General features: G+C 65.8%; 58 protein-coding genes (2 of these 58 cut by a window edge). 33 read left to right on the top strand and 25 right to left on the bottom strand.

The window, feature by feature from the left end:
- Positions 1-527 carry the 5' portion of a hypothetical protein gene (locus tag ACTIFF_RS14155; RefSeq protein ID WP_439537408.1) on the bottom strand. The gene continues 169 nt to the left of window position 1, outside the view, so only the first 527 of its 696 coding nucleotides appear in the window; the start codon lies at positions 525-527; the stop codon falls past the left edge of the window.
- A gap of 146 nt (positions 528-673) precedes the next feature.
- On the opposite strand from ACTIFF_RS14155, the gene ACTIFF_RS14150 reads away from it, so the two are divergent.
- The 4 genes from ACTIFF_RS14150 (at position 674) to ACTIFF_RS14135 (ending at position 5,343) form a co-directional block, all read left to right on the top strand.
- Positions 674-868, top strand: coding sequence for a hypothetical protein (locus ACTIFF_RS14150; protein ID WP_306476148.1), 195 nt, complete (start codon positions 674-676; stop codon positions 866-868).
- A gap of 147 nt (positions 869-1,015) precedes the next feature.
- A complete protein-coding gene (locus ACTIFF_RS14145) occupies positions 1,016-2,881 on the top strand; it encodes a protein kinase domain-containing protein (protein WP_439537407.1) in 1,866 nt (621 codons plus the stop codon).
- A gap of 117 nt (positions 2,882-2,998) precedes the next feature.
- Entirely contained in the window at positions 2,999-3,979 is a 981-nt protein-coding gene (locus tag ACTIFF_RS14140; protein ID WP_439537406.1) for an AAA family ATPase, read from the top strand.
- A 29-nt stretch (positions 3,980-4,008) separates the two neighbouring features.
- Entirely contained in the window at positions 4,009-5,343 is a 1,335-nt protein-coding gene (locus ACTIFF_RS14135; RefSeq protein ID WP_439537405.1) for a Coenzyme F420 hydrogenase/dehydrogenase, beta subunit C-terminal domain, read from the top strand.
- On the opposite strand, the gene ACTIFF_RS14130 is transcribed toward ACTIFF_RS14135, so the two are convergent.
- The 3 genes from ACTIFF_RS14130 to metG all read right to left on the bottom strand — a co-directional run bounded on the left by ACTIFF_RS14130 (position 5,344) and on the right by metG (position 8,382).
- On the bottom strand, positions 5,344-5,790 hold the full coding sequence (locus ACTIFF_RS14130) for a hypothetical protein (RefSeq protein ID WP_439537404.1): 447 nt from the start codon (positions 5,788-5,790) through the stop codon (positions 5,344-5,346). It abuts the gene before it with no gap.
- A 121-nt stretch (positions 5,791-5,911) separates the two neighbouring features.
- Positions 5,912-6,229, bottom strand: a complete 318-nt coding sequence (locus ACTIFF_RS14125) for an acylphosphatase (protein WP_439537403.1) — start codon at positions 6,227-6,229, stop codon at positions 5,912-5,914.
- 2 nt (positions 6,230-6,231) lie between these two features.
- Complete coding sequence (metG, locus tag ACTIFF_RS14120; protein WP_439537402.1) at positions 6,232-8,382, bottom strand: methionine--tRNA ligase; 2,151 nt, start codon at positions 8,380-8,382, stop codon at positions 6,232-6,234.
- Between the two features lie 174 nt (positions 8,383-8,556).
- Between metG and apbC the strand changes: the two genes are divergently transcribed.
- Both apbC and ACTIFF_RS14110 read left to right on the top strand, forming a co-directional pair.
- On the top strand, positions 8,557-9,645 hold the full coding sequence (apbC, locus tag ACTIFF_RS14115) for an iron-sulfur cluster carrier protein ApbC (protein ID WP_439537401.1): 1,089 nt from the start codon (positions 8,557-8,559) through the stop codon (positions 9,643-9,645).
- Positions 9,646-9,674: 29 nt separating this feature from the next.
- The gene (locus ACTIFF_RS14110; RefSeq protein WP_439537400.1) at positions 9,675-9,977 is read left to right on the top strand and encodes a hypothetical protein; all 303 of its coding nucleotides are present in this window, start codon (positions 9,675-9,677) and stop codon (positions 9,975-9,977) included.
- 46 nt (positions 9,978-10,023) lie between these two features.
- Here ACTIFF_RS14110 and ACTIFF_RS14105 read toward each other — a convergent pair whose 3' ends face one another.
- The 11 genes from ACTIFF_RS14105 to ACTIFF_RS14055 form a co-directional block, all read right to left on the bottom strand.
- Complete coding sequence (locus ACTIFF_RS14105) at positions 10,024-10,650, bottom strand: class I SAM-dependent methyltransferase (protein ID WP_439537399.1); 627 nt, start codon at positions 10,648-10,650, stop codon at positions 10,024-10,026.
- Positions 10,647-11,132 carry a thioredoxin fold domain-containing protein gene (locus ACTIFF_RS14100; protein WP_439537398.1) on the bottom strand — a complete coding sequence of 162 codons (486 nt, stop codon included), beginning with the start codon at positions 11,130-11,132 and terminating at the stop codon, positions 10,647-10,649. Before ACTIFF_RS14100 ends, ACTIFF_RS14105 begins: the two co-directional genes overlap by 4 nt.
- The gene (locus ACTIFF_RS14095) at positions 11,129-12,079 is read right to left on the bottom strand and encodes an MBL fold metallo-hydrolase (RefSeq protein ID WP_439537397.1); all 951 of its coding nucleotides are present in this window, start codon (positions 12,077-12,079) and stop codon (positions 11,129-11,131) included. The genes ACTIFF_RS14100 and ACTIFF_RS14095 overlap by 4 nt, the downstream gene beginning before the upstream one ends.
- A 25-nt stretch (positions 12,080-12,104) precedes the next feature.
- Positions 12,105-13,829, bottom strand: a complete 1,725-nt coding sequence (gene soxB / locus ACTIFF_RS14090; RefSeq protein WP_439537396.1) for a thiosulfohydrolase SoxB — start codon at positions 13,827-13,829, stop codon at positions 12,105-12,107.
- Positions 13,830-13,836: 7 nt separating this feature from the next.
- Complete coding sequence (gene soxX / locus ACTIFF_RS14085; RefSeq protein ID WP_439537395.1) at positions 13,837-14,475, bottom strand: sulfur oxidation c-type cytochrome SoxX; 639 nt, start codon at positions 14,473-14,475, stop codon at positions 13,837-13,839.
- 10 nt (positions 14,476-14,485) lie between these two features.
- Positions 14,486-15,292 carry a sulfur oxidation c-type cytochrome SoxA gene (gene soxA, locus ACTIFF_RS14080; RefSeq protein WP_439537394.1) on the bottom strand — a complete coding sequence of 269 codons (807 nt, stop codon included), beginning with the start codon at positions 15,290-15,292 and terminating at the stop codon, positions 14,486-14,488.
- A 91-nt stretch (positions 15,293-15,383) separates the two neighbouring features.
- A complete protein-coding gene (gene soxZ, locus ACTIFF_RS14075; RefSeq protein WP_439537393.1) occupies positions 15,384-15,695 on the bottom strand; it encodes a thiosulfate oxidation carrier complex protein SoxZ in 312 nt (103 codons plus the stop codon).
- Positions 15,696-15,745: 50 nt separating this feature from the next.
- Positions 15,746-16,216: a thiosulfate oxidation carrier protein SoxY gene (soxY, locus tag ACTIFF_RS14070; RefSeq protein WP_257081855.1), complete on the bottom strand. Its 471-nt coding sequence runs from the start codon at positions 16,214-16,216 to the stop codon at positions 15,746-15,748.
- An 11-nt stretch (positions 16,217-16,227) separates the two neighbouring features.
- The gene (locus ACTIFF_RS14065; protein WP_439537392.1) at positions 16,228-17,256 is read right to left on the bottom strand and encodes a c-type cytochrome; all 1,029 of its coding nucleotides are present in this window, start codon (positions 17,254-17,256) and stop codon (positions 16,228-16,230) included.
- A complete protein-coding gene (gene soxC, locus ACTIFF_RS14060) occupies positions 17,240-18,571 on the bottom strand; it encodes a sulfite dehydrogenase (protein WP_439537391.1) in 1,332 nt (443 codons plus the stop codon). The genes ACTIFF_RS14065 and soxC overlap by 17 nt, the downstream gene beginning before the upstream one ends.
- Before the next feature lie 2 nt (positions 18,572-18,573).
- Positions 18,574-18,957 (bottom strand): ArsR/SmtB family transcription factor, encoded by a 384-nt coding sequence (locus tag ACTIFF_RS14055; protein WP_069038577.1) that lies wholly within the window; start codon positions 18,955-18,957, stop codon positions 18,574-18,576.
- Between the two features lie 197 nt (positions 18,958-19,154).
- Here ACTIFF_RS14055 and ACTIFF_RS14050 point away from each other — a divergent pair, with 197 nt between their 5' ends.
- The 6 genes from ACTIFF_RS14050 (at position 19,155) to ACTIFF_RS14025 (ending at position 23,825) form a co-directional block, all read left to right on the top strand.
- Positions 19,155-19,475, top strand: a complete 321-nt coding sequence (locus ACTIFF_RS14050; protein WP_069040535.1) for a c-type cytochrome — start codon at positions 19,155-19,157, stop codon at positions 19,473-19,475.
- A complete protein-coding gene (locus tag ACTIFF_RS14045; protein ID WP_439537390.1) occupies positions 19,472-20,746 on the top strand; it encodes an FCSD flavin-binding domain-containing protein in 1,275 nt (424 codons plus the stop codon). The genes ACTIFF_RS14050 and ACTIFF_RS14045 overlap by 4 nt, the downstream gene beginning before the upstream one ends.
- Before the next feature lie 245 nt (positions 20,747-20,991).
- Positions 20,992-21,588, top strand: a complete 597-nt coding sequence (locus ACTIFF_RS14040) for an OmpW/AlkL family protein (protein ID WP_439537389.1) — start codon at positions 20,992-20,994, stop codon at positions 21,586-21,588.
- A gap of 15 nt (positions 21,589-21,603) precedes the next feature.
- Complete coding sequence (locus tag ACTIFF_RS14035) at positions 21,604-21,861, top strand: sulfurtransferase TusA family protein (RefSeq protein ID WP_257094337.1); 258 nt, start codon at positions 21,604-21,606, stop codon at positions 21,859-21,861.
- 291 nt (positions 21,862-22,152) lie between these two features.
- Positions 22,153-23,286 carry an NAD(P)/FAD-dependent oxidoreductase gene (locus tag ACTIFF_RS14030; RefSeq protein ID WP_439537388.1) on the top strand — a complete coding sequence of 378 codons (1,134 nt, stop codon included), beginning with the start codon at positions 22,153-22,155 and terminating at the stop codon, positions 23,284-23,286.
- Positions 23,283-23,825 (top strand): hypothetical protein, encoded by a 543-nt coding sequence (locus tag ACTIFF_RS14025; protein ID WP_439537387.1) that lies wholly within the window; start codon positions 23,283-23,285, stop codon positions 23,823-23,825. The genes ACTIFF_RS14030 and ACTIFF_RS14025 overlap by 4 nt, the downstream gene beginning before the upstream one ends.
- Positions 23,826-23,827: 2 nt before the next feature.
- Here the strand turns inward: ACTIFF_RS14025 and ACTIFF_RS14020 are convergent, their stop codons facing one another.
- From ACTIFF_RS14020 to ACTIFF_RS14010, 3 genes are all read right to left on the bottom strand, one after another.
- Positions 23,828-24,433 carry a TetR/AcrR family transcriptional regulator gene (locus ACTIFF_RS14020; RefSeq protein WP_439537386.1) on the bottom strand — a complete coding sequence of 202 codons (606 nt, stop codon included), beginning with the start codon at positions 24,431-24,433 and terminating at the stop codon, positions 23,828-23,830.
- 253 nt (positions 24,434-24,686) lie between these two features.
- Positions 24,687-25,409: a response regulator transcription factor gene (locus tag ACTIFF_RS14015; protein WP_439537385.1), complete on the bottom strand. Its 723-nt coding sequence runs from the start codon at positions 25,407-25,409 to the stop codon at positions 24,687-24,689.
- Positions 25,375-26,682, bottom strand: coding sequence for a two-component system sensor histidine kinase NtrB (locus ACTIFF_RS14010; protein WP_439537384.1), 1,308 nt, complete (start codon positions 26,680-26,682; stop codon positions 25,375-25,377). Before ACTIFF_RS14010 ends, ACTIFF_RS14015 begins: the two co-directional genes overlap by 35 nt.
- Before the next feature lie 355 nt (positions 26,683-27,037).
- Between ACTIFF_RS14010 and ACTIFF_RS14005 the strand changes: the two genes are divergently transcribed.
- The 6 genes from ACTIFF_RS14005 to ACTIFF_RS13980 all read left to right on the top strand — a co-directional run bounded on the left by ACTIFF_RS14005 (position 27,038) and on the right by ACTIFF_RS13980 (position 34,200).
- Positions 27,038-28,369, top strand: a complete 1,332-nt coding sequence (locus ACTIFF_RS14005) for a selenium-binding protein SBP56-related protein (RefSeq protein WP_439537383.1) — start codon at positions 27,038-27,040, stop codon at positions 28,367-28,369.
- 14 nt (positions 28,370-28,383) lie between these two features.
- Complete coding sequence (locus ACTIFF_RS14000; protein ID WP_439537382.1) at positions 28,384-29,085, top strand: SCO family protein; 702 nt, start codon at positions 28,384-28,386, stop codon at positions 29,083-29,085.
- Positions 29,042-30,274, top strand: a complete 1,233-nt coding sequence (locus ACTIFF_RS13995; protein WP_439537381.1) for a cytochrome-c peroxidase — start codon at positions 29,042-29,044, stop codon at positions 30,272-30,274. Before ACTIFF_RS14000 ends, ACTIFF_RS13995 begins: the two co-directional genes overlap by 44 nt.
- Positions 30,275-30,397: 123 nt before the next feature.
- On the top strand, positions 30,398-30,964 hold the full coding sequence (gene dcd / locus ACTIFF_RS13990; protein ID WP_069038575.1) for a dCTP deaminase: 567 nt from the start codon (positions 30,398-30,400) through the stop codon (positions 30,962-30,964).
- A gap of 155 nt (positions 30,965-31,119) precedes the next feature.
- The gene (locus ACTIFF_RS13985) at positions 31,120-31,788 is read left to right on the top strand and encodes a PEP-CTERM sorting domain-containing protein (RefSeq protein ID WP_439537380.1); all 669 of its coding nucleotides are present in this window, start codon (positions 31,120-31,122) and stop codon (positions 31,786-31,788) included.
- A gap of 159 nt (positions 31,789-31,947) precedes the next feature.
- Entirely contained in the window at positions 31,948-34,200 is a 2,253-nt protein-coding gene (locus ACTIFF_RS13980; protein ID WP_257081865.1) for an arginine/lysine/ornithine decarboxylase, read from the top strand.
- Positions 34,201-34,249: 49 nt separating this feature from the next.
- Here the strand turns inward: ACTIFF_RS13980 and ACTIFF_RS13975 are convergent, their stop codons facing one another.
- Together ACTIFF_RS13975 and ACTIFF_RS13970 are read right to left on the bottom strand one after the other, a co-directional pair.
- Complete coding sequence (locus tag ACTIFF_RS13975; RefSeq protein ID WP_439537379.1) at positions 34,250-34,744, bottom strand: dihydrofolate reductase; 495 nt, start codon at positions 34,742-34,744, stop codon at positions 34,250-34,252.
- Positions 34,741-35,535 (bottom strand): thymidylate synthase, encoded by a 795-nt coding sequence (locus ACTIFF_RS13970; RefSeq protein ID WP_439537378.1) that lies wholly within the window; start codon positions 35,533-35,535, stop codon positions 34,741-34,743. The genes ACTIFF_RS13975 and ACTIFF_RS13970 overlap by 4 nt, the downstream gene beginning before the upstream one ends.
- Before the next feature lie 163 nt (positions 35,536-35,698).
- Here ACTIFF_RS13970 and ACTIFF_RS13965 point away from each other — a divergent pair, with 163 nt between their 5' ends.
- The gene (locus ACTIFF_RS13965) at positions 35,699-37,168 is read left to right on the top strand and encodes a hypothetical protein (protein ID WP_439537377.1); all 1,470 of its coding nucleotides are present in this window, start codon (positions 35,699-35,701) and stop codon (positions 37,166-37,168) included.
- Between the two features lie 28 nt (positions 37,169-37,196).
- Here ACTIFF_RS13965 and ACTIFF_RS13960 read toward each other — a convergent pair whose 3' ends face one another.
- Both ACTIFF_RS13960 and ACTIFF_RS13955 read right to left on the bottom strand, forming a co-directional pair.
- Positions 37,197-37,781 carry a YqiA/YcfP family alpha/beta fold hydrolase gene (locus tag ACTIFF_RS13960; RefSeq protein WP_439537376.1) on the bottom strand — a complete coding sequence of 195 codons (585 nt, stop codon included), beginning with the start codon at positions 37,779-37,781 and terminating at the stop codon, positions 37,197-37,199.
- On the bottom strand, positions 37,781-38,605 hold the full coding sequence (locus tag ACTIFF_RS13955) for an undecaprenyl-diphosphate phosphatase (protein WP_439537375.1): 825 nt from the start codon (positions 38,603-38,605) through the stop codon (positions 37,781-37,783). Before ACTIFF_RS13955 ends, ACTIFF_RS13960 begins: the two co-directional genes overlap by 1 nt.
- 125 nt (positions 38,606-38,730) lie before the next feature.
- Here ACTIFF_RS13955 and ACTIFF_RS13950 point away from each other — a divergent pair, with 125 nt between their 5' ends.
- From ACTIFF_RS13950 to mtgA, 3 genes are read left to right on the top strand one after another with little or no spacing between them, the layout of a single operon-like run.
- Complete coding sequence (locus ACTIFF_RS13950) at positions 38,731-39,693, top strand: energy transducer TonB (protein ID WP_439537374.1); 963 nt, start codon at positions 38,731-38,733, stop codon at positions 39,691-39,693.
- A gap of 4 nt (positions 39,694-39,697) precedes the next feature.
- Positions 39,698-40,531, top strand: a complete 834-nt coding sequence (aroE, locus tag ACTIFF_RS13945) for a shikimate dehydrogenase (RefSeq protein WP_439537373.1) — start codon at positions 39,698-39,700, stop codon at positions 40,529-40,531.
- A 14-nt stretch (positions 40,532-40,545) separates the two neighbouring features.
- Positions 40,546-41,238, top strand: a complete 693-nt coding sequence (gene mtgA / locus ACTIFF_RS13940; RefSeq protein WP_439537372.1) for a monofunctional biosynthetic peptidoglycan transglycosylase — start codon at positions 40,546-40,548, stop codon at positions 41,236-41,238.
- Between the two features lie 151 nt (positions 41,239-41,389).
- On the opposite strand, the gene mog is transcribed toward mtgA, so the two are convergent.
- Both mog and yjgA read right to left on the bottom strand, forming a co-directional pair.
- Complete coding sequence (gene mog, locus ACTIFF_RS13935) at positions 41,390-41,989, bottom strand: molybdopterin adenylyltransferase (RefSeq protein ID WP_439537371.1); 600 nt, start codon at positions 41,987-41,989, stop codon at positions 41,390-41,392.
- Positions 41,976-42,557, bottom strand: coding sequence for a ribosome biogenesis factor YjgA (yjgA, locus tag ACTIFF_RS13930; RefSeq protein ID WP_439537370.1), 582 nt, complete (start codon positions 42,555-42,557; stop codon positions 41,976-41,978). Before yjgA ends, mog begins: the two co-directional genes overlap by 14 nt.
- Positions 42,558-42,681: 124 nt before the next feature.
- Here yjgA and pmbA point away from each other — a divergent pair, with 124 nt between their 5' ends.
- Together pmbA and ACTIFF_RS13920 are read left to right on the top strand one after the other, a co-directional pair.
- On the top strand, positions 42,682-44,022 hold the full coding sequence (gene pmbA / locus ACTIFF_RS13925; RefSeq protein WP_439537369.1) for a metalloprotease PmbA: 1,341 nt from the start codon (positions 42,682-42,684) through the stop codon (positions 44,020-44,022).
- On the top strand, positions 44,019-45,101 hold the full coding sequence (locus ACTIFF_RS13920; RefSeq protein ID WP_439537368.1) for a TRAP transporter substrate-binding protein: 1,083 nt from the start codon (positions 44,019-44,021) through the stop codon (positions 45,099-45,101). The genes pmbA and ACTIFF_RS13920 overlap by 4 nt, the downstream gene beginning before the upstream one ends.
- Before the next feature lie 83 nt (positions 45,102-45,184).
- Here the strand turns inward: ACTIFF_RS13920 and metK are convergent, their stop codons facing one another.
- The gene (metK, locus tag ACTIFF_RS13915; protein WP_439537367.1) at positions 45,185-46,348 is read right to left on the bottom strand and encodes a methionine adenosyltransferase; all 1,164 of its coding nucleotides are present in this window, start codon (positions 46,346-46,348) and stop codon (positions 45,185-45,187) included.
- A gap of 171 nt (positions 46,349-46,519) precedes the next feature.
- On the opposite strand from metK, the gene ACTIFF_RS13910 reads away from it, so the two are divergent.
- The 9 genes from ACTIFF_RS13910 to ACTIFF_RS13870 form a co-directional block, all read left to right on the top strand.
- Entirely contained in the window at positions 46,520-47,401 is an 882-nt protein-coding gene (locus ACTIFF_RS13910) for a lysophospholipid acyltransferase family protein (RefSeq protein WP_439537366.1), read from the top strand.
- 9 nt (positions 47,402-47,410) lie between these two features.
- Positions 47,411-47,839 carry a CoA-binding protein gene (locus ACTIFF_RS13905; RefSeq protein ID WP_306476184.1) on the top strand — a complete coding sequence of 143 codons (429 nt, stop codon included), beginning with the start codon at positions 47,411-47,413 and terminating at the stop codon, positions 47,837-47,839.
- 22 nt (positions 47,840-47,861) lie between these two features.
- A complete protein-coding gene (gene dapF, locus ACTIFF_RS13900) occupies positions 47,862-48,695 on the top strand; it encodes a diaminopimelate epimerase (RefSeq protein ID WP_439537365.1) in 834 nt (277 codons plus the stop codon).
- A gap of 7 nt (positions 48,696-48,702) precedes the next feature.
- Complete coding sequence (locus ACTIFF_RS13895; RefSeq protein ID WP_306476186.1) at positions 48,703-49,353, top strand: DUF484 family protein; 651 nt, start codon at positions 48,703-48,705, stop codon at positions 49,351-49,353.
- 345 nt (positions 49,354-49,698) lie between these two features.
- On the top strand, positions 49,699-50,925 hold the full coding sequence (locus ACTIFF_RS13890) for a class I SAM-dependent rRNA methyltransferase (protein ID WP_439537364.1): 1,227 nt from the start codon (positions 49,699-49,701) through the stop codon (positions 50,923-50,925).
- A 69-nt stretch (positions 50,926-50,994) separates the two neighbouring features.
- Positions 50,995-51,432, top strand: a complete 438-nt coding sequence (dksA, locus tag ACTIFF_RS13885) for an RNA polymerase-binding protein DksA (RefSeq protein ID WP_069038554.1) — start codon at positions 50,995-50,997, stop codon at positions 51,430-51,432.
- 15 nt (positions 51,433-51,447) lie between these two features.
- Positions 51,448-51,813, top strand: a complete 366-nt coding sequence (locus ACTIFF_RS13880) for a hypothetical protein (RefSeq protein WP_439537363.1) — start codon at positions 51,448-51,450, stop codon at positions 51,811-51,813.
- A gap of 125 nt (positions 51,814-51,938) precedes the next feature.
- Positions 51,939-53,921: a TonB-dependent receptor gene (locus ACTIFF_RS13875; protein ID WP_439537362.1), complete on the top strand. Its 1,983-nt coding sequence runs from the start codon at positions 51,939-51,941 to the stop codon at positions 53,919-53,921.
- A 303-nt stretch (positions 53,922-54,224) separates the two neighbouring features.
- A protein-coding gene (locus ACTIFF_RS13870) for an STAS domain-containing protein (protein ID WP_439537361.1) crosses the window boundary here: on the top strand, positions 54,225-55,008 show its 5' portion. The gene runs 296 nt beyond the window's last position; 784 of the gene's 1,080 nt are visible here — the first part of the coding sequence; the start codon lies at positions 54,225-54,227; its stop codon lies beyond the right edge, outside the window.

Raw genomic sequence — 55,008 nt, 5'->3', positions numbered from 1 at the left:
AGTACATGGCATTGGTCGCAGGCGTCGCGGAAGCTGCGCCCGCGCGTGTCCAGGTCCGGATAGCGCGCCACATCAATCGGCTTCTGTGCATTACGTCTCAGGTAGCCGATGAGCATGTGTACTTCTTCCTCGTCCGGCGCGGCTGCGCCGCCCATCATGTCCTTCATCAGCGCGCCGCGGTTCCCGCTGCCCCGCATGCGCACCACCATCCGGTCGACGATTTTCGGCCACTTGTCGGGGTGGTGCATCGCCGGGCTCGGCAGGTGGTGGCACTGAACGCAGTAGCGCGCCATCAGGGTCGCGGCGGGTGAATCGGCTTCGGGCAAGGCAGCAGCGGTCATGGTCGGCGGCAGGATGCGCGACAGCCAGCCTGCCTGCGGACCGCCCGACCAGCGCGCGAGCGCTGCGTCGATGAGGCGCTGGTTTGCGCTGCTGGCCGCATCCGCGGAGGCGGCAGGTTGCGTACAGAAAAGTGTGCTCAGCGAAGCAAGCAGGATGCAGCAACGGAACATGGCAGCGAGATGCACCGGTGGGGAGGAGGTCAGACCTCTTCAGCGTAGTTCAACGAGACGGCGGACTGAAGCCGCAAACATGTGTGCCAACGGCGATCGGAACCCTCAAGTCGCCGGGGCACGGGCCGATGGCAGTGGAAGGTGTGTTCAGGAAGAGAGACATGGACCTGTTTGATTTCATGACCGGAAAGTCGCTTGGCCGCCATCAGGACTATGGCGACGAAGTGCTCGACGCAGGCTGGCTGCCGCAGCCCGAAGCCGCGCTTGCCAGCCGCCGCCCATCGGTCGCGCGCTCGCACACTGCCGTGTCCGATCCCGACGCGTTCCTGCGCGATATCTATCGTTCGCAGGAATAAATTGTCGTAAAGCCCGCCCGGGCTGCTGCGCAAGGGTGTGCAGCGGCAGCAGCTTGGGTAATATCGCAGACATGCTTTGCGATACCTTTTTTAACGTTCTCCGCCGACGGCTGCATCCTCCACCTCCGAACGCACGGGGCGTTGCGCATGACTGATGCGCCGCGCAAGGTGGGGCGCTATGCGCTGGGGCGGGAAATCGGCCGCGGCGAACGCGGCGCCGTATTCGAGGCGACCGAAGCGGGCAGCGGCCGTCTGGTCGCGCTGAAAATCTTCCGTACCGATCTCGCCGATGACGTGCCGGCTTACATCCGGGCGCTCGGCGACCGGCTGCTGCATGCGTCGCAGCTGCATCATCCCTGCATCGTGCGCATCATCGAACAAGGGGTCAGTGCCGATGACGGCATCCCCTGGGTTGCCATGGACCGCGTGGATGCGCGTTCGCTGCGGCAACTGCTCGATGCGCTGCCGCGCCTCTCCTTTGAATGGGTGTGCAGCATCGGCCTGCAGACTGCCGACGCGCTGGCGCACGCCCACGCCAACGGTGTCACGCATGGCGGCCTGAAGGCGTCCAACCTGCTGGTCGACGGTGCCGGCCATGTGTCGGTGACCGACTTTGCATTGCCCGCCCCGGCCCCGGATGCCCTGCCGGCGATGCCGCAGTATCTTTCGCCCGAACAGGTTCAGGGGCTGGCCCCGGATGCGCGTTCCGACGTGTTTTCGCTCGGTGCGCTGCTGTTCGAAATGCTGGCCGGCCGGCCGCCTTTCGGCTCGCCGCTCACCGGTACCCTGGCCAGCGTGCTGGAGAACATCGCCCACGTTCCCACGCCCACGCCCAGCGCGATCGACCCGGATGTACCGGCCGAACTTGACCTGCTGGTGATGAAGGCGCTGGCGAAATCGCCGGTCGACCGCTTCCAGACTGCAGCCGAGCTGGCCGACGCGCTGCGCTGGATCCGGTTCGAACCGGCTGCTGCCACGGTGCTGAAGGCGGCTGAACCGCCGCCGCGGGCGATCGAGGTGACGGAGGTGGCGGAGGTGGCGGACGGCCCGGAAAGCCTGCGTCGAGGTCAGTCGCAGAAACCTGCGCTGCCGGTTGACGACGTGCTGGCAGCACTGGCGGCCGACATCGATGCCTTTTCGGCCCGCGGTACCGCTCCGCCATCGATAGGCGTGGCCTCCAACGGCAGCACCCATACCCGCCTGAAGCCACTGCGCGAGCAGGCGGCGCCGGAGCCGGCCTTCCCGACGCTGCACGATGAGCCGGAGGCCGCTGCGACTGCCGCGCGACGCGCGGCGTCGAATGGCGCAGGGCCGGGCGCGCCGGCTTCCGCGGCGTCTTCGCTGCTGGCCGATCTTGCCGGCGAGGCACAGCGCATCCGTGCGCACAATGCGCAGATGCAGCGCGGCGAGCGGGCGGTACGCACCGAAGCGGAACAGGCGCTCGCCGCCCGCCTTGTGCTGGTGCGCGACTACCTGACGCAGCTTGCCGGCCAGCTCAATGTGATCAAACCGCAGATCGCGCGTGACTATCCCCTGCTCGGTCTGGGCGTGCTGCGCGGTCTGGCCTGGCAGGCGTCCGACGTCAATACCCGCAATCGCGGTCCGGAGGCGCCGGATCAGCTGGCTCGCGTGTCGCTGGCCTGGCTGCTGCGCGGCCAGGCCCTGATGCGCTGCGAGCGCGAGCCGCAGGCAGCCAGCGCGCTGCGCGTGGCGTTGCGCGAACACGGCCTGCGCTTTGAGGAACAGGCCTCGCGCGACGAACAGAACCGCCTGCGCGCCCAGGTGTTCGATATCGCGCCCGAAGTGCGCGGCCGGGTCGAACTGAACGCCGATTACACGCGGCTGACGTTGCGCCTGACCTTGCAGAATGTCGAACGTTTCGGCATCGTCGATTACCAGCCGCCCTCGGAAGACAACGGGACCGAGTGGCTGGACGAACTGGCGAAACTGATACTCGGTCAACCGAGTCGCTTCGCCGCGCTCGCCCGGCTGATCGTTCCGACACCGCAGTAGTGGCACGGTTGATGCATCGGATGTCGCAGCAACCGTGCGCCTGCGGACCTGACTCAACTTCCCGGAGCGCGCGACGTTAGACCTTCAGGTGGGTGCAGCAACATCGGGAGACGAATCATGCGAGGGGCTGAGATGCAAGGGGCTGAGTTTCAGATTCCATTGGCCGAATGCCGCGAAATCTACAGCGTTGGCGCGGTCGACCGGGCGATGGAATCGGGTGCCACATCACGCAACGAGTCGCTGGTGGCGTACTACGAAAAGATGAAACAACTGGGTGGCGTGCGCTATGTCGTCAAGCCTTCGTCGTTCGACGGGCTTGATCCGCTGTACGCCCGCTGTCCGAATTTCGCACCCGTGCTGGACGACCTCAAACGCTACCTTGCGCTGGCGGTCGCCGGCAACGAGCCGATGCATTTCACGCCCATCCTGCTGCTCGGCGAGCCGGGCATCGGCAAGACCCATTTCGCAAAGCAACTCGCCCATGTGCTCGGTACAGGCTTCGAGTTCGTGTCGATGTCGTCGCTGACCGCTGGCTGGATCCTGAGCGGCACCTCGTCGCAGTGGTCGCACGCGCGGCCGGGCAAGGTCGCACAGGCGCTGGTGTCCGGCGACTACGCCAATCCGCTGTTGGTGCTCGACGAGGTCGACAAGGCGGGTGGCGACCCGCGCTATGACCCGATGGGTGCGCTGTACGGCCTGCTGGAGCAGGACACTGCGCGTCAGTTCAAGGACGAATTCATCGAAGTCGACATGGATGCCAGCCACATCATGTGGGTGTCCACGGCGAATGACGAGCGCTCGATTCCCGAACCCATACTGAGCCGCATGAATGTTTATACCGTGCCGCGCCCGGATCACGATCAGGCCTGTGCGATTGCGCGCACGCTGTACGGCGAGATTCTCGCCGCCCATCACTGGGGCTTCGACGAGGATGCGCCGGAAGATGTGATCGACGGTCTGGCCCGTGTGCCGCCACGCGACATGCGCAAGGTGCTGATGGCCGCCTTCGGCAACGCCACGCTGGAACGGCGCGACCACCTGCTGCCGGCCGATCTGGACGCCGGCCGCGCGACACGGCAGAAGAAGATCGGGTTCTAGCCGCCGCGGCTCTGGTACGCTCCGGGCGCATGAACCGCCCGAGCCCTCCCGAGCTGAACGCTGCCCTTGCGGCTGCCACCCCTTCATCCGACGCGCCTGCGTCGCCCGCCGTATGGCGACCGATGGTTGGCCCGGCGGCCAATCGCGATCTGTGCACCGATTGCGGTATTTCCCGCAGCAGCGACGACAAGCGTTGCGGGCGTGCCTGCCAGTTCATCAAGCCGGACTACCCCGATCTCGAAACCCGCGTGCACGGCCGGGCGCGTGATCCGCTGCGACCGGACGAAATGCATTTCGGGCCGCATCGCCGCATGCTGCGTGCGTCACTCAAGCCGGCAAGGGCAGACGCCCAGTGGACCGGCATCACCACTCGCATCGCCGAACGGTTGCTGGAAACCGGCGCGGTCGATGCCGTGCTGACCATGGCGCCTGACCCGGATGATCGCTGGCGCCCGGTGCCGGTGCTGGTCACCCGCGCCGAAGGCATGGCGCAGTGCCGCGGCATGCGCATGGGCTATGCGCCGCTGCTCGCGCTGCTCGAACCGGCCCGCGCGCAGGGCTATCGGCGCCTCGCGGTGATCGGCATTCCGTGTCAGGTCTATGCGCTGCGCGCACTCGAAGCCGAACTGGGTTTCGACAGGCTGTATGTCATCGGCACACCCTGCTCGGACAACACCACCACCGAGCGCTTCCACGAGTTCCTCGAACTGCTGGCGCGTGAAACCGATGTTGCGGCCGACGACATCACCTATCTGGAGTTCCGCGCCGACTATCACGTCGAACTGCGCTATCGCGACGGCACGAAGCGCGCGATTCCGTTCCTGATGCTGCCGCTGTCGCAGCTGCCGAACGACTTCTTTCCGCTGACCTGTCGCACCTGTGTCGATTACACGAATGTGCTGGCCGACATCACGGTCGGCTACATGGGCGGCGAGGGCGAACAGTGGTTGCTGGTGCGCAACGAACGCGGCGAAGAACTGCTTGCGCTGCTGGGCGACGAGGTGGTGACGCGTGCGCCGGGCAGTGCGGGCAAGCGGCAGGGACCGGTCAAGGGCTTCCTCGCCAACGTGGAGCGCGCCGCCGGTGGTCTGCCGCTGCGCAGGATGCCGCAGTGGCTGCGCCCGGTCGTGGGCTGGCTGATGCCGCGTGTCGGTCCGAAGGGACTGGAATTCGCGCGTGCCCGGGTCGAAATGAAGGCAGTCGAAACCGTCATCCACCTGCGGCGGGAAATGCCTCAGCGGCTCAAGAGCATGGTGCCGGCGCACATCTGGAAGCTGGTGGAGCCGTATGCGCTCAAGCCGGTGCCGACCGAACTGCCATCGGGCCAGGACACCCGCGCGTCGCGCGAGGACGATGCCGGCTGATCAGTGCAGCCGCATCGGATCGACCAGGAAGGTGTGGCTGCCGCGTGTCAGGTCGAGTTCGCCGCGCATCAGGCAGCCGGTTTCCAGATCGATGTCATTGGCAACCCAGGTTTCGCGCTCCTTCGACACCAGATAGATCACCACGACGTCGCGCGTGACCGGCGGCTGATCGGGTTCATCGTCGTCGAATTCGGCCAGCCGCATCAGGCAGCTCAGGCCGATCACATCGATGTCGGGGTGAGCGACCGTTTCCTGCACGAAGCGGGTCACGGCGAACTCGTCGAGCAAGTCCATGTGGGCAAGCGCCGCGCTGCGGATGCAGCCGTGCTCGATGTGCGCCATCAGCGCGGTGGGGCGCGGCGGGTCGCCGCGCGCAAGCAATGCGTCGGCGTGATCCTGGCAGGCGCGCAACACGGCGCTAAAACACGCTTCCTCCATTGGCAGCATGATTGTCTCCTCCACAGAAGTGGGTTGCGTCCATGTGCGCGCCTGTTGAAGAGACTAGACCTGTGTGTGGGGAATGTCTTGACGCACTGCCATGGCGGCAGTGCACCAAATAACCGGGTCTTCAGTCGGTTTTCGACAGCGGATCGCCGACGGTCGGGCGTTGCGAGAAGTCGTGCAGTGCACTGTCGGCAGCAATCGGCGCAATCAGACATTCATCGACACGCGCCCCGGCCGGCCCGCGTTCGGCCCAGGCAACCAATGCATCAAGGGCCGCCGGCACACCGCAGGCGAAGGCCTCGACCGACCCGTCGCGCCGGTTGCGCACCCAGCCGGTCACGCCGAGCCGGCGCGCCTCGTTGATCATGGCGTAGCGGAAACCCACGCCCTGCACCCGCCCGCGGATGGCGAAGTGCAGCGCCTCGATCTCGCTGTCGTTCACGCCTATTTGACGCGCATGCCCGGCGCCGCACCGCTGTCCGGCGACAGGATGAACAGACCCGGCACTTCACCGGTGTCATCGGACGCCGCCAGCACCATGCCCTCGCTCATGCCGAACTTCATCTTGCGCGGCGCGAGATTGGCCACCATGACGGTCAGCCGCCCGACCAGCAGCGCCGGGTCGTAGGCCGACTTGATGCCGGCGAACACCTGACGCGGCGCGGCTTCGCCGATGTCCAGCTGCAGGCGCAGCAGCTTGTCCGCGCCCTCGACATGTTCGGCGGCGACGATTTTCGCGATGCGCAGTTCGACCTTCGAGAAGTCGTCGATCGAAATGTGCGACGCCGTGGCAACCGATGCGGCGGCCGCCGTTTCGGGCTTTTTCACCGGTTCGGCAGCGGGTGCGGGGGCTTGCGTGCTCACGAGGGTTTCCTTGTTGGCGTCGACCAGTGCGATGACCTGTTTGGGGTCGATGCGGGTCATCAGATGCCTGTATTCATTGATGGTATGGCCGGAGGCCAGCGTGCTGCCAAAATCGTCCCAGACGAGCGGCGCGATGTTGAGGAAGCGCTCGACCTCGGCAGCCAGGTGCGGCAGCACCGGCTTGAGCAGCACGGTGAGCTGGCGGAACAGTTCCAGCGCGGTGCTGCAGACGGACTGCAGCTTCTCGTCCTGACCGTCCTGCTTGGCCAGCACCCAGGGTGCATGGTCATTGACGAACACGTTGGCCTGGTCGGCACAGGCCATGACCTCGCGCAGCGCGCGCGCATAGTCGCGCGATTCGTAGGCGTCACGGATCGACACCTCGTGCCAGTGAAATGGCACGGTCGGCGCCGACAACTTGCCCGCAAACCGCTTCGTGATGAAGCCCGCGCAGCGGCTCGCGATGTTGATGTACTTCCCCACCAGATCCGAATTCACCCGCGCGACGAAGTCGTCGAGGTTCAGGTCGATGTCTTCCATCGAGCCATTCAGTTTGGCGGCGTAGTAATAGCGCAGCCATTCCGGGTTCAGGCCGAGGTCGAGATAGCTCTGCGCGGTGATGAAGGTGCCGCGGCTCTTGCTCATCTTTTCGCCATTCACCGTCAGGAAGCCGTGCGCGTTGATCTGCGTCGGCGTGCGGTAGCCCGAGTGTTCGAGCATGGCGGGCCAGAACAGGGCGTGGAAGTACAGGATGTCCTTGCCGATGAAGTGAATCATCTCGGTGCCGGCCGCCTTCGCGCCCGCTGCGTCGAGAAAGTCCGCTTCGCCGATGTCATGGCCCAGCGCCTTCTGCTTCGCCACGTAGTTGCGGAAGCTGCCGAAGTAGCCGACCGGCGCGTCGAGCCAGACGTAGAAGAACTTGTTGTCGGTGCCCGGGATGCGGAAGCCGAAGTAGGGCGCATCGCGCGAAATGTCCCAGTCGGACAGGCGGTTGTCGCCCGGCTCGCCCAGCCATTCCTTCATCTTGTTGGCGGCTTCCGGCTGCAGCCGGTTCGAGCCCTGCGTGAAATCGCGCAGGAACTGTTCGCACTGCGGTGCCGACAGGCGGAAGAAATGGTGTTCGCTGGCGCGCCGCTCGGGCGCGGCACCGGACACCACCGAATACGCGTTCTTCAGTTCGGTCGGCGCATAGGTGGCACCGCACACTTCGCACGAGTCGCCGTACTGGTCCTTCGCGCCGCACTTCGGGCACTCGCCCTTGATGAAGCGATCGGGCAGGAACATTTCCTTCACCGGGTCGTAGAACTGCTCGACCGAGCGCTGCGCGATCAGGTCGCCAACCTTCAGCTTGCCGTAGATGTCTTCGCAGAAGGCGCGGTTCTCGTCGGAATCGGTCTGGTGGTAGTTGTCGAAACTGACCAGGAAACCGCCCAGATCGCCCGCGCCCTTCTTCCACGCGGCCTGCACGTCGAGGCCGCCGAAGAAGTCGCGCGCATGTTCGTGCAGCACGCGCTCGACCAGCTGGCGCGGCGTGATGCCTTCCTTTTCGGCGCGCAGCATGATGGGCGTGCCGTGCTGGTCGTCGGCGCCGACGTAATGCACCTCGTGGCCGCGCATGCGCTGGAAGCGCACCCAGATGTCGGTCTGGATGTATTCGACCAGGTGGCCGAGGTGGATGGCGCCATTGGCGTAGGGCAGGGCGCTGGTGACGAGCAGGCGGCGGCGGGACATGGCGGTCGGCGAGGGGGTGGCCAGAGCAGGAAAGCCCGCAATTCTACTGCCCGCGCGCGGGCTTCCGGGATACGGACCGCGATGATCGGTTAAACTGGAGTAAATCAATCAGGTATTGCCTGCAGCGGCGCCGCATGACGCGGCCTGGCGGGCACGCCGCCGTCCGGAGTTCATATGTCCATCAGCGAAGCCCAGGTCCAGAGTGCGCTCAAGGAACTGATCGATCCCAATACCGGCAAGGATTTGATTGCCACGCGCAGCGCGCGGAACATCCGCATCGATGGCACAGACGTGTCGGTCGACATCGAACTGGGCTACCCGGCGAAGAGCCAGATGGATCACCTGCGCCGGATGGCCATCGCCGTGCTGCGCGCCATTCCGGGCGTCGGCAACGTCAGCGTCAGCATGACGCAGAAGATCGTGTCGCACACGGTGCAACGCGGCGTGAAGCTGCTGCCCGGCGTGAAGAACATCATCGCCGTGGCGTCCGGCAAGGGCGGCGTCGGCAAGAGCACCACCGCGGTGAATCTTGCGCTGGCGCTGGCCGCCGAGGGGGCGACCGTCGGTCTGCTCGACGCCGACATCTACGGTCCGTCGCAGCCGCAGATGCTGGGCATCACCGGCCGTCCGGAGTCCCCGGACGGCAAGTCGCTGTCTCCCATGATGGCCTACGGCATCCAGGCGATGTCGATCGGCTTCCTGATCGACGTCGAAACGCCGATGGTGTGGCGCGGCCCGATGGTGACCTCCGCGCTGGAACAGTTGCTGACCGAAACGCGCTGGGAAGACGTCGATTACCTGGTGATCGACATGCCGCCGGGTACCGGCGACATCCAGCTCACGCTGGCGCAGAAGGTGCCGGTGACCGGTGCGGTCATCATCACGACGCCGCAGGACATCGCGCTGCTGGACGCACGCAAGGGATTGAAGATGTTCGAGAAGGTGGGCATCCCCATCCTCGGCATCGTGGAAAACATGAGCATCCACACCTGTTCGAAGTGCGGCCACGAAGAGCACATCTTCGGCGAGGGCGGCGGTGCGCGCATGGCGGCCGACTACGGACTCGACGTGCTGGGCTCGCTGCCGCTGGCGATGCAGATCCGCGAACAGGCCGATTCAGGCAAGCCGACCGTGGTGTCCGACCCGGACGGCCGTGTCGCCGAGATCTATCGCGACATCGCGCGCAAGGTGGCGGTGAAGATCGCCGACAAGGGCAAGGACATGAGCGCCAAATTCCCCAGCATCGTGGTGCAGAACACCTGATCGCCAGACGAACCCGGAGGCACGCCGTCATGAAGCCGAACGCACTGCTGCTCGCTGCATCCTGTTGTGTCTCTGTTGCGGCCGTTCAGGCTGCCGATCCGGCAAAGGGCGGCGAACTGGTGGTCGAGGCGCAGTGCGAGAACTGCCACATGGACAAGCTGGGTGGCGACGGCTCGCAGATCTATCTGCGCAAGGACCGGCGGGTGAATTCGCTGGCCCAGCTTGCGACCCAGGTCAGCGTGTGCAATTCGCAGCTCAATACCGGCTGGTTCCCGGACGACGAGGCGCACGTTGCGGCCTATCTGAACCAGCGTTACTACAAGTTCAGATAAGGCGCATTCAGCAGGTTCGCCAGGCGGGCGCGTCCGCCTGTCACGTTCAACTCGCCGACCGGCGGCAGAAGCAATACACGAACTGCTGCACCACGCCGGTTGGCGTGTGATGGGCTTCGCGGCTGTGCTCCAGCAGTTCGAACCGTGCCCCGAATTGCGCGTGCAGTGCGTTTGCGCCGTAACGCATCACCGGCAGACCGCTGCAGCGCTCCGGGCCGTCCTCCGCGAAGGCCGCTACGATGACGTGGCCGCCCGGCTTTACCGCCCGCAGCACGGTCGCCACGTAGGCATCCCGCTGGGCCGGGTCGGTCAGGAAGTGGAATACCGCGCGGTCGTGCCACAGCTCGAAGCGCCGCGGTGGCAGTTCGACTGTGGTGATGTCGGCCTCGATCCACGTCACCCCGGCCGCCGCGTCGCCCAGCCGAGCCTGCGCCGCTTGCAACGCAGCGGCCGACAGGTCGAGCACGCTGAGGTCGGTATGGCCGCGCGCCAGCAGATCGTCGACCAGCGTCGAGGCGCCGCCGCCGACATCGATGATGCCGCCCTCGCGACCCAGCCCGGCACGCGTGATCAGGTCGAGCGAATGCTGCGCGTGCGGCTGGAACCAGCTCACGCTGTCCGGCGCCTTGTGGGCATAGACGTCTTCCCAGTGGTGCTTCGTGCCGTCGTTCATCGCGCGGCCGCCTTGACGCCGGCCGCGATGGCGTCATCGAGATAGCCGCCGTAGAAGTCGGCCTTGCCGGCGCCGACCAGTGGTGAGGCGACCTGTCGACCGTGGGCATCGAGAAACAGCACGGTCGGCGCGAACTGCACCTTCATGCGTTTCGCGAACGCGGCCTGCGTCGTCGGGCTGCCGTCGAAATCGGTCAGTTTGCGTGCGCTGTTCAGATCGACTTCGCGGATCACCAGCCGGCCGCGCTGTGCGGCATCGCGTGCCAGCGGCGCCAGATAGTGACTGCGGACCTCTTCGCAGTAGTGGCAGCCAGGCAGCGAAAACAGCACGACCACCACGACGCCCGGGTTGGCGGCGTCGCGCACGTCCTTCACCGCGTTGGTCATCGTCGGCAGGGCCGGCCCTGCGGTACGCGCCGGTGCGGCGAACAGCACCGGACTGAGCAACAGTGCCCACAGGGCGACAAGCGCGCGGGCGGTCATTTGTCGAGCGCCTCCTGCTCCATGCGCAGGTAGGTGCCGTAGGCGTTGACGCGATTGGCGGCGTCGAACGCCGGCATCTTTTCCCAGCGGCGCCAGTCGGTGCGTGCATAGGCTTCGTCGAAGGGCATGAAGTCGCTCACCGCGCGACCCATTTCGGTGCGCAGATAGGTCAGGTAGTCACGCGTCAGGCCGAGGTCGCGCGCCGGGTCGGTCGAGGCCGGACCGTGGCCGGTAACCAGCGTGCCGGGCCTGAGCGCAAGCAGCCGGTCCATCGTGCTCAGCCAGCGCTTGCTGTCGGCGTCACCGACAAAGGGGATGCGGCCGATGAACAGGATGTCGCCGGAGTAGATCACGCCGTCCTCGCGCACCACGACCACCATGTCGTCCGGTGCGTGCGCCGGGCCCATGTGGATCATTTCGAAATTGATTTCGCCCATGCGGAAGCTGGTGTCGCCCTCCAGCCAGAGGTCGGCGGCGATCAGTCGGGTCTTGCCGTCGACCCACGGATCGAGATCGCGCCGCCGCTGTTCCAGCCGGGCACGGCCTTCCTCGCCTTCGATGTATTCGCGACCGCTGCGGTGCGCCCACACTTCGGCACCCACGGCCTTGAATGCCTGCAGCCCATAGAAGTGGTCGGCGTGGTAATGGGTGATCAGTACGCGGCGGATCGGCTGGTCGGTCACGCGGCGGATGGCGGCGATCAGCGCCTCACCCAGTACGGGGGTGCCGAGCGCGTCGATCACGACCACGCCGTCGCCGGTGACGACGAAGCCGGCGTTGGAGTTGTAGCCCGCATTGGCCAGACTGGCCGGGCCGGCTTCACCCTGCACGTACCAGCTGTGGGCACTGACCTGGATCGGCTTGAGCGGCGGATGAACAAGCGGTGCGTCGCCCGCCATCGCCCATTGCGCAAGGAGGGCAGCGCATGTCGCGAGAAGTGTCCGCATCGACGGACGACGCAAAAGCGGCATGTCAGGCCATGCCCGGGTTGCCGGCCACACCCTGCAGTTCGGGCAGGTTCAGCTTGACCGGCTTGACGGTTTTCACGTCACGCAGATAGCGCGCCATCAGATCCCAGATCGGTTCGCCGCCGGCGTTCTTCGCTTCTTCGGACACCGGCGCCCAGCCCGCGACGCGATAGGTTTTCGACGCCTCGATCGGCTTGCCGCCGAGCGACATCGCAGTGATGCGGCTGCCCATCCGGGCTGTCGGGTCGCAGCGATACTGCAGCCCGCCGACGCGCACCATGTCGCCGCCCTGCTGATAGTAGGGGTCGGGATTGAACAGGTTGTCGCAGACGTCCTCGAGCACCGTCTTGATGAATTCGCCGGTCATCGGCGTCAGCGTCGTGTAGGGATAGGTGATGGCGGTCTGGTCGAGCAGGTTTTCCATCGTGATGGTGTCGCCCGGCAACAGGCTGGTACCCCAGCGGAAACCGGGCGAGAACGCGATCTCGGCGTCCTTCATCTTCATCAGGCCGTCGAGGATGAGCTGATCGAAGCTGCCGTTGAAATTGCCGCGGCGATACAGCAGGCCTTCGGTCACCGCGAGCTTTTCATTCAGCTTCGCTTCGTGCGGTGCACGCATCTTCGCGATCAGCGAGGCCATGTCGGCGTCCGGCTGGATCAGGTTGGAAAACACCGGCAGCAGGTGATAGCGGAAGTCCGACACCTTGCCGCCCTTGACGTCGAAATCGAGCACGCCGAGGAACTTGCCGTTCGAGCCTGCGTTGGTGACCAGGGTCTGGCCGCCGCCGTTCTTCACGATGACCGGGGCCGGCACGCCGTCGTGCGTGTGTCCGCCGAGGATGGCATCGACGCCGCGCACCCTGGAGGCCATCTTGATGTCGACATCCATGCCGTTGTGCGACAGCACGACCACCACCTGCGCGCCCTTGGCGCGCGCGGCATCGACGTGTTCCTGCAGGCTTTCATCGTTGATGCCGAAACTCCAGTCCGGCGTGAAGTAGCGCGGATTGGCGATCGGCGTATACGGGAAAGCCTGGCCGATGATGGCCACCGGCACGCCGTTGATCGGCTTGATGACGAAGGGCGGGAACACCGGGTCGCCGAAGTCGGTGGTTTTCACGTTCTGTGCGACAAAGTCGATCTTGCCGGCGAAGTCGCCATCGACGATCTGCTTCACCCGCTCCGCACCGTAGGTGAATTCCCAGTGACCGGTCATGACATCGACGCCGAGCAGCTTGCAGGCGTCGACCATGTCCTGCCCCCGGGTCCACAGCGACAGGCCGGAACCCTGCCAGGTGTCGCCGCCGTCGAGCAGCAGCGCGCCCGGCCGACTCGCCTTCATGCGCTTGACCAGCGTGGCGAGGTGGGCGAAGCCGCCGATCTTGCCGTAGGTTTTCGCCGCCTGCGAAAAGTCGAGGTAGGTGAAGGCGTGTGCCTGCGCACTGCCCGGCGCGATGCCGAACTGCTTCAGCAGCTTTTCGCCGACCAGATGCGGAGGCCGGCCCAGCATGTCGCCGATGCCCAGATTCACGTCCGGCTCGCGGAAGTGGATGGGCATCAGCTGCGCGTGGCAGTCGGTGAAATGCAGCAGGCTCACGTTGCCGAAGCGCGGCAGTTCGTACATCTGCCCGGCCGCGCTCGCAGCCTGGGCGAAGTTGCCATGCAGGGCCATGCCGCCGGCACTGGCGGCCGCCAGTATCTGCAGGAACTCGCGGCGGTTCATGCTCATCGCGCCATCACTCCGCGTTGACCGGCGATTTCGGATCGAGCAACAGGGCCACGATGTGGCGGATCTGCTTTTCGTCGAGGATGCCGTGCGTGCCGAAGCGGGGCATGTTGGTGCAGGCGCTGTAGGCGTTCGGATTCCAGATCTTGGCCCACACATACTTCTGCGTGGTTTCCGTGTTGCCGTGCACCTTGCCGTACTGGTACAGGCTGGGGCCGATGGTGCCGTAAGAAATTTCCTTCTTCGTGATGCGATGGCAGTTGTAGCAATTGCCGCCGTTGGCTTCGCCGGCCTTGTCGGTCCAGGTCAGGCCGCGACCGCTCTGTGCGATCTTTTCGCCTTCCTTCCAGTCGCCGATGTACTTGCCGTCGGATGGCCACTTCACCTCGGCGAGTGCCGCTGCCTGGAATCGTTCACGCAGGTCGTCGTCGAGGCTGTGCCCGAATTTCGAGCAGGCGACCATGACTTCGTCCTGCGTCAGGCGATCGGTCTTGACGATGCCCTGTTCGCGGAAGGATGCGGCCATGACCGCCGCGGCATCCTTGTCGTAATCGGCCGAGGTGACTTTAGATGCGCCGGTGCCGGCGCAGCCCGCGACGGTGGCCAGCACGGCAAGCGCGACAGCGCCCTGACGGATGCGGATGTTCATCGTGCTCTCCTTAACGCTTGATGGCCGGGGCGATGCTTTCGACCGTGCCGTTGGCGGTCACGCCCAGGTAGCTCGACAGGGCGACGGTCACGTCCGAGCCGTACATGGGGTACGGGAAACGCTGCTGGCGGAAGCAGTCGTTGAGTCGGCGCTGCATGCTCCACAGCTCGCCCGACGACACGCGGTAGGCCGGCCATGATCCGAAGCCGCGCGCGGCGTCCGGGCCCTTGGTCAGGTTGGGCAGGTCCTGCAGGCGGATGCGCTTGCCATCCTCGCCGTGGCAGGTGACGCAGCCGAAGTCATGCGTGCCGCCGCGGTAGTTGAAGGCGCGCTTGCCGATTTCGTACATGCGCTTCTCTTCCGGATGCGCCATCGGCAGGTTGAACTTCATGCCGCGCGATTCGGCCGATATCCACGCGACCAGCGCTTCGATGTTTTTCTGCTCACCCTTGCCGAACGGAGTCTTGGCCACCTCGTCGGCCGGAATGCCCTGCAGCGTTTCCATGCAGGTCAGCAGGCGGGACTCCAGATCCTGCACGCGGCCGGTATCGGCGAAATGGCGCGGCAGCGTGACGAATGCACCCTTGACGACCCCCGGCCCCTGGCCGAGGTCACACTTTTCGAGTGTGGCCTTCTTCGGGCCGCGTGCTTCCTTCCACAACTCCTCGCCGCGCATTTCCCACAATTCGGCCGGATTGCCCTCGGCCAGCGCCTCGCGATACTTGGCAATGCCCTCGGCGGTGGCGTCTGCCAGCACCGGCGTGGCAAACATGAGCGCGGACGCGGCAACGCAGGCAGCGTATGTGCTGTTCTTCATGATCTCTTCCTCCAGTCCTTGACGGGATGACCTGGCTGATGACGGGACCGGCCTGCTTCGGGTCGATCCTCGGTGCAACGAAGCGCGGGTTTCAGGCCACGACGACTTCGTCGGTGCGCTTGTCACCCTTGTTGTCCACCCAGCTCACGTTGACCTTGTCGCCCTTGGCGCCGCCGGCGAACTTGAATTGCAGATACGGGTTCTTCGATACCGCCGGGCCGAACTGGGCGGCCAGCACGACGCGGCCGTTGTGGGTGGCTGTCAGTTCGGTGATGTGATGGGCCGGCACCAGGGCGCCGGACGCGTCCTTGCGCTGACCGGTTTCCATGTCGTGGCTCATCAGGATCTTCACTTCGGTTTCATTGCCATTGCTGGCGGCGCGGATGCGCATCGGACCTGCCATGTCTTGCTCCTTGGGTTGTGCGTGGGATGTGAACGAATTGCCGACCGGTATCAGCCGCCGCAACCGCCCAGCGTCACCTTGATTTCCTTGGACACCATGTAGAAGCTGCCGCCTGCCTTGACCAGTGCGAACACGTTCGAGGTCTGGCCCATCTTCACGCGGGTGCTCACGTCGGCCATCGTGCCGGCGGGCAGCGTGAAGCTGGCAGCCAGCATGCTCGGATTCTTCTCGATCAGGATGGCGATGAATTCGGTGTCGGCGAGCGCGCTCTTGACGCCGACCGGCACCACCGCACCGTTTTCGGCGATGTCGGGGCCGCTGATCTGCACGTCCTTCGAATCGGCGGGCTTGCCGGCACCCAGCGCCTTGAGCGCTTCGTCCATCGCCTTGGCTTCGAACGCCGGCTTGTCCCATCCGGCAGCCTGCGCCTGTTGGGTCGTGATCAGGCCGGCGGCCACCAGCAGACCGAACAATCCGGCTGCGCTGCCGCTCTTCAGGACTTCCCTTCGCTGCGTGTTCATCCGTTTCCTCCTCAGTTTTCGGGCGAGCCCGACAATATCCATTTGATCAACGCAGCCGTGTCCGCGTCGCTGACATGCGCCTGGGGCGGCATTGCCACATCGCCCCACGTGCCGCTGCCACCTGCCTTGACACGGCCGATGAGCTGCGATTCTGCCCCCTTGTCGTCCTTGTAACGCTTCGCGATGTCGCGGAAGGACGGCCCGAGTATCTTGCTGGCGATGCCGTGACAACCACTGCAACCGCTCTTCTTCATCAATTCCATTGCAGGATGCGGTGCGGGCGCCGCCGCCCCGCCGCCGGCACCCTCGGTGGTCTGCTGCCCGCGTACTGCGCCGATCACCCGGTTCTGATCGGCAAGATTGCCGTGTGCATCGCGGGCGTAGTCCGGCAGGCTGGACCCCATCGTGATCTGCGTCTTGCAGTTCTTCATGCAGGCCACGTTCTTCACGTCAGGCTTGCCCTTGATGTCCCACATGCCATGTTTTGTCGTCATGCCGTTGCGGTTCGGCATGCGCTTCTGCACTTCGGCGATGTTCTTGTCCGACAGCGTGAAGTCTGCCGGCACGATTTCACCCAGATGAAGCAGGTAGGCGAGCACGGCGTATACCTCGTCCGGGCTCAGCGACTTCGGTGCATTCCACGGCATGGCGCGGTTGATGTAGTCCCACAGCGTCGACAGCGTCGGTACCTTCATCAGTGTGCTGCGCTGCGGGGCGTCATGCCGGATGTAGGCGCCGACGCGGCCGGTTTCAATGTCTTCCTTCGTCGTGCCGCCGACCAGCGGGGTGAATACCTCGTTGCTTTCACCGAAACTGCCATGACAGGCCGTACATTTTGCCTCCCACAGTTCGATGCCCTGATCCACCGAGCCCTTGCCAGGTGGCAGGCCCTTGAAGTCGGGACGCACATCGATGTCCCATGCCTTGACTTCGGACGGGGTGGCCGCACGGCCGACACCCGGAAAGCTGCTGTTCGCCGAGGCGCCAGCCGCGGCCGCAATCAGGCAGCCCGCGAGGAGAAGTTCAGAAAACCTGGACATTGCTCACGTCTCCGCTGTCTGCCAGTTTCCAGGACTGGATGGCGTTGTTGTGATAAATCGACCGCGTGCCGCGCACCGCGCGCAACTGCGCGTAGGTCGGTTGCACATAACCGGTCTCGTCGATCGCGCGCGACTGCAGGATCGCAGGGCTGCCATCCCACACCCAGTCGATGTTGAAGCGGGTCAGCGCCTTCGACAGCACCGGCGTTTCAAGCCGCGCGGTGCGCCAGTTACGGCCGCCATCGACCGATACATCGACCCGCTTCACCTTGCCGCGGCCCGACCAGGCGAGGCCGGTGATGTTGTGGAAGCCCTTGTCGAGCAGCGTCTGGCCGCCCGACGGCGTCGTGATGACCGATTTGCACTCCTGGAGCGAGGTGTATTGGCGGTGCGTGCCGTCGGGCATCAGGTCGATGTAGTGCACCGCCTCGTCCTTGGTCGCCCACGGCTGATCGCCGACTTCGATGCGGCGCAGCCACTTGACCCACGACACGCCCTGGACGCCGGGTACCACAAGACGCAGCGGATAGCCGTTCTCGGGGCGCAGCATTTCGCCGTTCTGGCCCCAGGCCACCAGTACGTCGTCCAGCGCGCGGTCGAGGGATACCGTGCGGGTCATGCTCGACCCGTCAGCCCCTTCGGCCAGCACGAACTTCGCGCGCTTGCGATCGATGCCACAATCGTCGAGCAGCACGGACAGCGGTACGCCGGTGAACTCCGAACAGGACAGCATTCCGTGGGAGTACTGCACCGTCGGCACTGCCACATTGCCCCATTCCATGCCGGTATTGGCGCCACATTCGATGAAGTGGATGCGCGACACCGACGGCAGGCGCATCAGGTCGTCCATCGTGTAGACGCGGGCTTCCTTCACCAGGCCGTTGATCATCAGCCGGTGACGCGCCGGGTCGATATCGTGCCAGCCCTGGTGGTGGCGTTCGAAATGCAGGCCGGACGGCGTGATGATGCCGAACAGGCCCTGCAGCGGCGAAAACGAGACCGACGAGCCGGCCACGCGGGTCAGTCCGGGGCTTTCGCGGCGGCGCAAGCCGGCCTCGAACTGTGACGGCGCGCCGTACGGGCGTTCGGCGACCGGACGACCGAGTGTCGTGCTGTGTTCGGGCAGCGTCAGAATGGCTGGGTCTCCATCGGCGGCCCGTGCGACGGACGTCCCGGCCAAGGCCATACTGGCGCTGGCGAAGGCCGTGCGCAGGAAGTCGCGACGCCCGGCAGACACTTCACGTATCTGCTCCGGCGACAGAAAGCCTTCCGGTGCGCGCTGTATGCGTCCGGGGCGTGGGGTGATCTGGGACATGCTTACTCCTGTTCGGACGCGAGTTCGAGCGACTTGCCCACCTTCTTCAGCGATGCCTTGCTGGGTCGGTGCGGCATGTTCAGCGAGTTGCCGGAGGCAATCTGGATGCAGACGGTGCGGCAGATCGACGGAAAATTCGGGTCGATGAGCTTGTAGAACACCATGGCGCCGTCCTTGCGCCGGCCGACGATGCCGGCGCGGTACAACATGTTGAGGTGACGGGAGGTGTTGGTCTGGCTCAGACCGGACTGATCCACGACGTCGGCAACCGAACGTTCGCCATCGCACAGGCAGTGCAGGATCTTCAGTCTTGCGGGTTCGGCCAGCAGTCCGAAGTAATCGGCCACCGACTCAAAAACCTTGTCCAGCTCGGGATCGTAATCCACAGCTGCTCCTCGTCTTGTCCTTGTTGAAATCAAACATATGCGCAATTGCGCATATGGTCAAGAATAAATTTATTATTTTTTCTACTTGAGACGCGACGCGTTTTTGTCTAGCGTGTCGTTAGCTCGCAAGGTTCTTCACGGCAGATGTGGAACAGGCGTGCCCGGATTAACACAAAGATTCCACGGAGGAGAACATTTTGAAAAAGAAACTGGCGGGCACGGCGCTGCTGTGGCTTGGCCTCTCAATGGCCTGTGCACAGGCCGCGGATCCGAACCTCGGACGCAATCTTGCAGCCACTTGCGCCAATTGCCACGGCACCGACGGCAACAGCGCCGGCGGCATTCCGGGACTTGCGGGCATGTCGAAAGCCAAGATGCTCGGCCTGATCAACGAATTCCGCAGCGGCGCCAAACCGGCGACGATCATGCATCAGTTGTCCAAGGGCTATACCGACAGCCAGCTTGACCTCATTGCGGACTACTTCGCGTCGCGCACACCGGTGGGAGGTGCCAAATGACCGCCGCACGTCGTGGATTCATCAAGGGCACGCTGGGCCTTTCGGCCATGGCGGCACTGTATGGCTGTGCCGGCGCCGGGAAGGGCGCCAAGGGCCATGTCGTCGTGGTCGGTGGAGGCTACGGCGGGGCGACCGCCGCGAAGTACATTTCGATGTGGAGTGAAGGTGGCATTCGCGTAACGCTGGTCGAGCGCAACGCGGCGTTCGTGTCCTGCCCGATCTCCAATCTGGTGCTGGCGGGCGAAAAGCAGTTGTCGGACATCACAGTCGGCTACGAAGGTCTGGCGAAGTACGGCATCACCGTGGTGCAGGACGAAGTAACTGCGGTTGACGCCGAAAAGCGCATGATCAGGCTGGCACGCGGCGGCGACCTCGCCTATGACCGGCTGGTGCTGTCGCCCGGTGTCGAATTCATGTACGAGTCGCTGCCCGGCATGGCATCGGCAGCGGCGAAGGAAAACATCCTGCACGCGTGGAAGGCGGGTCCGCAGACGGTTGCACTGCGCAAGCAGCTCGAAGCGATGCCCGACGGCGGTGTGTTTGCGATGACCATCCCGAAGGCGCCTTACCGCTGCCCGCCCGGACCGTACGAGCGCGCCTGCATGGTCGCCCATTACCTGAAGCAGGCGAAGCCGAAATCCAAGGTGCTGGTGCTGGACGCCAACGAGGACATCGTGTCGAAGAAGGGCTTGTTCACGAAGGCCTGGGCCGACAGCTACAAGGGCATGGTCGAGTATCGGCCGCAGAGCGAGTTGCGCGATGTCGATGCCGGCAACCGCACCGCCATCCTCGAGTTCGACCATGTCAAGGCGAGCGTGCTCAACGTCGTGCCGCCGCAGCGCGCGGGCGACATCGCCGCCAAGTCCGGTCTGAAGCTGATCAACAACCGATGGGTCGACATCAACTGGCTGACGATGGAGTCCACCAGCACGCCGAACATCCACGTGCTGGGCGACGCCATCTTTCCGGCGCCGACGATGCCCAAGTCCGGTCACATGGCCAATCAGCACGCCAAGGTCGCGGCGGCTGCCATCATCAACCTGATGTCCGGACAGCCGCCGTCCGACGCGCCGCTGGTGATGAACACCTGTTACAGCTTCGTCGATGCGACGAATGTGGTGCACGTGGCATCCGTGCATCCGTACGATGCGGCGACCAAACAGCCCCAGCCGGTCAAGGGCGCGGGCGGTTTGTCGGCAGCCCCGACCGAGATGGAAGGCAAGTACGCACTTGCCTGGGCGCGCAACATCTGGGCCGACATGCTGACCTGATCGCGCGTTTTTCCCGTCCGGGGCGGCTCTCCGACGAGGAGAGCCGCCCTTTTTCATGTCCGCGCGTCGGCCCCGACCCCGCTACTGACCGGGTAGAAACCCTCGACGCCGGGCGTGCTCATCCGGATTTCCCCCGCCCTCCTCGCCGCGTAGAACTGTCGTTGTCATGTGATGAGCCTGCAGCGGCGCACGCACGACGGACAACAAGGCAGTCATGCCCACAACAAGGACAAGGAGGAAGAAGGATGAGCCGTGTACTCAAGCGGACGGCCGCGGTCATTGCACTGGCACTGCCGGTGGCGGTGCAGGCGGCGGCGGGTGACTGGGAGCTCAGTCTTGGACTGATGTCGGTCAACGCGGACATGGATTCGCCGGCGCTTGGTGTCGACGCATCGGACCGGGTGACGCCGGTGATCAATGCAAGCTATTTCCTGACCCGTCAGATCGCGCTGAATACCGCTGCCGGCATTGCGCGTCACCGCTTCAGCATCGGTGGCGCCACACTCGGCCGGGCTTCGATGGCGCCACTGAACCTGGTGGCGCAGTGGCATTTCCTGCCTGAAGGGCGCTTCCGTCCCTATGTCGGTGTCGGCGTCCATCACACGTTGTTCTTCGACCAGGAAGGACCGGTCTTCGACCAGCTCGCCCGCTTCAAGTCCGATACCGGCCTCGTGCTGCAGGCGGGTGTCAGCTGGTCGGTGTCGGAGCGCTATTTCATCAACCTGGACTACAAGAAGTTCTATCTGGAAACCGACGTGCGCTTCTCCGGAGCGCCCGCCCGTGTGGAACGCATCGGTCTCGATCCCGACGTGTTCAGTGTTGCTCTCGGCATGCGCTTTTGAGCGGCGCCGGCGGCCATGCGGGATGACCCTCCAGTGCCTGATGGCGTGGCCGTCGTCGTCGATGCGCGGGGCAGCCATTGCCCGGGCGCACTGATGGAACTGATCGTGGCCCTCAAGCACGCGCGGCGCGGGGAGTTCCTGCTGGTGCTGGCGGACGACCCGGGTTCGGCGCGGGAGATTCCCGAGTGGCTGGCCAAGGTGGGGCAGCGTCACGTGTCCACCCGCAGCGAACAGGGGGTTCTGCACATCATGGTCGAGAAGACGCGTGGCTAGGGTCTGTTGCCATTGGATCGCGGGCCGCGCGCGAATCCCGATGCGTCCGGATCAAGGTGGGCCGACGCCGGCTGACTGGCCGTCAGGCCAGGAGGCCCAACGCGGAGCGGGGCGCATCGGGGCTTGCGCCCTTCGGGTTGGCAGCGCGCGAGGCACGGGCCGCGTCGCGCTCCTTGTCGAGACGGCCAGTCTCGACTTCGTCGCACGCCTTGCCCGTGCCTCGCGCGCTGCAAACGCGGTTCGCGATCCAATGGCAACAGACCCTAGGGCAATGCCGGAGGAGCGGACTGCATGCGCATCATGATCGTCGGCGCCGGTATCGGTGGCACGATACTGGCCAACAGGCTGGCAAGGCTGCTGGCACCGGAGCTGCAGCGCGGCGAGGTGGATGTGGTGGCGCTCTCCGCGTCCCCAAGACATCTCTACCAGCCCGGCCTGCTGCATCTCGCACTCGGACAGACCACGGTGGATGCGTTGCATCGCGACCAGCGCACGCTGCTCGACCCGCGCATCGCGCTGCTGATCGACGAGGTGGTCGCTTTTGCGCCGGACTCGAAGCAGGTGCGCGGTGCCAGCGGCAATGCCTACAGCTATGACTGGCTGGTCATCGCCACCGGCTCGCGGGTAACGCCGGAAGAGGTGCCGGGCCTGGCAGAGCATGCGCATGGCTTCTACACGGAAGCGGCGGCACTCCGGCTGGCACAGGCACTGCAGGAATTCGACGGCGGTCGCGTCGTGGTGACCACCGGAGTCCCTCACAAATGTCCGATGGCGCCGCTGGAACTGACCTTCCTGCTGCAGGACCTGTTCGTGCGACGGGGTATAGCGCCGCGCGTCGACCTGCTCTACACCTATCCGATCGGCCGCCTGCATTCGATCGAGGCAGTGGCCGAGTGGGCGCGCATCGAGTTCGCCCGCCGCGGCATACGCAGTGCGACCTATTTCAACATCGCGTCGGTCGATGGTGCCACGCGCACGGTGCATAGCGAGGAGGGGCTGAGCGTTGACTACGATCTGCTGATCGCCATTCCGCCGCATCGCGGCGCCGAGGCGATCGAACGCAGCGGGCTGGGGCCGCGCGGCTGGGTGCCGACGCATCGGCGGCTGCTCACCATGCAGGGGCGCGACGACGTGTTCGTGCTCGGTGACACCACCAATCTGCCGGTGAGCAAGGCGGGCTCGACGGCACGTTTCCAGGCCGAGGTGATCGCCGCGAACCTGGCCTCCCGCGTACGCGGTGGCGGCGATATCCATGGCTATGACGGCAAGGTGCTGTGCTTCATCGAAACCAGCCGTGACCGCGCCACCTACGCCGCCTTCAACTACGCGGAGCCGCCGCGCCCGCGCGCGCCCAGTCGCGCGATGCACATGGCGAAAACCTTCTATCACCGTCTCTACTGGTCATCGCTGAGAGGTTTTCCGTGACGGCCCGCGAAGAGGACTGGCGTGCGCTCCAGGACTGGTGCGAACGGGCCGGACTGACCGAGGCGCCGTGCGTGCTGGCGGATATGGCACGGAGCGGCACGCTGGACCGCCTGGTCGCCGACGCGATCCGCGTCTGGCAGCAGCATGATGAGCGGCGTACCGGCGCCTGCGCGCCGGCCGCGACGCAGGGTGACGGCCTGCAGCGGGTGTTCGAACTGCTGGAGGATGGCTTCACGCCCGACATGGTGTCCGACGCTGCCGATCTGGCGGGCGGTGCACTGCGCCTGCTGCATCTGCTGAACAGTCCGGGCGTGGTCCGTCTGCTCGACCGTCTTGAGCGCGCGGCATCGCGCGACGACGGACTGGAGTGCTCGGCTCTGCTGACGCTGCTTCAGGCCCTGAACGACGGGTCGGCTCGCGCCGCCGGCACTGCGTCGTCCGGTGGAACGGCTTCGCTGTTCCGCCTGCTGACGCGACCGGACACTCAGGATGCGCTGCACTGGCTGGCCGCGGTGGCGCGCAGTGCGCGCGGCGGCTGAACTCAGCGCCCGCCGAGCCCGAGCGCGGCTTCGGCGTACGACCGGAACTGCGCCAGCGCCCGCGCGATCGCCACGGCAGGGTCGCGGATGCGGCCCATCACCAGCGCGCCCTCGATCACCACGAGCAGGTGCTCGGCCAGATCCTCGGCACGCATCGGAGGTGGCGTGTCCAGCAGCGCGATGATCTGCGCGAACTGCGCGCAGGCGCCCTCCATCCAGCGCTCCAGCGCCGCGGCGCAGGCCCGCCGCAGCGGGGAGGACGAATCGGACGACTCGTAGGCGAGGATGGCGAACAGGCAGCCGTCGCGAAAGCGCGCGTCTTCGCCGTACATGTCGCCGAGCAGCTCGAGGTAGGCGTGCAGCTGGCTGCGTGCGCTGCGCTTGCGCAGAGGCAGATGGGCCTGCATGCGCAGCCGGCCCTCCTGTTCGAAATGGTCGAGCAGGGCCAGACCGAACCCTTCCTTGTCGCTGAAGTGATGGAAGAAGGCGCCCTTCGTCATCTGCGACAGCGTGCAGATCTCATCCACTGACGTCGCCGAGAAGCCCTTGCGCATGACCAGGTCACGGGCGGTGTCGAGCAGTTCGTTCTTGCGTGAAGGGCGGCTCATGCTGGCGGCGCAGAGGGAGGGGACTGCCGCTTTCTAGCACGAGGCGCGACCGCGTGGCGGTCTCGGTGACATGGCGCACGCGCCGCAGAAGGTTCCCCTTCTTCCCGGTCGAGATGCAACGCCACGCGGGGGCGGCGCGGCGCGGCGCGCGATGCGGTCGACTGGCAGGTACGGGCTTGCGCGCACTGGAGCCACGACTCTTGTGCCCGCGACCGGTGCGGAGCGCCGGTCGCTCGGTCGCAGGGTGTCGCCACTATGGCCGAGCGGCACGGGGGGCGGAAATCCGGTCGATTCCCTGTTCCGCGAAGGGGTTTGCCGCGCGGCTGTGCGGCACGCTCGTGCCGGTGCTGATCCAGCCGGAGTCCGGCGACTGGATGCACAGCGACTGCTTCACCAGTTCGGTCAGTGATCGGGCCGCCATCTTTTCCATCACATGCGCGCGGTGCGCCTCTACTGTCTTGCTCGACAGGCCGAGCATCTGTGCGATCACCTTGTTCGGCCGGCCTTCGACCACCAGATCCATCACCTCGCGCTCGCGTGGCGTCAGGCTGGCGTAGCGGTCGAGCAGCGCCGCGCGGGCGCTGCGGCAACGACGCGTTTCGCTGTTGGCCCCGATGGCCTGCTGCACGCGGTCGAGCAGGGTCTGGTCGTCGAAGGGCTTCTCCAGGAAGTCGAAGGCGCCGGTCTTGATCGCCTTCACCGCATTGGCCACGCCACCGTGACCAGTGATGAAGATGATGGGCAGTCCGACGTCGCGATCGCGCAGCCGCTGCTGCAATTCCAGACCGCTCATGCCCGGCATGCGCACATCGAGCACCAGACAGCCCCACGGATTGGCGTCCATCGCGGCGATGAAGTCGAGCGCGTTGCGGTAGGTCCGGACGCGAAGCCCGATCGACTCTAGCAACCAGGACAGCGACGACGACACCGCGTCGTCGTCGTCAACCACGTAGACCGTCGGTTCGGTTCCGTCCATGCAATGTCTCCCCCGTTTGCAGCGCGAACCGGAAGGTCGCGCCGTCGTTGTTGTTCCGTGCGAGCCAGAGTTGTCCGCCGTGTGCTTCGATGATGGAGCGGCTGATCGGCAGACCCATGCCCATGCCTTCGTCCTTGCTGGTGAAGAAGGGCTGGAAGATGCGCGTGGGGTCGGCGCCGTCGATGCCGGGCCCGGAGTCGGCAATGTCCACGAAGACGTAGCCGTCGTGTCCGTGCCCGGTGGACACGCGGATCTCCCGGCACGGGGATGCGGCGGTCGTCATCGCTTCGATGGCGTTGCGCATCAGGTTCAGCAGCACCTGCTCCACCTCGATGCGCGATCCGCGCGCCGTCGGCAGATCGCCGGCTGGCGAGAACAGGATGCTCACGCCGTGCACACGCGCTTCCGAGCCGATCAGCGCGCTGGTGGCCTGCACGATGTCGTTCAGATCAAGCGCGGTGAGCGCCGGTTCGCGCTTGCCGAGGAAGGTGCGCAGATTGCGGATGATGCCGGCGGCACGCTCCGCCTGCGTGCACACGTGTTCGAGCGATTCGAGCACCTCGGGTGTGGCGGCGGCTTGAGCGCGCAGGCGACGCAGCGATCCGCGCGTGTAATTCACGATGGCAGCCAGCGGCTGGTTCAGCTCGTGCGCCAGGTTGGTCGCCATCTCGCCCATGGTGCAGGTGCGTACCACGTGGGCGAGCGCGGAAAGGTGCTGCCGGTCCTGTTCCTCGGCGGCGCGCCGCTCGGTCATGTCGCGGGTGACACCGAGCAGCGCGATGATGTGGCCATGTTCGTCGCGCAACGGTGCCGCACTGGTTTCCATCCAGCGCAGACGCCCCTGCAGGCTGGTCAGGCGGAATTCCAGCCGCCCGCTCTCGCCGCGGAACACCCGCTCGGTCAGTTCGATATAGGGCTGGCGATGCTCTTCGGCGATGAAGGAGAAGATGGAGCGACCGATCACCTGATCCGTCGAGCACGCATCCATCATGGCAAGACCGGCCGGGTTCATTTCCAGCACGTTGCCGTCGCAGGTATGCAGCTTCACGCATTCCGGCTCGGATTCGAGCAGCAGACGCAGCCGCTGCTCGCTCGACGTCAGGCGCGCCTCGGCCTCGCCATGCGCCGCCACCAGCGTATCGCGCTCCGATTGCAGGGTGCGGATCGTCTGCGCCGCCTGCGCCAGTCGCTGCCGGTGCGTGCGCAGCGCCCATATCGATGAGCTCGCCATCGCGAGTACGGCGAGCAGACCGATGCCGGTCAGCGCATTCATGCCTGATGCACCTTGCGTTCGACGCCGGCTAAGGGAAATCCCTCGGCTGCGCCGGAGTTCGTCCGGATGGCGGCGCTGCCGGGCCGGCGGTAGTGTTGAAGCCATTCCGGAGCACATACGCTGGCCGGCGAGTCGGAAGGCATGTCGGAACGATGAACGGCAGTCTTCACGATGGCTGATCCAGTGCTCCGGGCTGCTGCGTCGCAGCGAAAAGAATGGAGGCGCCAATGCCTCCGCGTTACGACTATAAACATACCAAACGGTACGTCAACGGGTTTGCATGCGCAGCCCCGCGGCGGTGTCGGACCGCTCCCGCTGCGGCCGGCACGACCGACAACAGAGGAAGGAAATCCTGATGAGCAAGCTCAAAGCCACCGCCCTTGCGTTCGCCCTGATTGCTTCGTTCGGCGGCACGCTGCCGGTGCAGGCTGACGAAACCTGCAATTCGCCCTATACGACGAAGCTGATCAAGGGGCAGGAAGATTTCGTCCACGTGTGGACGCTGGGCGTGAAGGGCATGGGTGACGAGTCGGACAAGCTGGTCACGGTGGACGTGAATCCGAAGTCGAAGGACTACGGCAAGGTGGTCCATTCGCTGACCGTCGGCGGTCGCGGCGAGGCGCACCACACGGGCTTCACCGATGATCGCCGTTTCCTGTGGGCAGGCCGGCTCGACGACAACCGCATCTTCGTGTTCGACATCGGCACCGACCCGGCGAAGCCGAAGCTGGTGCACACCATTTCCGACTTCACGCAGAAGACCGGCTATGTCGGCCCGCACACCTTCTACGCGCTGCCCGGCCGGATGATGGTTCAGGCCCTGTCCAACGACAAGGATCACGGCGGTCGCACCGGGCTGGTCGTCTACAACAACAAGGGAGAGTTCGTCGAGAAGTACGACATGCCCACTGGACAGCATGGCGACGTGATGGCCGACGGTTACGGCTACGACATCGGCATCAATCCGCAGAAGAATGCGCTGCTCACGTCCAGCTTCACCGGCTGGAACAACTACATGATGGACTTCGGCAAGATGGTGAAGGATGCCGATGCGATGAAGCACTTCGGCAACACCATGGTCATGTGGGACCTGAAGTCGATGAAGCCGCAGAAGGTGATGAATGTTCCCGGCGCGCCGCTGGAAATCCGCTGGTCGCTGAAGAACGGCGACAACTGGGCCTACACGGCCACCGCGCTCACCTCGAAGCTGGTGCTGATCAAGCAGGACGCGAAGGGCGAGTGGCAGGCGAAGGAGGTCGGTACGGTGGGTGACCCGTCCAAGGTGCCGCTGCCGGTCGATATTTCGATCACCGCCGATGCAAGGGGACTGTGGGTGAACACCTTCCTTGACGGCACGGCACGCTACTTCGACATTTCCAATCCCGAGGCACCGAAGGAGGTCTACCAGAAGGTGATCGGTTCGCAGGTGAACATGGTGAGCCAGAGCTGGGACGGCAAGCGGGTCTATTTCACCACCAGCCTGCTCGGCAACTGGGACAAGAAAAGGGGCGACGACCAGCAGTTCCTGAAGCTCTTTCACTGGGACGGCAAGGCGCTCAGCGAGAAGTTCTCGATCGACTTCTACGCGCTCAAGCTTGGCCGTGCGCATCACATGAAGTTCTCGGCAAAGCCGGCGAACACCGCTGCGCTGAAGGAGCGCATCGCCGAACTCGCCTCAACCCGCTGAGTCGAGGCAGGCATATGCCGATCTTCCGCCGCGTTCGGACGGCGGCGACGGCGCTGGCGCTGGGCGCCCTGCTGGCCGGTGGCTCGCAGGGCGCATCCAACGCCGAACTCGCGCCCAGCACGCCGCATCAGGATTTCGTCGCGCCCGCCGCGGGTACGTACCGGTTGCCGCCGATACAGCGCTCGCCCAATGGGCGGGTGGTGGACATCGACGGCCGTACCTACGGGCTCGCCCGCTATACGCGGGAGCGCATCACGCTGCTGTCCTTCATTTACACCTACTGCGTGGACCCGGTGGGCTGTCCGCTCGCCCACGCGACGCTGACGCAGTTGCGCGAGCGCCTGCTGCGTCGTCCCGACATGGCGCGCCAGGTCAGACTGGTCAGCCTGTCCTTCGATCCGTCGCACGACGATGCGGCATCGATGCGCATGTACGCCGGAGCGCTGGCCGATCCGAAGAGCCCGGTGCGCTGGCACTTCCTCACCACACGCTCGGTCGCCGATCTGAAACCCATCCTCGACGACCTCGGTCAGGATGTGTCGGTCGAGCTGGACGCCCAGGGGCGGCCGACTCGGGTGCTCAACCACATGCTCAAGCTCTTCCTGATCGATCGCGACGGCCGGGTCCGCGAGATCTACACGACTGCCTTTCTGATGCCTGAGGTCATGTTCAATGACATCGAAACACTTCTTCTCGAAACGTCGCGTGCGCCTTGAACGTGTGCTGGCGCTGGCGCTGGCGCTCGCGCTGACTGGCTGTACCGGCGAGGGGGCGCATGATCCGGCCGCAGCGGCAGTCAGTGTGCCGCTGGGTCTGCCCGTCATGCCGCACCCTCCGGACAACCCGCCCACGGCGGCGCGCATCGAACTGGGGCGCAAGCTCTTCTTCGATCGCCGGCTGTCGTTCAACGGCACCATGTCGTGCGGCATGTGCCACGTGCCCGACCACGGCTTCACCGCCAACGAGCTGCGCATGGCGATCGGCAACGAGGGCGCGACGGTAAGACGCAACGCCCCCACGGTGCTCAACGTGGGCTACCACCCGCGCCTGTTCCACGACGGCCGCGAAGGCGAACTTGAAGCCCAGGTGTGGGGGCCGTTCCTTGCGCACAACGAAATGGCCAACCCGTCGATCGGCCACGTACTGGACAAGCTGCGCACGCTGCCCGACTACCAGGGCGCGTTCCAGCGCGCTTTCGACGGCCGGGGGCCGACGGTCGAGACGGTGGGCCAGGCCGTGGCCAGCTACCAGCGATCGCTGGTGTCGGCCAATTCCCGCTTCGATCGCTACCGCTACGGCGGCGACGAGACGGCGCTCACGGCTCAGGAACGACGCGGGCTGGAAGTGTTCGCAGGCAAGGGACGCTGCACCACCTGTCATGCGATGGGCGAGCAGTCCGCGTTGTTCTCCGATTTCCGCTACCACAACACCGGCATCGGCTGGTTGCGCGGCTTGCCGCAGCCGCTGGTCGAGGTCCAGTTGGTGCCCGGATTGCAGACGACGATGACGGCCGAGCGCATCGATTCGATAGGCGAAAAGTTGCCGAACGACGTCGGCCGCTTCGAAATCACGCTGGACCCGGGCGACCGCTGGGCCTACAAGACACCGATGCTGCGCAACGTGGCGTTGACCGCGCCCTATATGCACGACGGCTCGCTATCGACGCTCGAAGCGGTGGTGGCGTTCTACGACCGCGGTGGGGGTGGCGCGCCGGATCAGAGCCCGCTGATCGTTCCGCTGCATCTGGGCGACGACGAAAAGGCCGCACTGGTCGCCTTCCTGAGGGCGCTGACCGGCGAACACCAGCGCTGGGTGGACGAGGGGCTACGCCAATCGACCTTCATGACCACGCTGAACCCGATCACCGAGTCCGGCTCCGCAGTGCCGGCCCCGCACGGGCATTGAGCGGCGGCGGCCACGCGCGATCCGTCGGGGCGAGGCAGCGCGTGCTTTTCTGCGCCGAACTTGCAACAATCGCGGTCTTTCGTGGCGCCCGGGCGCCCGCTTACGCATGCCGAGGTTACGCAGATGAGCATCAAATCCGATCGCTGGATACGCCGCATGGCCGAGGAACACCGGATGATCGAGCCGTTCGAGGCGGGCCAGGTGCGCGAGGTCGATGGTCGGCGCATCGTGTCCTACGGCACGTCGAGCTACGGCTACGACGTGCGCTGCGCGGCCGAATTCAAGGTGTTCACGAACATCAACTCGACCATCGTCGATCCGAAGACCTTCGATCCGAATTCCTTCGTCGAAATGAACAGCGAGTCCTGCATCATCCCGCCGAATTCCTTCGCGCTGGCGCGCACGGTCGAGTACTTTCGCGTGCCGCGCAACGTGCTGGTGGTATGTCTCGGCAAAAGCACGTATGCGCGTTGCGGCATCATCGTGAATGTGACGCCGCTCGAACCCGAATGGGAAGGTCACGTCACGCTCGAGTTCTCGAACACCACGCCGCTGCCGGCACGCATCTACGCCAACGAAGGCGTGGCGCAGATGCTGTTCTTCGAGTCCGACGAGCCCTGCGAAACCTCGTATCGCGACCGCGGTGGCAAGTATCAGGGGCAGACCGGCGTCACGCTGCCCAAGATCTGACGCGGTTTCCGTGCGCGAATGCACGCTTTCCGCTTGCATTCGCCCGCGAATCGATACCAAGCGTTACACGGCGCTGCGACGTGACTTTATGAACAGTCCGCGCTGACGGCCCCCCCTAGACTCCGCTCACTTTCACGAATCACTGCGGAGCCGTCATGTTCAGGAATCTTCTTCTCGCTTCAGGTCTTGCCATCGCCTCGACGGGCGCCTTTGCCTCGCTCGACGTGCCCTGGATCGACGGCCTCGAAAACACCGGTACCGGCTTCGACGCCGGCCAGACCGATACCCGCTACAGCTTCACCGCCCTCGCCGGCACGGCGACCGGCACCGACGGCTACGGCGTCGTGACCACCGGTTCGGGCTTTCCTTTCGGTTCCTGGCTCGCCAACAACTGGGATTCGGTCTGGCTGACGCCGTCGGCCAACGCCGCGCAAAGCTACGATCCGTCGACCGCCGGCCTGTACAAGTGGTCGATCAGCTTCGATCTCACCGGCTATGACCCGGCAGCGTCTGCATTTTCCGGCCGCTGGGCGTCGGACAACAGCGGTTATGTCGTTTTCAATGGCAACACCATTTCCACCGGCTCGTCCTTCAGCAGCTGGACCTCGTTTGCAGCCAGCACCGGCTTCGTTGCCGGCGTGAATACGATCGATTTCTTCGTCACCAACGGCGCGCAGGGCAGCGGCAATCCGACCGGTGTGCGCGTCGAATTCCTTGACAGCTACACGTCGGTCGCTGCGCCGGTGCCGGAACCGGCGTCCTACGCGATGATTCTCGCCGGTCTTCTGGTCGTTGGCGCCGTCGCCCGCCGCCGCCTCGGCTGACCGCATCCCGCGCATCTGCAGCATTTCCTCCGGGCCGCCCAGTGCGGCCCGGATTGTTTTGAGACTTCGAACTGATACCATCGCGCGCTCAAGATTGCAGGTTCTCTGCAACCCGGAGCGCCGTGCCAGGGCGCTCCTGCCATCACACAGGTTGACGCCATGCGCTTCGAGTTTCCGATCATCATCATCGACGAGGACTTCCGTTCCGAGAACGCGTCCGGTCTGGGCATCCGTGCGCTGGCCGAAGCGATCGAGAAGGAAGGTCTGACGATACTGGGGGTCACCAGTTACGGTGACCTGACCTCGTTCGCGCAGCAGCAGAGCCGGGCATCCACCTTCATCCTGTCGATCGACGACGAGGAGTTCGGTGGCGGCAGCGCGGCGGAAATCCAGGCCGTGCTGCAGAACCTGCGCGAATTCGTGGCGGAAATCCGCCGCCGCAATGCCGACATCCCGATCTTCCTGTACGGCGAGACGCGCACCACGCGCCACATCACGAACGACATCCTGCGCGAGCTCCATGGCTTCATCCACATGTTCGAGGACACGCCGGAATTCGTCGCGCGTTACATCGTGCGCGAAGCACGTGCCTATCTCGATTCGCTGCCGCCGCCGTTCTTCCGTGCGCTGGTGCACTACGCGCAGGACGGTTCCTACTCCTGGCACTGCCCGGGCCACTCCGGCGGCGTCGCCTTCCTGAAAAGCCCGGTCGGGCGCATGTTTCATCAGTTCTTCGGCGAGAACATGCTGCGTGCCGACGTGTGCAACGCGGTCGAGGAACTGGGTCAGCTGCTCGACCATACCGGCCCGGTGGCCGCGTCGGAGCGCAACGCGGCCCGCATCTTCCACGCCGATCACCTGTTCTTCGTCACCAATGGCACGTCGACGTCGAACAAGATGGTGTGGCATTCGACCGTGGCGCAGGACGACATCGTGGTGGTCGATCGCAACTGCCACAAGTCCATCCTGCACTCCATCATCATGACCGGCGCGATTCCGGTCTTCCTGACGCCGACGCGCAATCACTACGGCATCATCGGCCCGATCCCGCTGTCCGAATTCAGTCCGGACGTGATCCGTGCCAAGATCGAGGCCAATCCTTTCGCGCGCAAGGTGTCGAACAAGAAGCCGCGCATCCTGACCATCACGCAGTCGACCTACGACGGCATCCTGTACAACGTGGAAGCCATCAAGGACGTGCTCGACGGCGAGATCGACACGCTGCATTTCGATGAGGCCTGGCTGCCGCACGCGTCCTTCCACGATTTCTACGGCGACTACCACGCCATTGGCGAAGGCCGGCCGCGCTGCAAGGATTCGATGATCTTTTCCACGCAGTCGACGCACAAGCTGCTGGCCGGCCTGTCGCAGGCGTCGCAGATCCTGGTGCAGGATTCGCAGACCCGCTCGCTTGATCGCGACGTGTTCAACGAGGCTTACCTGATGCACACCTCCACCAGCCCGCAGTACGCGATCATCGCGTCGTGCGACGTGGCGGCCGCGATGATGGAGCCGCCGGGCGGTACCGCGCTGGTCGAGGAGTCACTGGCCGAAGCGGTCGAGTTCCGCCGCGCGATGCGCAAGGTCGGCGCGGAATTCGGCGCCGACTGGTGGTTCAAGGTGTGGGGCCCGGAACATCTGGCAGAAGAGGGGCTCGGGACCCGCGAAGACTGGACGTTGCGCGCCGGCGAGCGCTGGCATGGCTTCGGCGATCTGGCCGAAGGCTTCAACCTGCTCGATCCGATCAAGGCGACGGTCATCACGCCGGGTCTGGACGTCGATGGTGACTTTGCCGACTGGGGCATCCCTGCCGGTATGCTGACGCGCTATCTGGCCGAACACGGCATCATCGTCGAGAAGACCGGCCTGTACAGTTTCTTCATCATGTTCACCATCGGCATCACCAAGGGCCGCTGGAACACGCTGGTGACCGAACTGCAGCAGTTCAAGGATGACTACGACAACAACGAACCGCTGTGGAAGGTGATGCCCGAGTTCGTGGCCGCGCATTCGCGCTACGAACGCGTGGGGTTGCGCGACCTGTGCGTGCGCATCCACGAAATGTACAAGAAGCACGACATCGCGCGCCTGACCACGGAAATGTATCTGTCGCCGATGGAACCGGCGATGAAGCCGGCCGAGGCTTGGGCACGCATGGCGCACCGCGAGATCGACCGTGTGCCGATCGACGACCTCGAAGGCCGCATCACCAGCGTGCTGCTGACGCCCTATCCGCCGGGCATTCCGCTGCTGATCCCGGGCGAGCGCTTCAATCGCACCATCGTCAATTACCTGCGCTTTGCACGCGAATTCAACCGGGCCTTCCCGGGCTTCGAAACCGATATCCACGGTCTGGTCGGCGACGGCGAGGGCGAAACGATCAACTACCTGGTCGATTGCGTACGCGACTGACCGTCCGGGCCGTCGGCGAAGCAGCCGATGCGACGCGCTGCGCCGTCGTTCAGCGCCGCGCGTAATCGACGAAGGCGTACTGCAAGCCGCCGGCGCTGACAGCCGTTTCGCGGGCGGTTTCGATCCATTCACTGCGGTCGAAGGCGGGGAATATCGTGTCGCCGTCGAACCGGTCGGAGATTTCGGTCAGCAGCAGCCGCTGCACGTGCGGCAGCGCCAGTGCGTACAGCTGGGCGCCACCGATGATGAAGGCGTCCGCGCCACCTTCGGCCTGTGCGGCAGCCTCGCGCGCCGCCTCCAGCGACGGCACGACGATGGCACCCGGAATCGACAGCCCGGGCTGCCGGCTGACCACGATGCTGGTGCGACCGGGCAACGGCCGGCCGAGCGAATCCCAGGTCTTGCGCCCCATGATCATCGGGTGCCCCATGGTCAGCGCGCGGAAGCGCTTCAGGTCCTCCGGCAGATGCCAGGGCATGGCGTTGTCGCGGCCGATCACGCCATTGGCGGACAGCGCCGCAATCAGCGACAGGCGCGACGTCACACCGCCACCTTGGCTGGAATGTGCGGCCACGGGTCATAGCCTTCGAGCCGGAAATCGTCCGGCGCGAAGGCGAACAGGTCGGTCACCGCCGGGTTGATGTGCATCACCGGCAGCGGCCGCGGTGCGCGTGACAACTGCTCACGGGCCTGATCGACATGGTTCAGGTACAGGTGCGCATCACCCAGCGTATGGATGAACTCGCCGGGCTTGAGCCCGCACACCTGGGCCATCATCATCGTCAGCAGCGCGTAACTCGCGATATTGAAAGGCACTCCGAGAAATATGTCGGCGCTGCGCTGGTACAGCTGGCAGGACAATGCACCGTCGGCGACGTAGAACTGGAACAGCGCATGGCAGGGCGGCAGCTTCATCGACGGGATGCTGGCCGGGTTCCACGCGCTGACGATGTGGCGGCGCGAATCCGGATTCTGGCGCAACCCCTTGATCAGTTCGGCGATCTGGTCGATGTGGCGCCCGTCGGGCGTCGGCCAGCTGCGCCACTGGGCGCCATACACCGGACCGAGGTCGCCTTTTTCGTCGGCCCACTCGTCCCAGATGCTGACGCCGTTTTCCTTCAGCCAGGCGATATTGGTGTCGCCGCGCAGGAACCACAGCAATTCGACGATGATGGAGCGCAGGTGCAGTTTCTTCGTCGTCAGCACCGGAAAGCCGTCGGCGAGGTCGAAACGCATCTGCCAGCCGAACACCGAACGGGTGCCGGTTCCGGTGCGGTCGGTCTTGAGCGCGCCCTGTTCGAGCACATGGCGCATGAGGTCGAGATATTGCCGCATGGAAAATATCGCGCAGTCGCGTTACGCTAGAGGGTCGGGATTGTAGTCCAGCGCGCGGTTCCGGCGCGGTCTGCATGCAGCACGGGCGGGGATGCACACCGTTCGACGGACGATTGATGATCAGTACAATCGGGGCGCATCCCGAGCGGCGGAGGTGGCAGGTATGTTCGGTGTCTTTTCTTCATCCCCGGCGAGTGTGCTCGGCAATCCGGCCGAATTGCGCCGTGTGCTGGCCGAAATCGCCGCTGCGCAGCCCGACCTGGCCATCAACGAACTGACCGGCTGGGTCGAATCGGTCAGCGAAGCCGCCAATATCGACATCGCGCACCACGTCAATCTGCTCTATCAGTTCGATTCCAGCGCCCAGCCCCACCTGCGAAAGCTCGACAGCGCTTACGTCGAACAACCCGAAGGCAAGGATGTGGTGTGGCGCACCGGCCGCGATTTCTGGTCCATCCTGTCGTCCGCCTACGAATTCGCGCTCGACCGCTACATGTCCGACCCGGCGCAGGCGTCGGTGCTCAGCGGTCTGTCTCGTCTGGCCTCGCGCACCGTTCGGGCGTGCCGCCAGCGCTTCAAGTGGGACGTCTATCACAATGGTCCGGTCGATGCCGGTCTGTGGCAGGTGGCCGGCCAGGCTTACCTGCTCGCGCAGGCATCCGGCGCCGAGGTGCGCGAGGTGGTCAATGCCGCCGACGAAGCGGCGACGTCGGTCGAACGCGAGTACCTGCGCCTGATTGCGCTGCATGTGGCGGCACCCGAAGGTCTGGTGCCGGCCGGCGTTCGGCTGGCCGAGCAGCTCACCAGTTATTTCGCCGCCCGGTTTTCGATGGCGTCCGCCGTCGAGCGCGGCACCACGCACTGGCTGGACTCCAATCAGCCTGCTCCGCCGCTGCGTCTGGTACGCGCACCGCTGAACACCGACGGAATCCGCTACTTCTCCGGCATTGCAGCCGCAGATGCCGCACTCGCGATGGCGCGCAAGCTCGAAGCCGGCGAACGGCCGGATTCGCTGCATTTCGATGAAGAGCCGTCGCCGGAACAACTGGGTCGCCTGCTACGCCACCTGTCGATCAACTGGGCGCTTGACCCGCCGACCCGGCAGTACCGCCGCCACACACTGGGCGGCGCACTCGCGGTCGCCAATGGCATCAAGCATCTGCACCACGTGCTGCGCGGCGCGCGCGACGAGGCGGTGATCTATCGCTGGGAAATGTCCGACGCCAGTCTGGGCGGCATCGGCGCAACGGCACCCACTGCCAGCGCCGAGTGGGTGCGCGTCGGCTCGCTGGTCGGCATGCAGCCGTCGGGCGGCGACAACTGGCTGGTCGGGGTCGTGCGCCGCTACATGCGCGGCCGCGACGCGCGCGGCACGGTCGGCATCGAAACGCTGTCGACCACGGCACGCCCGCTGGAGGTGTTTTCCGAGCGCAACAGTGGCGAAGCCGTTGCGCTGGATGACCCGATCACCGGCGCCGTCGTGCGCCTGGCGATCAACGGCACCGGCTATTCGGCCGAGTACCCGCTGCACGCCTCGATCAACGGGCGGCACGTCAGGCTCGATCCGGTCGAACTGATCGAGCGCGGCGCCAATTTCGATCTCGCCCGATTCCGCGTCAGCGACTTTCGCTAGTCTTTCCTCCGGACGGCGGCAATCGCCCTCAGCGATCCGGCAGCAGGAATCCGGTCAGCCGCGGAAGCTCTGCTGCGAAGCTCCGCAGGCTGTGATCGCCGCCGGCATGCACGACGAGGTTCGCGCCGCGCAGCTTCAGCACCGCCTGCCACCAGTCCAGCACCTCGTCGCCGGTTTCCAGCAGCACCAGGTAGCGTTCCGGTTGCGTGATGACCGCGACGTCCAGCGCCGCCAGTTGTTCGACATGTTCCTGCTCGAAGCTGAACACCTCGCCTGTATACATGTGCTCATGTTCGCCGACGTAATCGCCGAGCGATTTCGGGGCGACCACGGCCGGGTTGATCAGCGCCGCACGCAGACCGTGCTTTTCTGCCAGATGCAGCGCATAGAAGCCGCCCAGCGACGAGCCGGCCAGCGCGACTTCATCGCCGGCGGCCAGCGCCGGGCACAGCACCGATTCGATCAGCGTGATCGCGTCCAGCGGGCCGGGCGGCAACTGTTCGCACCACAGGTCTCCGGCCCGACCCTGTCGCGCAAGGTGGGCGCGCAACTGCAGGGCCTTGACCGACTGCGGGCCGGAGCGGAAGCCGTGCAGATAGATCAGCCTCTGCATCAGTGATCCGCCCAGTCCACCCAGCCGCCGGCGGCTGTCAGCAGCACGATGATGCCGAAGACGATGCGGTACCAGGCGAACACCTCGAAGGTGTGAGTGGAAATGTAGCGCAGCAGCCAGCGCACGCTGAAGAAGGCCGCCAGGAAGGACGCCACGAAGCCGGTGGCGAACACCGGCAGATCTTCGGCACGCAGCAGCGCCCAGTTCTTGTACACGTCGTAGGCGGTGGCCGCGAACATGGTCGGAATGGCGAGGAAGAAGCTGAACTCGGTCGCCGCGCGACGAGACAGGCCGAAAATCAGGCCGCCCATGATGGTCGCACCCGAACGCGACACGCCGGGGAACATCGCCACGGACTGCGCGAAACCCACCTTGAGCGCGGCACGCCAGTCCATGTCTTCCACGGTTTCGTAGCGCGGCTGGTGATTGCGGCGCTCGATCAGCAGGATGAGCACGCCGCCGACGATCAGCGCGCCCGCCACAGTCAGCGGGTTGAACAGATAGGCCTTGATCACGCCGTGCAGCAGGAAGCCGAGTACCGCCGCGGGCATGAAGGCGATCAGCACCAGCGTCACGAAGTGGTTCGCCTGCGGGTCGCGCGCCAGCACGCCGCTGCCGACATCGATGAGCTTGCGCCGGTACTCCCAGCAGATCGCCAGTATCGCGGCGAGCTGGATGACGATCTTGAATACGCGACTGGTGTCGTCGGTATAACCCAGCAGGCTGCCAGCGATGATCAGGTGGCCGGTGCTGGAAATGGGCAGGAACTCGGTCAGACCTTCAATGATGCCGAGGATGAAGGCCTTGATCAGCAATGGATCCATGGAGTTTGCTGCACACGAAAGACCGGCGATTATAGGACGCTCGTCGTGACACGCCCGCGACACCGTGCGGTCTCATTTCCTGCCGGGCGGCGGTATTTCACCAGCCGCCTGTAAAATCCCGCCCCATGCCACGAAAAAGCGCTGCAGCCCGCACCCGCCCGAAGTCCGCGGCCACGCCCGAGAGGGCGGTGCTGACCAGCGTTCGGCCAGCCGCCCTGAGCACGGCCGAACCTGCGCTTCCGCCATTGGCCATCGGCATCGCGGTGTCGATCCTCGTGCATGGCTTCGTGCTGGCGATCAATTTCGCTCCTGATCTGAAGCCGAAGCAGAAGGCGGTCGATCAGCCGCTGGAAGTCGTGTTGGTGAATGCGCGCGGCAAGCAGAAGCCGCTTGATCCGCAGGCGCTCGCGCAGGCCAGTCTCGATGGCGGCGGCAATACCGATCAGGACCGCCGTGCAAAAACGCCGCTTCCGGCCAGCAAGCGCGACCAGACCGGCGATCAGCTGGTCAGCACGCAAAGCCGCGTGCAGGAACTCGAAGCGCTGCAGCAGAAGCTGCTGGCCGAGGCGCAGGCCAGAACCGAGGTGAAGGAGGAAGAGCGTCGGGTCGAACAGCCGGAACCGACGCCGCAGGCTGTGCCGCTGCCGACCGGCACCGACCTCGCTGCACGCGCCATGGCGATGGCGCGGCTCGAGGCCGAAATCGCGCGCAACGTGGATGACTACAACAAGCGTCCGCGCAAGAAATTCGTCGGCGCACGCACGCAGGAATACCGCTTCGCGCAGTACATCGAGGACTGGCGGCAGAAGGTCGAGCGCATCGGCAACCTGAACTACCCGAGTGCGGCGCGCGGCCGCATCTACGGCAACCTCACGTTGACGGTCGAAATCCGGTCCGACGGCGAGATCGAACAGATCTACGTCAGCCGCTCGTCCGGTCAGCCGCTGCTCGACGAGGCCGCGCAGCGCATCGTGCGCATGGCCGCACCCTATGCGCCCTTCTCGCCGGATATCAAGCGCGACTTCGAGATCCTGTCCATCACCCGTACCTGGAGCTTCACCCAGGGCGACCAGCTTGAAGCACGCTAGACCGATGCCCGATCGTTACGCCGTGGTGGGTCATCCCATTTCGCACAGCAAGTCACCCGCCATTCACGCCGCCTTCGCCGCGCAGACCGCTCAGGACATGAGCTACGAGGCGCTGCTGGCGCCGCTGGAAGGTTTCGCCGCCACGGTCGGGCAATTTCGCGCCGACGGCGGGCGCGGCCTGAACATCACCGTGCCGTTCAAGGAAGAGGCTTGGCGGCTGGCGGATCGCCTGACCGACAGGGCGCGGCTGGCCGGCGCGGTCAACACCTTCGTGTTCGATCGGCACGTGCTGGGCGACAACACCGACGGTGCCGGGCTGGTGCGTGACCTCGAGTGGCTCGGTGGCCGGCTCAACGGTGCGCGCGTGCTGCTGCTCGGTGCCGGCGGCGCTGCGCGCGGTGTCGTGCTGCCGTTGCTCGATGCAGGCGTGGCGCGTCTGTTCATCGCCAACCGCACTGCCGACAAGGCGCGTGGTCTCGAAACACACTTCGGCGGGCACGACAGCCGCGCCGCGCTGGCCGCCGGTGGCTGGCAGGAGGCCGCCGATGCGTCGTACGACATCGTGATCAACGCCACCAGCGCCAGTCTGAGCGACGATGCGCCGCCACTGCCGGACGGGTTGTATGCACCGGGCAGTCTGGCGTACGACATGGTCTATGGCCGCGGCCTGACCGCCTTTCTGAAACAGGCGCGGGCGCAGGGCGCCGGCACGCTGGCCGACGGGCTGGGCATGCTGGTCGAGCAGGCCGCAGAGGCGTTCGAGCTGTGGCGTGGCGTACGGCCGGACACGGCGCCGGTGCGCGACATGCTGCGCGCGGCAACGCCGCCGCTCGCCTGAGCGTCGCCCCCGCCATGCGTCGCCTCCTGCGCCTGCTGAAATGGCTGCTCGCCGCTGCGGTGCTGCTGGCGCTGGCCTACCAGCTGTGGGTCTTCGGTCACCTGCTGTGGTGGACGAAATTCAATCCGGACGAAACCCGCTTCATGTCGCTGCGTCTGTCCGAGCTGCGCGAACGCCAGCCTGACGCACAGCTGCGCAGGCAGTGGGTGCCCTACGAGCGCATTTCGGTGCACCTGAAACGCGCCGTGATTGCGGCCGAGGACGACGGCTTCGTCGATCACGAAGGCTTCGACTGGGAAGGCATCCAGAAGGCGATGGAAAAGAACCGCAAGAAGGGCCGCGCGGTGGCCGGCGGCTCGACCATCAGCCAGCAGCTGGCGAAGAACCTGTTTCTCAGCCCGAGCCGCAGCTATCTGCGCAAGGGGCAGGAGGCGGCCATCACCTTCATGATGGAAGCCGTGATGGACAAGCGGCGCATCCTGGAAATCTATCTGAACGTGGTGGAGTGGGGCGATGGCATCTTCGGCGCCGAAGCGGCCGCGCAGCGCTACTACCGCGTGTCGGCGGCAAAGCTCGGGCCGGATCAGGCTGCGCGACTGGCGGTCATGCTGCCCAACCCGCGCAAGTACGAAAAGACCTTCGGCCCGCGCCTCGCGGCACACGCCTCACGCGTCGCCGCGCGCATGCACTACTCGCAGGTGCCTTAGCTGCAAGGTCGGGCGCAACGGCTCGTTGCGCGCGGCGTCCCTGTGGGAGCGGCGAGGCCGCCGCTCCCACAAAACCGCCGCCGCTGGCACAGGGGCAGCCGCCGCAGCTCAGTCGTGTGGTCTGCTGACGACCGAGGGTGCGCGGCGACCTTCAGGTCCTGGGCGGCCGGATCGCGGATTTCGGGCGGAAGGCCTTCACCACGGATTCGTCGGTTTCGATGTAGGGCCCGCCGATCAGATCGATGCAGTAGGGCACGGCGGCGAAGATGCCGGGCACGATCTGGGTGCCGTCTGCATCCTTCACGCCTTCCAGCGTTTCACGGATCGATTTCGGCTGCCCGGGCAGGTTCAGGATGAGCGCCCTGCCGCGGATGGCGCCGGTCTGGCGCGACAGGATGGCGGTCGGCACGAAGCGCAGGCTGATCTGGCGCATCTGTTCGCCGAAACCGGGCATCAGCTTGTGCGCCACCGCCGCGGTGGCATCCGGTGTCACGTCGCGCGGCGCCGGGCCGGTGCCGCCGGTGGTCAGCACCAGATCGCAGCCCGCGCTGTCGCACAGTTCGATCAGCGTCGCCTCGATCACCGGCTGTTCGTCCGGAATGAGCCGGGTTTCGAAGGTGACCGGCGTCTTCAGCGCGGCGGACAGCCAGTCCTGCAGCGCCGGAATACCCTGGTCCTGATAGACGCCGGACGAGGCGCGGTCGGACACCGACACCAGGCCCACGGTCAGCAGATCGTCATCCTTGCTCATCGTCGTGTTCATCCTCTGCGGTTTCGGTGGCGTCCGGCGAGCCGGCACGGTCGAGCTGGCGCAGCACGCGGAAGATTTCGCGGAAGGCGCGCGGCGGCTTGTCCAGTTCGGTTTCGCGCAGCGCGTTGCGGCGCAGCGTGCGTAGCTGGGTCAGATCGGCGTCCGGCCACTGCGCAGCGATGTCGCCCAGCACCTGTTCATCGGCGATCAGCCGCTCGCGCATGCGCTCCAGCATCTGTTCGCGTGCGACCGCGCGGGCGGATACGCCGCGTATCGCGTCGAGCGCCTCGACCAGTGGTGCGGTATCGAGGGTGCGCATCACCTTGCCGACATACTGCATCTGCCGGCGCAGGCCCTCGCGGCTGCGCGTGCGGCGCGTTTCCTCGATCGCGCGGCGCAGGTTGTCCGGCAGGTCGATGCGTTTCAACTGCGTGTCGGACAGCGCGACCAGTTGTTCGCCGATGTCCTGCAGCGCATGCGAGTCGCGCTTCTTCTGGCTCTTGCTCGGGCCGTCGTACTGCGGCTCGTCGTCGGGGTCGTCGTGGGTCGATATGGATTTCGGGCGCATGGGGCGGGGTGAAGCGTGGCAAGCGGCTATTATTGCAGCTTTGCCGCAGCCCGCCCGTGCAACGCCATGGCGTGACGTGCCGGCGGCGGATTCCCCACCGGATTTCACTGCGAGATAGGCCCCCATGTCCCGACAGGGTTTCAGCTATACCGATGACAGCCTGCGCGAGATTGCGCAGGATCTGCTGGACCACGCACGTGCCGGCGGCGCCACCGCGGCCGAGGTCGACGTGTCCGAAGGCTTCGGCCAGTCGGTCACGGTGCGCCGTGGCGAGGTCGAAACGATCGAATACAACCGCGACAAGGGCGTCGGCGTCACCGTCTATGTCGGCCAGCGCAAGGGTTACGCCAGTTCGAGCGACTTTTCGCGCGATGCACTGCGCGCTTCGGTCGATGCGGCGCTGTCGATCGCCCGCTTCACCGCTGAAGACGACTGCGCCGGCCTGCCAGACGAATCGCTGCTGGCGACCGAATTCCGCGACCTCGATCTGTACCACCCGTGGGAGCTGCCGGTCGAGCAGGCGATCGAGATCGCCAAGCGCTGCGAAGACGCCGCCTTCGCCACGTCGCCGGACATCCGCAATTCGGAAGGCGGTTCCGTGTCGGCCCAGCAGTCGCAGTTCATTTCGGCCAACAGTCTCGGCTTCATGGCGGGTTACTCGAGTTCGCGCCAGTACATCACCTGTTCGGTCATCGCCGGCGAGGGCGACGCGATGCAGCGCGAAGACTGGTACGCCAGCCAGCGTTCGGCGGCCGATCTGCCGTCACCTGAAGCCATCGGCCGCTATGCCGCAGAGCGCGCGCTGGCGCGGCTGGGCGCACGGCGCGTCAAGACCACGCGGGTGCCGGTGCTGTTCGAGGCGCCGCTGGCGATCGGCCTGATCGGCCATTTCGTGCAGGCGGCCAGCGGCGGTTCGCTGTACCGCAAGTCGTCCTTCCTGCTCGACAGCCTGGGCAAGCAGATTTTCTCGCCGCTGATCAGCATCGCCGAGCGGCCGCACCTGCCGCGCGCCATGGGTTCCGGCATGTTCGACGACGACGGCGTGGCGACGCAGGACCGCGATATCGTGCAGGGCGGCGTGCTCAACGGCTACTTCCTGAGCACCTACTCGGCGCGCAAACTGGGCATGCAGACCACCGGCAACGCAGGCGGCTCGCACAATCTCATCGTGAAGCCGGGCACGCGCAGCCTGGTGGACATGATCGGCTCGATCAAGCGCGGCCTGCTGGTGACCGAATTGCTGGGTCACGGCGTCAATTACGTGACCGGCGACTATTCGCGCGGCGCCGCCGGCTACTGGATCGAAAACGGACAGATCGCCTGGCCGGTGCAGGAAATCACCATTGCCGGCAATCTGCGCGACATGTACATGGGCATCAAGGAAGTGGGTGCCGACACGCTGGTGCGCGGGTCGAAACAGTGCGGTTCGATCCTGATCGACCGCATGAGGATAGCCGGCGCGTGAGCGCGCGCGGGCGGCGCACCTTCCTGCAGGCGGCGCCCGCCGCGCTGCTGGCTGCGCCGGCCGTGGTGGGTGCGCAGCCGGCGATCCGCTGGCGGCTGGCGTCGAGCTTTCCGAAGGGGCTCGATGCGCTGTTTCCCGCTGCCGAACAGGTGGCGCAGCAGGTCAACGCCGCGACCGGCGGCCGCTTCCAGATCCAGGTATTCGCCGCCAACGAACTGGTGCCGCCGTTCGGCGTGCTCGACGCGGTGCGCGAAGGCACGGTCGAGTGCGGTCATTCCGCGTCCTATTACTACATCGGCAAGGACCCGACCTTCGCCTTCGACTGCGCGATGCCGTTCGGCCTGAACAGTCGCCAGCAGAGCGCCTGGCTGCTGGATGGCGGCGGCATGGCGCTGATGCGCGAGCTGTTCGCCGGCTACAACATTGTCAATTTCCCGTGCGGCAACACCGGCGCGCAGATGGGCGGCTGGTTCCGGCGCGAAATCCGCACCGTGGCCGATCTGAAGGGCCTGAAGATGCGCGTGGGCGGGCTGGCCGGTCAGGTCGTGACCCGTCTGGGCGTGGTGCCGCAGCAGATTCCGGGCTCCGACGTCTATCCGGCGCTGGAAAAGGGCGCCATCGACGCCGCCGAATGGGTCGGGCCCTACGACGACCTGAAGCTCGGCTTCTACAAGGTTGCGCCTTATTACTACTATCCGGGCTGGGCCGAAGCCGGGCCGCAGCTGTCGGTCTATGTGAACCGCGCGGCGCATGACGCGCTGCCGGCCGACTACCGCCACATCCTCGAAGCCGCTTGCGCAGCCGCGCACCTCGGCATGCAGGCGCGCTACGACGCGCGCAATCCGGCGGCGATGAAGAAGCTGATCGAGGGCGGCGCCCGGTTGCGCATGTTTTCGCGCGACATCCTGCTCGCCTGCCAGAAGGAAACCTTCGGCCTGTACCGCGAACTGGCCGCGTCCAGTCCCGGCTTCCGCAAGGTGTTCGAACCGTGGAACCGCTTCCGCTCCGAACAGCACCTGTGGACGCGGATTTCGGAAAATTCGGTCGATGCATTCGCCGGCCGGCATCCGGTCGAGTAGCGGGCGGGTGTCGGGTTCCGACACGCCATGAAAAAGGCCGCTTGCGCGGCCTTTTTCATGTCCGGCAGATCCAGCGCAGGTGCTTACAATCCCGCGTCCGCCCGCAGTGCGGCGGCCTTGTCGATCGCTTCCCACGTGAATTCCGGCTCGTCGCGGCCGAAGTGGCCGTAGGCGGCGGTCTTCTGGTAGATCGGGCGCAGCAGGTCGAGCATCTGCACGATGCCCTTCGGGCGCAGGTCGAAATGGCGCTTCACCAGTTCGGTCAGCTTCTCGTTCGACAGTTTGCCGGTGCCGAAGGTGTCGACCATGATCGAGGTCGGCTGGGCGACGCCGATGGCGTAGCTCACCTGCACCAGCGCCTTTGATGCGAGGCCTGCGGCGACGATGTTCTTCGCCACGTAGCGTGCGGCGTAGGCGGCCGAGCGGTCGACCTTCGACGGGTCCTTGCCGGAGAATGCGCCACCGCCGTGCGGTGCAGCACCGCCATAGGTGTCGACGATGATCTTGCGGCCGGTCAGTCCGCAATCACCCTGCGGGCCGCCGATGACGAAGCGGCCGGTCGGATTCACCAGATACTTGATTTCACCCTTCACCAGTTCGGGCGGCAGCACCGGCTTGATCACGTCCTCGATCACCGCCTCGCGGATGGCTTCGAGCGACATTTCGGGCGCGTGCTGGGTCGACAGCACGACCGTATCGATGCGCTCGGGCTTGCCATCGACGTAGCGGATGGTGACCTGGCTCTTGGCATCCGGGCGCAGCCAGGGCAGGCGGCCGTCCTTGCGCAGATGGGCCTGGCGCTCGACCAGACGGTGCGACAGGTGAATGGCCAGCGGCATCAGCACCGCTGTTTCGTCGCAGGCGTAGCCGAACATCAGGCCCTGGTCGCCGGCGCCCTGGTTCAGATAGTCGTCGCTGGCGCGATCGACGCCCTGCGCAATGTCCGGGCTCTGCTTGTCGTAGGCCACCAGCACGGCGCAGCCCTTGTAGTCGATGCCGTACTCGGTGTTGTCGTAGCCGATGCGCTTGATCGTGTCGCGCGCGACGTGGATGTAGTCGACGTTGGCCGTGGTGGTGATTTCGCCCGCGAGCACGACGAGCCCGGTGTTGCACAGCGTTTCCGCGGCGACACGGGCGGTCGGGTCCTGTTCGAGGATGGCATCGAGGATGGCGTCGGACACCTGGTCGGACACCTTGTCCGGGTGGCCTTCTGAAACCGATTCCGACGTGAAGAAATAATCTGACATGCGCCTGCTCCTTTTTAATCATCCCTGTGCTGGTTCGTCGAACCAGCCCCGGGAAGCGGGCAGGCGACGCTTTAGCAGTATTTTTAATCCGCCCTGCAAGTTGTCTCGTTTAACTCGGCGGAAGCATTAGTCTACCGCGTCCTGTCGTTTCCGTGCGCCAAGCATTTCTCGATGTCTGCAGTTCTTCACACCCCGGCAAGCCGGATTGCCGGCGCTGTCTTCGGTCTGCTGTCTCGTTGTTCGCTGCGCCTCCTGCAGCGGGCAGGCGCGTTCGCCGGGCGTCGGATGCACGCCTGGTCGGGCAAGTTCCGTCGGGAATTCGACGCCAACCTGAAGCGCGCCGTGCCGGATGCCGATGCCGCGCTGATCGACGCAGCGGCCGCCAGCGCCGGGCGGGTCGTGTTCGAACTGCCCTGGGTATGGATGCGGCCGCGCGCCGAGGTGCTGGCCCGGGTGACCGGCGTCACCGGATGGGAGCATGTCGAGACGCTGCACGCGAGGGGGCGGGGCGTGGTGCTGCTGACGCCTCACATGGGCGCCTTCGAGGTGGCGGCGCAACTGATCGGCTCGCGCCTGCCGATCACCGTGCTGTACCGCGCACCGCGCCAGGCCTGGCTGGGTCCGCTGATGGTCCGCGGGCGAGACGGCGGCGGTGTGTCGCTGGCCGCGGCCGACGGCGGCGGCGTGCGCCGGCTGCTCCGTACGCTGCGCGATGGCGGACTGGTCGGCATCCTGCCCGATCAGGTGCCGGCCAATGGTGAAGGCGTGTGGGCGGATTTCTTCGGCCGCCCGGCCTACACGATGACGCTGGCGGCGCGCCTGACCGAGCATGCCGAAGGCCCGCTGATGGTGTTCGCCGAGCGGTTGCCGGACGGACAGGGTTTCCATCTGCACTTCCTGCCGCCCGAGGTGCCGGTCACCGGTGACACGCGGGCGCGCGTCGAGGCGATCAACCGCAGCGTCGAGGCACTGGTGCGCCGCTATCCCGACCAGTACATCTGGGGTTACAAGCGCTACAAGTGCCCGCCCGGCGTGCAGCGGCCCGCGCTGTAGAATGCGCGCATGTTCGAAAATCCTTCGCCGCAGGCCATCGGCGCGCTGTTGCGGCGCGCGCGCACCGTGGCCGTCGTCGGCCTGTCCCCGAATGAAAACCGCCCGAGTCATCGTGTCGCGCGTGCCATGCAGGGCTTCGGCTGGCGCATCGTGCCGGTGCGACCGGCCGTGACCGAAGTGCTGGGCGAAACGGCCTACGCGTCGCTCGATGACATTCCGGAAGCGCTGCGGCGCGACATCGACCTGGTCGATGTCTTTCTGGCGCCGGAACGCGTCGGCCCGGTGGTCGATCGCGCCATCGCGCTCGGCCTGCCGGCCATCTGGCTGCAGGACGGCGTGATCGACGAAGCCGCCGCGCAGCGTGCGAAGGACGCCGGGCTTACCGTGGTGATGAATCGCTGCGTGTGGCGCGACTGGGTGCCGCTGGCGACAGAATGAAGGCGCACACGAAAGGACGCGCATGAAGCTGCGCTTTTCCAAGATGCACGGCCTGGGCAACGATTTCGTCGTCATCGATGCCATCCGCCAGCAGGTCGACCTGACGCCTGCGCGCGTGCGCTTCCTGGCCGACCGCCACTTCGGTGTCGGCTGCGACCAGCTGCTGCTGGTCGAGCGCGCGCAGCAGCCGGGCGTCGATTTCCGCTACCGCATCTTCAATGCCGACGGCGGCGAGGTCGAACAGTGCGGCAATGGCGCGCGCTGCTTCGTGCGCTTCGTGCTGGATCAGGGACTGACCGACAAGCGGCAGATCCGCGTCGAAACGATGTCCGGCGTCATCACGCTGACCGCGGAAGACGACGGTGAAATCACCGTGAACATGGGGGTGCCGGTGTTCGATCCGGCGCGCATCCCGTTCGATTCCGCCTCCGATGCCTTCGTGCAACCGCTCGACGTGGCGGGTACGGCGGTGCCGATCACTGCCGTGTCGATGGGCAACCCCCATGCCGTGCAGGTGGTGGCCGACGTCGACGCCGCGCCGGTCGCGCAGCAGGGGCCGCTGATCGAATCGCACACGCGCTTTCCGGCGCGGGTGAACGCCGGTTTCGTGCAGGTGGTCGATGCGCATCACATCCGGTTGCGCGTGTATGAGCGCGGGGCCGGCGAAACGCTGGCCTGCGGCACCGGCGCCTGCGCCGCCGTAGTGGCCGGCGTGGTCAGGAATCTGCTCGACAGCCCGGTGCGCGTGACCACGCGCGGCGGCGAACTGAATATCCGCTGGGCCGGCGAAGGTGAGCCGGTCTTCATGACCGGCCCGGCCGTGACCGTTTTTGAAGCAGACATTCATATGGAGTGACCGAGGCATGAGAGCCGACGACATCGCGCGTTACCTGCAGGACCACCCGCAGTTCTTCGAGGATTATCACGACCTGCTGGCGCAGCTGTACGTCCCGCACCCGCACGGCGGCCGCACCATTTCGATCACCGAAAGGCAGATCCTGACGCTGCGCGAGAAGGCCAAGGCGCTGGAGCTCAAGCTGGCCGAACTGTTGCGTTTCGGCGAGGACAACGACCTCATTTCGACACGCGTGCATGCCCTGTCGGTCGCGCTGCTGACCGCCGGCAGCTTCGACGCGCTGATGAACGTGCTGCGCGAACAACTGGCCGACGCCTTCGCCGTGCCGCAGCTCGCGCTGCGCCTGTGGAACAGCGTGCTGACGCGCGACAGCGACGTGTTCGCGCCGGTCGAGGAGCGCATCCGCGTGTTCGCCAACGATGCGAAGCACCCGTACTGCGGGCCGGTGAACGATCTCGGCGTGGTGGCCTGGTTCGGCGATGCGGCGCCGTCGGTGCAGTCGATCGCGCTGATCCCGCTGCGCCGCGAATCCCGCATCGTCGGTCTGCTGGCGCTGGGTTCGGATGATGCCGACCGTTTCGTGCCCGACATGGGCACGCTCTACCTCGAACGGATCGGCGAGTTGCTCGGCGCGTCGCTGATCCGCGAGTTGGGCTGAGATGAGGGCCCCCACGCTCACTTCGTTCGCACAGGGTCAGCTGGGCACAGCCGTCCCGTTCGGACGGCGCAGCGCATGCGCTGCGAAACCCCGTCCTCACCCCCGCCAAGGGGGCTGCGCTCGCCCTTGGGGCGGCCCTGCGGGCGGCGCGTCGGCCCCCACGCTCCCTTCGTTCGCACCGGGTCGGCTTTGCACACCCGAACGGTTGCGCGGGCGGCGAGCAATGCCCGCCGAAACCCCCGCTACACTCCTAGCGGCGGCCCTGTGGGCGGCGCGTCGGCCCCCACGCTTACTGTGTTCGCACAGGGTCGGCTTTGCTCAGCTGACCCGTTTGGACGGCGCGGTGTGACCGCCACCCTGATCCTCGCGCCGGGCCGTGAACGCTCGGTGCTGCGGCGCCACCCTTGGATATTCGCCGGTGCGGTCGATCGCATCGACGGTCGCGCCCGGCCCGGCGATACCGTGGTGGTCCAGGCGAGCAATGGCCGTGCGCTGGGGCGTGCAGCGCTGTCGCCCGAGTCCCAGATACGTGCCCGCATGTGGACCTTCGTCGACGAAAGCATCGACGACGCCTTCTTCCGCCGCACCGTGGCACGCGCGGTCGAGCAGCGGCGCGATCTGCCCGAACTGGCGCCCGAATTCGGGGCGTCTGGCGGTGTGCGCCTGCTGCATGGCGAATCCGACGGCCTGCCCGGCGTGGTGGCCGACCGCTACGGCGACCTGATCGTGCTGCAGATCACCAGCGCCGGGGGCGAGAAGTGGCGCGATGCCATCGCCGACGCGCTGACTCGGGCCACCGGCATCTCACGCATCTATGAACGTTCTGATCCGGACGTGCGCGCGTTCGAAGGGCTGGCCGCGCGCACCGGCTGGCTGACCGGCGAGGCGGGGCACGAGGACGGGGCGGCGCGCCCGGTCATTGCCGAGCGCGCCGCCAGAGGCCGCATCAATATAGAAGTGGATGTGGCCAACGGCCACAAGACCGGTTTCTATCTCGACCAGCGCGACAGCCGCCGCTTGTGCGGCGAACTGGCCGAGGGCCGGCGGGTGCTGAACTGCTTCTGCTACACCGGCGGCTTTTCGCTGCACGCGCTGGCCGGCGGGGCGACCGAGGTGCTGTCGATCGATTCGTCCGGCCCGGCGCTCGAAATGGCCCGCGCCAACATGGCGCACAACCCCGGCCTGGACGCCGGCCGCGCCGCCTGGCTCGAAGCGGACGTATTCCAGCACCTGCGCACGCTGCGCGCCGAAGGCCGCAAATTCGATCTGGTGGTGCTCGACCCGCCGAAGTTCGCACCGTCGGCGTCGCACGCCAAGTCGGCTGCACGCGCCTACAAGGACATCAACCTGCTCGGACTGCGCCTGCTGGCGCCGGGCGGTCTGCTGATGACCTATTCGTGTTCGGCCGGCATCGACCCGGCGATGTTCCAGGGCATCGTCGGCGACGCAGCGGCCGATGCCGGTGTCGGCGCACGCGTTTTGCGGCGGCTTTCGGCAGGGGTCGATCACCCGGTGGGACTGGCTTTTCCGGAAGGCGAGTACCTCAAAGGGCTGCTCATCCGCGTGGCGTGACAACGCGGCTCTTGTTTTACTGCAAACATTGGTATCCTCCCGCTCTTTCCAACTTGGGAGTCCCCGCGGATGGCCACCAAGAACGCCGGCAAGGCAGACAAGCCGCTGACCGAAGCCGACATGCTGAAAATGCCGGAAAAGGATTACATGAACGAGGCGCAGCTCGCGTTTTTCCGCGGCCTGCTCGCCCGCATGCGGGATGACATCCTGCGCAAGGCCGATGAAACGGTCGAGCACATGCGGGAAGTCGATAACGTGTCCGATCCGGCCGACCGCGCGACGGTCGAAGAAGAGCACACGCTGGAACTGCGCGCCCGCGACCGCGAGCGCAAGCTGCTGAAGAAGATCGAACAGGCAATCGACCGCATTGACGCAGGGGAATACGGCTATTGCGACGAAACCGGCGAGCCGATCGGCATCGGCCGCCTGCTGGCCCGTCCGACCGCGACGCTGACCATCGAAGCGCAGGAACGGCGCGAGCGCCTGCAGAAGCTTTACGGCGACTGAGGCGGTTCCGCCGTCATGAATCCCCTGTTCGTGCTTCGTCGCGTCCTGCTGCTGCTGTGCCTGCTTGGCGCACAGCATGTGGCACTGGTGCATGCGTACGAACATCATGCAGCGTCCGGCGTCCAGTCCGGTGTGCAGCCCGCTGCACATCCTGCTCTTCATCCTTTCGCCGGATCGGAACATGGCTCGGGGCTGCATGCGGTGTCGTGTGCAGACTGCCTGTCGGGTCATGCGCTGAATGCGGCGCTTCCGGTCGCGCTGCCGGGGCTGAACCACACCCGCCTCGGCCATGTGTTCAGCAGCGCCGCAGCGGTGCAATCAGCAGCCTGCCGGCTGCCTGAGCAGCGGGCGCACGGCCCGCCTTTTTCCTCCCTGATCTGACGCAGCGCGCCACCTCCACGGCGCGATCCATCCAGTGACAGACCGGCTGCGCCGCGCGCGCGGCCATGCCCTATCGGGCCAGGGGGAGCTTCATGTACCACTCGCATCCAGTGCGGAGCGCCGTCATGGCCGCTTCGATCGCAGCCATGGCCGTGCCGGTCGCGGCGCAAACCATCAAGGACCTGCCCACCGTCGTCGTGACCGGCAATCCGCTCGGCAGCGACCTGTCGGATCTGGTCAGCCCGGTCTCGGTCATGGACGGCAACGACCTGACGCTGCGCGGCGCCAGTACGCTGGGCGAAACCGTGGGCACGCTGCCCGGCGTCAGCAGCACCTGGTTCGGACCGAATTCGAGCCGTCCGGTCATCCGCGGCCTCGACGGTGATCGGGTGCGCATCCTGAGCAACGGCGGCGCGACGGTCGATGCGTCGTCGCTCTCCTTCGATCATGCGGTCACGACCGATCCGCTGGTGATCGAACGGGTCGAGGTGGTGCGCGGCCCGGCGGCGCTGATGTATGGCGGCAATGCGGTCGGCGGTGTGGTCAATACGCTGGACAACCGCATCCCCCAGGGGGCGCTGTCCGGTGCCAGCGGCCGCCTCGACGGCGTGGTCGGCGGTGCCGATTCGACGCGCGCCGTCGCCGGTCGGGCCGAATACGGCGCCAATGGCTTCAATCTGCATGTGGACGGTTTCAGCCGCCGCACCAGCGACCTGCGCATTCCACGCAGCAGCGGCGCATCGCGGCTGCGCAATTCGGCAGCCGAAAGCGAGGGCGGCGGCATCGGCTTTTCGCTGGCCGGCGACAAGGGCTATGTCGGCGCGTCCTATGGTCAGTACGACACGCTGTACGGCACGGTCGCCGAGCCGTCGATCACCATCGACATGCGCAGCGAGCGCTGGGACCTGGCCGGCGAGGCGCGCGATCTGGGCGGTTTCATCACCGGCCTGAAATTCCGCGCCGGTCACACCGATTACCAGCATGTCGAACTGGACGATGGCGCGCCCGAGACGCGATTCTTCAACAAGGGTACGGATTTCCGGGTCGAGGCGAGCCATGCGCCGATCGGTGCCTTCCGCGGCGTGTTCGGCGTGCAGCTGGACAGCAGCGACTTTTCGGCGCTCGGCGCGGAGGCCTTCGTGCCGTCGACCCGCACCGATACACGCGCGCTGTTCGTGTTCGAGGAAACGAAGGTCGGCGACCTCAAGCTCACCTTCGGCGGGCGCATCGAGCGGGTGAAAGTCGGTACCGATGGCGGTGGGCCGGATGACGCGAACAACCCCGGAACGCCGCGCTTCGACCCGTCGCAGGAGCGCCGCTTCACGGCGCGCAGCGCCGCCTTCGGCGCCATCTACCCGCTGAACGACGTGTTCTCGGTGGCCAGCCAGCTGGCGCACACCGAGCGCGCACCGACCTTTTACGAGCTGTTCGCCAACGGCCCGCATGCCGCCACCGGCAATTACGAACTGGGCAACACCGCGCTCGATACCGAGAAATCGAACTCGATCGACCTGCAGCTTCGGGTCAAGAGCGGTGAGCACAGCGGCAGCGTCGGCGTCTTCCACAGCCGCTTCAACAACTACATCGCGCTGTCGGGCAGCGGGCGCAACCGCGAAGAGGACGGCCTGATCGACCCCGCAGGTGAATTGCCTGAATTCACCTACAACGCGGTGCCGGCCAAATTCACCGGTGTCGAGGCGCAGGCGCACCTGCTGCTGTGCCGCTGCGCCGGCGAACTGCACCTCGATCTGCAGGCCGACATGGTGCGTGCCAGCAACCGCGACACCGGCGAGCCGCTGCCGCGCATTGCGCCGATGCGAGCGCTGGCCGCACTGAACTGGCATCGCGACCGGCTGCAACTGCGGCTCGAGGCGCAGGGCGTGCGCCGGCAGGACCGGGTAGACAGCGACGGCACGCCGACTGCGGGCTACACGCTGGTCAATGCATTTGCCAGCTATGGCTTCACAGCGGGTGGCCTGGGATGGGAGGCCTGGCTGCGCGGCAACAACCTGTTCGATACCGAAGCGCGCAATCACGTGTCCTTCCTGAAGACGATTGCACCGCTGCCCGGGCGCAGCGTCATGGCGGGTCTGCGGATGAATTTCTGAGCGCAACGACCCGGTGGGCGGGCGCCTGTCACGTCTGCTTACCGGATCGGCGCGCAGCGCGGAGGGTTTGCGGGGTAAAGTAAAGATCTGTATCGATTTTGTGCAAGCAGTGCCGTTAACCCTTCGGGTTGACCCGATATCTTTCCTCCCGTGGCCTTTTCATTCTTCAAGAAATCACCTGCTCCGCAGGTCGAGACGCGCAAGCCCGTGCAGCCCGCCCGTGGCGGTGCAGTCTCGCGTCCGCCCCAGAGCACGCCGCCCCCGAGCGCGCCAGCGAGCGGGCCGCCCAGCGTTTTGCCGAGTGTGTCGCCGTCCGGCGGCCTGATATCGCTCGACTTCATCTCGCGCGACCCACTCGAAGGCGCGCGCCGCATGGGCAAGGGCGAGCTGGAGGTGCAGGACGTTTCCAGCGGACTTCACCCGGTGGTCGAAGAAGCGGCGATGCTGTTTGCCAATGGAGAGGATGAAGCCGCACTGAATGCACTGGAGCGCGCCACCTTCGACGATCTGGGCAGTTCCGCCGAGCAGGTGTGGTCGATGCTGTTCGATCTGTGCCACGCGCTCGGTCGCTGCGACGCGTTCGAGGCGCATGCACTGGCCTATGCCGAACGTTTCGAGCGCTCGGCGCCGACCTGGCCGGCGAGTCCGTCCAGGGGCGCAGCCAACGGCCCGCCGACGCTGACCTTGTCCGGCAAGCTGTCCGAGGCCAGCCGCGCAATCATCGACCAGTTCGACCGCCTCGCGTGCAAGACACCGTTGCTCAGGCTGGACACCGCCCGGGTGCAGGATGTGGACGAGGATGGCGCGAGAATGCTCACCGAGGCGTTGGTGAAAGTCCGGCGCAGCGGGCATCGGGTGGCGATGATCAATGTCACTCCCCTGCGGGATCTGCTCGCACCGCGCGTCATTCCGGGCACGGCGGCGCTGCCGGAACAGTGGCTGCTCTATCTGGAAACACTGCAGCAACTGGGCGACGAGGCGGCATTCGAGGAATTTGCCATCCAGTACGCGGTGACGTTCGAACAGTCACCGCCGTCATGGGATGCGCGCTGGGTGTCGGCCACGCTGCTGCCGTGCGCACCGGAAC

The organism is Methyloversatilis sp. (assembly GCF_051861465.1).
Lineage (GTDB): Bacteria > Pseudomonadota > Gammaproteobacteria > Burkholderiales > Rhodocyclaceae > Methyloversatilis.
This window is presented reverse-complemented; position numbering and strand designations above follow the sequence as displayed.

What these genes read in the sequence shown, in the direction of transcription:
- ACTIFF_RS14030 (WP_439537388.1), top strand. Translation starts at nt 22,153, where the DNA reads ATGCGCATCATGATCGTCGGCGCCGGTATCGGTGGCACGATACTGGCC.
- metG (WP_439537402.1), bottom strand. Translation starts at nt 8,382, where the DNA reads ATGTCCCGCCGCCGCCTGCTCGTCACCAGCGCCCTGCCCTACGCCAAT.
- ACTIFF_RS13905 (WP_306476184.1), top strand. Translation starts at nt 47,411, where the DNA reads ATGTTCGAAAATCCTTCGCCGCAGGCCATCGGCGCGCTGTTGCGGCGC.
- soxX (WP_439537395.1), bottom strand. Translation starts at nt 14,475, where the DNA reads ATGAACATCCGCATCCGTCAGGGCGCTGTCGCGCTTGCCGTGCTGGCC.
- ACTIFF_RS14140 (WP_439537406.1), top strand. Translation starts at nt 2,999, where the DNA reads ATGCGAGGGGCTGAGATGCAAGGGGCTGAGTTTCAGATTCCATTGGCC.
- dksA (WP_069038554.1), top strand. Translation starts at nt 50,995, where the DNA reads ATGGCCACCAAGAACGCCGGCAAGGCAGACAAGCCGCTGACCGAAGCC.
- pmbA (WP_439537369.1), top strand. Translation starts at nt 42,682, where the DNA reads ATGTCCCGACAGGGTTTCAGCTATACCGATGACAGCCTGCGCGAGATT.
- ACTIFF_RS13985 (WP_439537380.1), top strand. Translation starts at nt 31,120, where the DNA reads ATGTTCAGGAATCTTCTTCTCGCTTCAGGTCTTGCCATCGCCTCGACG.
- ACTIFF_RS14130 (WP_439537404.1), bottom strand. Translation starts at nt 5,790, where the DNA reads ATGCTGCCAATGGAGGAAGCGTGTTTTAGCGCCGTGTTGCGCGCCTGC.
- metK (WP_439537367.1), bottom strand. Translation starts at nt 46,348, where the DNA reads ATGTCAGATTATTTCTTCACGTCGGAATCGGTTTCAGAAGGCCACCCG.
- soxZ (WP_439537393.1), bottom strand. Translation starts at nt 15,695, where the DNA reads ATGGCAGGTCCGATGCGCATCCGCGCCGCCAGCAATGGCAATGAAACC.
- ACTIFF_RS13910 (WP_439537366.1), top strand. Translation starts at nt 46,520, where the DNA reads ATGTCTGCAGTTCTTCACACCCCGGCAAGCCGGATTGCCGGCGCTGTC.
- ACTIFF_RS13955 (WP_439537375.1), bottom strand. Translation starts at nt 38,605, where the DNA reads ATGGATCCATTGCTGATCAAGGCCTTCATCCTCGGCATCATTGAAGGT.
- mtgA (WP_439537372.1), top strand. Translation starts at nt 40,546, where the DNA reads ATGCGTCGCCTCCTGCGCCTGCTGAAATGGCTGCTCGCCGCTGCGGTG.
- ACTIFF_RS14145 (WP_439537407.1), top strand. Translation starts at nt 1,016, where the DNA reads ATGACTGATGCGCCGCGCAAGGTGGGGCGCTATGCGCTGGGGCGGGAA.
- aroE (WP_439537373.1), top strand. Translation starts at nt 39,698, where the DNA reads ATGCCCGATCGTTACGCCGTGGTGGGTCATCCCATTTCGCACAGCAAG.
- mog (WP_439537371.1), bottom strand. Translation starts at nt 41,989, where the DNA reads ATGAGCAAGGATGACGATCTGCTGACCGTGGGCCTGGTGTCGGTGTCC.
- ACTIFF_RS14000 (WP_439537382.1), top strand. Translation starts at nt 28,384, where the DNA reads ATGCCGATCTTCCGCCGCGTTCGGACGGCGGCGACGGCGCTGGCGCTG.
- ACTIFF_RS14135 (WP_439537405.1), top strand. Translation starts at nt 4,009, where the DNA reads ATGAACCGCCCGAGCCCTCCCGAGCTGAACGCTGCCCTTGCGGCTGCC.
- soxB (WP_439537396.1), bottom strand. Translation starts at nt 13,829, where the DNA reads ATGAGCATGAACCGCCGCGAGTTCCTGCAGATACTGGCGGCCGCCAGT.
- dcd (WP_069038575.1), top strand. Translation starts at nt 30,398, where the DNA reads ATGAGCATCAAATCCGATCGCTGGATACGCCGCATGGCCGAGGAACAC.
- ACTIFF_RS13995 (WP_439537381.1), top strand. Translation starts at nt 29,042, where the DNA reads ATGACATCGAAACACTTCTTCTCGAAACGTCGCGTGCGCCTTGAACGT.
- ACTIFF_RS14020 (WP_439537386.1), bottom strand. Translation starts at nt 24,433, where the DNA reads ATGAGCCGCCCTTCACGCAAGAACGAACTGCTCGACACCGCCCGTGAC.
- ACTIFF_RS13950 (WP_439537374.1), top strand. Translation starts at nt 38,731, where the DNA reads ATGCCACGAAAAAGCGCTGCAGCCCGCACCCGCCCGAAGTCCGCGGCC.
- soxC (WP_439537391.1), bottom strand. Translation starts at nt 18,571, where the DNA reads ATGTCCCAGATCACCCCACGCCCCGGACGCATACAGCGCGCACCGGAA.
- ACTIFF_RS14150 (WP_306476148.1), top strand. Translation starts at nt 674, where the DNA reads ATGGACCTGTTTGATTTCATGACCGGAAAGTCGCTTGGCCGCCATCAG.
- ACTIFF_RS14040 (WP_439537389.1), top strand. Translation starts at nt 20,992, where the DNA reads ATGAGCCGTGTACTCAAGCGGACGGCCGCGGTCATTGCACTGGCACTG.
- ACTIFF_RS14005 (WP_439537383.1), top strand. Translation starts at nt 27,038, where the DNA reads ATGAGCAAGCTCAAAGCCACCGCCCTTGCGTTCGCCCTGATTGCTTCG.
- ACTIFF_RS13960 (WP_439537376.1), bottom strand. Translation starts at nt 37,781, where the DNA reads ATGCAGAGGCTGATCTATCTGCACGGCTTCCGCTCCGGCCCGCAGTCG.
- ACTIFF_RS13875 (WP_439537362.1), top strand. Translation starts at nt 51,939, where the DNA reads ATGGCCGCTTCGATCGCAGCCATGGCCGTGCCGGTCGCGGCGCAAACC.
- soxA (WP_439537394.1), bottom strand. Translation starts at nt 15,292, where the DNA reads ATGAAGAACAGCACATACGCTGCCTGCGTTGCCGCGTCCGCGCTCATG.
- ACTIFF_RS14105 (WP_439537399.1), bottom strand. Translation starts at nt 10,650, where the DNA reads ATGAACGACGGCACGAAGCACCACTGGGAAGACGTCTATGCCCACAAG.
- ACTIFF_RS14100 (WP_439537398.1), bottom strand. Translation starts at nt 11,132, where the DNA reads ATGACCGCCCGCGCGCTTGTCGCCCTGTGGGCACTGTTGCTCAGTCCG.
- soxY (WP_257081855.1), bottom strand. Translation starts at nt 16,216, where the DNA reads ATGAACACGCAGCGAAGGGAAGTCCTGAAGAGCGGCAGCGCAGCCGGA.
- ACTIFF_RS13895 (WP_306476186.1), top strand. Translation starts at nt 48,703, where the DNA reads ATGAGAGCCGACGACATCGCGCGTTACCTGCAGGACCACCCGCAGTTC.
- ACTIFF_RS14010 (WP_439537384.1), bottom strand. Translation starts at nt 26,682, where the DNA reads ATGAATGCGCTGACCGGCATCGGTCTGCTCGCCGTACTCGCGATGGCG.
- ACTIFF_RS14045 (WP_439537390.1), top strand. Translation starts at nt 19,472, where the DNA reads ATGACCGCCGCACGTCGTGGATTCATCAAGGGCACGCTGGGCCTTTCG.
- ACTIFF_RS13965 (WP_439537377.1), top strand. Translation starts at nt 35,699, where the DNA reads ATGTTCGGTGTCTTTTCTTCATCCCCGGCGAGTGTGCTCGGCAATCCG.
- ACTIFF_RS13970 (WP_439537378.1), bottom strand. Translation starts at nt 35,535, where the DNA reads ATGCGGCAATATCTCGACCTCATGCGCCATGTGCTCGAACAGGGCGCG.
- apbC (WP_439537401.1), top strand. Translation starts at nt 8,557, where the DNA reads ATGTCCATCAGCGAAGCCCAGGTCCAGAGTGCGCTCAAGGAACTGATC.
- ACTIFF_RS14095 (WP_439537397.1), bottom strand. Translation starts at nt 12,079, where the DNA reads ATGCGGACACTTCTCGCGACATGCGCTGCCCTCCTTGCGCAATGGGCG.
- ACTIFF_RS14065 (WP_439537392.1), bottom strand. Translation starts at nt 17,256, where the DNA reads ATGTCCAGGTTTTCTGAACTTCTCCTCGCGGGCTGCCTGATTGCGGCC.
- dapF (WP_439537365.1), top strand. Translation starts at nt 47,862, where the DNA reads ATGAAGCTGCGCTTTTCCAAGATGCACGGCCTGGGCAACGATTTCGTC.
- yjgA (WP_439537370.1), bottom strand. Translation starts at nt 42,557, where the DNA reads ATGCGCCCGAAATCCATATCGACCCACGACGACCCCGACGACGAGCCG.
- ACTIFF_RS14035 (WP_257094337.1), top strand. Translation starts at nt 21,604, where the DNA reads ATGCGGGATGACCCTCCAGTGCCTGATGGCGTGGCCGTCGTCGTCGAT.
- ACTIFF_RS13880 (WP_439537363.1), top strand. Translation starts at nt 51,448, where the DNA reads ATGAATCCCCTGTTCGTGCTTCGTCGCGTCCTGCTGCTGCTGTGCCTG.
- ACTIFF_RS13980 (WP_257081865.1), top strand. Translation starts at nt 31,948, where the DNA reads ATGCGCTTCGAGTTTCCGATCATCATCATCGACGAGGACTTCCGTTCC.
- ACTIFF_RS14015 (WP_439537385.1), bottom strand. Translation starts at nt 25,409, where the DNA reads ATGGACGGAACCGAACCGACGGTCTACGTGGTTGACGACGACGACGCG.
- ACTIFF_RS14110 (WP_439537400.1), top strand. Translation starts at nt 9,675, where the DNA reads ATGAAGCCGAACGCACTGCTGCTCGCTGCATCCTGTTGTGTCTCTGTT.